Here is a 41,554-nt window from a genome sequence, read left to right on the forward strand (position 1 = left end):
CCCAGGTCACGCAAAAGTCGTTCGAAAACGCTGCTCGCGGAGGCGCTGCACGCGCACGAGGCCCGCCTCGACCTCACCCGCGAGGCGATCGCGACGGGCGCGCACGAGCGCGTAGATCGTCCAGTGCTCGACCATGTCGACGAGCGGCCCGGCCGCGTCGAGGCTCTTCCCGGCGGCGTGCGGGTCGCCGTCCTCGAGCGCGAGCACGGCCCCGCACAGGTTGAAGAAGTCGGCCGGGCTGGAGCCGCGCCAGCCCGGGGGCCACTCCGCCGCGTCGGCCTCGGCGAGCAGCCTGCGCGCGAGCGACAACTCGCCGCTCAGCGCCGCGAGTCCGGCGCGCATCGAGAGCGGATCGACCCGATCGGCACGACCCGCCTCCGCGTGCAGGGCGTCGGCGAGGTCGAAGCAGCGCCGCGCCAGCTCGAGGTCTCTCAGGTAGAAGGCGCCGATCCCGAGGTGCACCTGCAGCATCGGCCCCATGCGGCCCAGCGCGTCCATGTCCTCGTCGCTCAGCGTCGTGAAGTCGTCGACGGCCTGCCGGATGAGCGGCAGGGCCCGCCCCGAGAACGGCGTCAGTCGCAGGGCGGCCGCCTCGAACGCGCGGTAGACGACGCGCTCGCGATGCCGCCCGCGGCTCGGCTGCAGGCGCTGGAACAGCGACTCAGCCGCGAGCAGCTGCAGAGCCCGCGGCCGCGTGTCGGGGGCCATGTTCGAGAGCAGCACGAGCATCACGGTGAGTCCGGGGTAGCCGCGCAGCCGCGACGCCCGCACGCCTGTGAAGATCTCGTAGCATTCGTCGCGCGCCTCGAGCAGATCGACCATGTTGGCGAAGACGACCTCGGTGGCGAGCTCGAGGTCGTCGAGATCGAAGGCGGTGCGCAGGGCCTGCAGCGGATCCCGCCGGATCAGCGAGGATCGAGTCGCCGCTGCGAGCAGCGTGCGGCGCTCGGCGCCGGACAGCTGCTCCTCGGCGTCTTCCGCGAGCGCTCCGCGAATGAACGGGTGCATGCGCAGCCAGTCGCCGTCCCACTCGGCGAGCCCCGCCCCGTCCAGGTCGTCGATGATCCCTTCGTGGATCTCCCACGCGGCGAGGATCGAACGATCGACGCGGGGCAGGATCGCGAGGCGCACGGCGAGTTCGTACCGCCCGGGCTGCTCGTCGAGCTCGCCGCGCAGCGTGCGCCGAAGCCGGTCCCGAACGCCGGAGGCTCCGCGAACGGCGTCGTCGAGCCGCGCCCGCACCGCGATCATCAGCCCCTCGGTGTCGCGCAGCAGCTCGGCGCGCGCCTCGGCGGTGCCGAGCAGCCCGGCGTCGCGCAGCTCGTCCGCCGTGACGAGCAGGTCGGAGGGTGCGATCACGTCGACGGCGGCGTCCGAGACGGACGCGATCTCTCGGGCGGTGCGGGCGGCGCGCGTCGCCACCGCCAGGCGCAGCTGGGGCGCACGATCGATGAGCGATCCGAGTCGGATGAGCTCGTCGCCCTCGACCCGCTCGCCGCCGTCGATCACCAGCACCCCCGGCCGCTCCGCGGCGAACGTCTCGATCTCCGCGAAGGGCAGACGCCCGCCCTCGGGCTCGCACCAGAGCACCGGCGACTCGACGGCGGCGGCCCACGAGGCGAGCAGCGTCGTCTTCCCCGATCCCACCGGGCCGTGCACGACCGCGACGTCGACAGAGGCGTTCAGCCGCTCGAGCAGCCGCGCTCGGGGAAATGCGGTCGCCGGTACCCGCGGTGCTGCTCGCGACCCGCGTTCCCGACATGCTTCAGCGCCTGCCATCTGCTCCATACGGCCCTATCGACGGTGCCCCGCGCGTCCGCTCTCCCCCGTGCGCGGACGATCGCAGGGCGTTCCACTTCTCGATACACCATAGCGAGCCGGGGCGCCCGAGCCGATCCGAGCACCGCTCACCGCGGGCCAAGGTGATAAAACCCCGGGTCAGAGCGGATCGTGTGCGCGAACCACACGTGCAGCGGGAAGTAACAGGCCGAGCGCCTACCCGGTCGCGGAGCGATGGCCCCGCCCCCGGGTGCGCCGCGACCGCGCTGCGGCCACCAGCGCCGCAGCGCCGAGCGCCAGCAGCCCCGCCCCGAGCGCCCCGAAGGGCGTCTCGGTGCCGCCCGTGGCCGACAGGCGACCCGTCGGCGAGCCGCTCGCGTTCGTGAGATCGACCGGATCGCCCGAGCCTCGGCGGGCGTCGGAATCATCGGGATCGGGGACGGGAACCGGATCGGGGCCGGGCCCGGGCCCGGGTCCGGGCGGATTCGGGGCGGGCAGCGCCGCGAGCAGCGCGTTCGCGTCGACGAGGCCCGAGCCGAAGACGTGGGCGTCGGGGAACAGCGCGGGATCGTAGGGGTTCACCGGGCCCCCGATCGAGGCGCCTCGAGCGGTCTCGGCGAGCGCCGCGCGAAGCTCGTCCGCGGTCGCCCCCGGCGCGTACGAGAGGCCGAGCGCCGCGACGGCCGCGACGGTGGGAGCGGCGGCGGAGGTGCCCGTGAACCGGTACACGATGCCGTCCGGCGTGTTCTCGGGCACGTTGAAGAAGGTGGTGCGCGCGCCGTCGACGGAGGCGACGTTGGGCGCCGATACGGTCAGCGGGGCAGGCAGCGGGGCGGCGGGCGCGGGAGCGGGGTCGCCGACGGGCACGCGGTCGAAGAGCAGCGTGTTCGGGCCGAGCGAGCTGAACGGCCGCAACTGCGCCGGCGCATCCCACGGCACCGCGGCGACCGAGAGCGCGGATCCGTCCCCGTTGTGGCCGAGCGTAACCGCACCGACGCGGTCGCCGACGGGAGACGCGGGCGGCGCATCGCCCATGAACTGCCGCTCGGCGATCGCGGTTGCGCCGAGCGCGAACCCGATGAACACGGCCGGCGCGGCAGACGCCGAGGCGTCGAACGAGCGGCGAATGAACACCATGCGCACCTTCGTGCCCGGCTTCACCTCGAACCCGCCGACGGCGCCGGGATACGGCGCCCCGAACATGAGGATGCGGTCGAGCGGCTGCGGAGCGCCCGACGCGTCCTCCTCGTAGAAGCGCAGCTCGTAGTCGGTCGTGACGCCGAACATCGGCTCACCGATCGAGGCCGCCGTCGTGAGCACGCGCTCGGGGCCGCCGGGCGCTCCCGCCATCGTGAGCAGATCGTAGGGCTGCTCCCCCGGCCCGGGATCGAAGTCGAGGCAGTCGATGTCGGTGCGCCCGTACAGCGGATCGTGCGGCCCGATCGGCACCCACGCCGGGCACTCCATCGGTCGGTACGCGCTGGTCTGCCAGGAGGAGAGCGGGGTGCCCGCATGCGACCCCTGAGTGGCCGTCGCGTTCGAGTTGCCGGCGGCCGCGATCGTGAGCACTCCATGCTCGGCGCGCGCCCGCTCGTAAACGGCCGAGATGATCCCCTGCTGGAAATAGGGCTCCTGGAACCACGAGATGTCGTCGACGATGATGTCGGCACCGGCATCGACGAGCTTCATGATGTTCTCCGCCATGGCGAAGTCGCCGAACCCCTCGTCGGCGAAGAGGATCTTCGCGCCCGGCGCGATCCCGTGCACCAGCTGCGCCATCGCACGCCCCTCATCGGCGCCTCCCGCGGCGTCCGACACGAGGGTGACGGGCGCGGTTCTGCCGCACGGGTTGCCGGGGCCGGGCAGCGCACCGGCGGCGACGTCGTCGTCCCACGAGGTCGGTGCGGTGCGGTGGGCGAACGAGTCCGACACGATGCCGATGGTCGCACCCGTGCCGTCGACGCCGTACGCGGTACGCGCGAGGTCGGAGCGCAGGGGCACGTCGGTCTCGACGGGCAGCGCGCGGCAGGCCGAGGCCGTCGCCGCCGTGCTCGGCCGCAGCGCGGTCTCCGCGGTGCCGGAGCGCGACTCGAGCGCGGCCGGCAGGCTGCCGCGCACGGCCTCGAGCCGATCCGTGAGCGCGGCCCTGCTGCTCGCGGGCCGCAGGGCGGGTGTCACGCCGCTCACTCCGGGCAGCGCGCGAAGATCGTCGAGCAGTACGGGTTCCACCCACACCTCCGCGGCGGGTGCCACGGTCGACACCGATGCCACGCTCCCCCGGTCGCCGATCGTCTCGCGCACCCGGTCGAGCACCGCCTCGCCCGAACCGGCCCAGAACACCGTCGCCGAGATGCGCCCCTCCCCGTCGAGCACCACGCTCCCCGGACCCTCGGCCGGCACCGCTACCGCGTCGGCGAACTCCTCGGCCGTACCGGAGCCGGCCTCGGCCGCCGCCGCGAGGGCGTCGGCGAGCGTCTCGGGCTGCACCGGATCGGGTTGCGACGGATCGGGTTCGACGGCCGCGGGGCCTGGTTCGACGGCCGCGGGGCCTGGTTCGGCCACCGGGCCCGGGTCGGCGACCGCCGGCGCGGCGGTCATGAGCAGGCAGGCCGCGGCGAGCAGCCCGGCTGCCAGCCCTCGGAGGGCGCTCGACGGGACACGAGCCGAGGGACGAACGGGAGCGACCGAGCGTGCAGGGATTCCCGGGAGCGGCGGATCTGCGGCGTGGCACATGGGCATCACCATAACGGCAGATCAGACGCTATTCCAAGCGCGTTCTCTCACGCACGAACGACGCTGCATCCCGCGCAGAGACACTGCATCGAGCGTCGAGTTCACGGCTCCGCCACCATCCGTCGTGACGGCGCTCGTAGTCTCGGCAGCGATCTCGACAGTCGGGCTTCGGCTCGATCGACTCCCTGCGCCGGGCGTTGGAAGCCCGATACGGGGCCGGGCCGACCGACCTGAGAACCGGGCATTCCCGCTCGAGCGTCCCCTCGATCGGCGCTCCCGGCGCGGGCGGTTAGGCATGTCTTGCCTTGCTTGCGGTTCTGCGCGATCCGAGTCACAGTAGACATCATCAGGCCGAAACGAAATCCGATGAGCCGAAGGACGAGAATCATCATGGTCCAATCCAAGAACAAGTCAGTGGTCGTCTCGAAGGAAGACCTCGACCGCTCGGTGGGAGTCGAGCACTACCTGTCGCCCGTCGTGCGAGACCTCCTCGCGCTGGCGGTCAACGGCAAGCAGGCGCACTGGCACGTGCGCGGCGCGAACTTCATCGGTGTGCACGAGTTCCTCGACGAGGTCGTCGCGCACGCGCAGGACGGAGCCGACGAGGTGGCCGAGCGCATCGTCGCTCTGGGGCTGCCCGTCGACGCGCGCATCGGCACGGTCGCGAAGAAGACCAGCCTCCCCGAGACGGCCGAGGGCTTCCAGCAGTCGGACGCCACGATCCGCGAGGTCGTATCCGAGCTGGACGCCGCGCTCGTCACCGTCTACGCCGCTGTGGCGGGGCTCGACGAGATCGACCCCACGAGCCAGGACATCGTGATCGCTCTGGCCCAGCAGCTCGACAAGGATCGCTGGTTCCTCGCCTCGCACCTGACCGTCTGAGGCGTTCACAGCACAAGACGCGCCCGCGCCGGAGTCGATCCGTCGCGGGCGCGTCTGTCATGCGCGGCGTCTAGGCGCGCTGCTCCCGGTACTCGGCCGCCGCCGTCCAGATCTCGGCGAGCTCGGACCGTACGCGATCCCACTGCGCCGTGACATCGGCGCTGTCGCGCGCCCCGGTCCACAGGTGCACGTAACGGCCGCTCAGGGGGTCGCCCCGCATCCACTCGTCGAGCCATGCGTCGACCGCGTCCATCAGTCGCGCACCGGCAAGCGCTTCGCGCGACTCGCGTACGAGCCAGGTGATGCCCACACCGGGGGGCGCGTCGAGCGACTCGATCTGCTGCGGCGAATCGACCTCGATGAAAACGCGACCGTAGCTCTTCTTCGGCAGGGCCGCGCACCAGTCGCGCAGCGCGGCGACATCGCTCGAATCGCCCGCCGCGAGCACGCACTCGAGGTGGCTCGGGCAGATGAAGATGAAGTCCGACGATTCGACCTCGTCGGAATGGTCACTGGCGCTCACCCCCTCATTGTACGCAATTCTGCGCTTCGTCTGACGATTTCTGTGATTCTGTCAGGAAAGAAACCTCGGAGCTGAGGCCTCACCCTCGCCCAGCACCGAATTCGAGCGAGGCCTCGTCCGCGACAGACAACGAGAGCACGATCTTCTCGACGACGTCGTGCTGTTCGATGGTTCGTTCGACGTCGCGCAGACGTCGCGCCACGGCGTGCTCGGCCTCGTCCCCCGCGAGATCGACCTCAGCGACGATGAATAGGCGATGGGGGCCGACGTATTCGATGTGCAGATAGGTGATCCGTTCGATATCCGATATCCCGAGCAGGGCTGTCCCGACGCTCCGCCACTCCGCATTCGAGACGGTCGCACCGACAAGAAACGCCATGTTCCTTCCGATCAGGATCAGGGCGACCACCGCGAGAAGCATTCCGACGAGGATCGAACCCCACGCGTCCCACGCGGCGACTCCCGTCAGCTGATGCACGGCGATCGAGGCCCCCGCGATCGCGAGCCCGATGAGTGCCGCACCGTCCTCGAAGAACACGGCCCGCAGCGTCGTATCGCTCGTCTTGAGCACGAAGTCCCAGGTCGTAGATTCTCGTTCCCGCGCGAGCCGCTTCGATCGCCTGAAAGCCTGCACGAAAGAGGTCGCCTCCAGCAGGAACGCGATCCCGAGGACCGTGTACGCGATGCCGGGGTTCTCCACGGGCTCATCCGAGGCCAGCTGCTGGATACCGTGCATGATCGAGACGATGGCGCCCGCGGTGAAGATGCCGAAGGCGGCCACGAGGGACCATACGAATGCGCGGCGGCCGAATCCGAGCGGGTGGCGCTCGTCCTTCGGGCGCGCTCCGCGCCGGTCCGCGATGAGGAGGAAGATCTCGTTTCCCGCGTCGGCCCAGGAGTGCGCGGCCTCAGCCGTCATCGAAGCCGAGGACGTGATCATAGCCGCAACGGTCTTGGCGACCGCCACGAGGACGTTCGCGAGAAAGGCGATCAGCACCACCATGTTCTCGCCCTTTCAGATCCTGATCCGACCGCTGTCGATCACCTTCATGGAGAACCCGACGCGTCCATCGGCGAGTCCTTTCCGGGATAGCGCGTCAGCGCTCGATCCGCCTCATCGGGAAGCGTCTCGCCGACGACCACGACGACGTCCTGCACCTTCCAGTCGAGCCCCGCGATGCTCTCGGATATCTTGTCGATCCACTCGACCGGCACGCGCTTCCTTCTGGGAAGCACGAACGCTTCCACATGGAAGACCTGTCCCTGATCACGCATGCGCACCGCGGCATCCTTGATCCACTTCTGTTCGCGAAGGTGAGCGGTGATGTCGTGCGCGAGCGGATCGGGGTACTCATCGTCGCAGGTGCGCGCGCGCTGATCCATCAGGTCGATCACCGCGCTCTTGGTATTTCGGACGCCGTCCCAGATGATGCCGAGCGAGATGAACAGCGCGGCCGCGCCATCGAGCCACCACAGCCCCACGCCGACCCCGAGCACGCCGACGATCGAGGCCGCATTCGTGTGCCAGTCGGCTTTCGCCATATCGGCGTCCGCGTAGAGAAGCTTGTTGTGGAGCAAGGGCGCGAGCTTCGCCTTCGCGGGTCCGTAGAGGAACACCGGCCCGACGACGATCGGCACCATCACGGCGACCATCAGCCACCCCAGCCAGATGGTGTGGCCGAACAGATTCACGGTCCCGATCGTGGGGTGCTCGGTGTTGATCAGACCGCTGACGGCTTCGAACGCCAGGTTCAGCCCCACCGCGAGGAGGGCGACACCGGCGACGAGATGGCCCACTCCCATCGCGCGATGCATACCGTACGGGTAGTCCCGGGTGGGTTTGCGGCGCACGAATACCAGAGCGATGAGGAACGCGAGCTGCGGGATGAGGGACAGCATGTCCTCGATCCACGCGGTTCGCATCGCCTGCGAGTTCCCCACGACGAAAGCCACGAGGGCGATCGTGCAGCTGGTATACGCGATGGTGAACCACTCCCAGCGCACAGCCTTTTTCAACGCGTGATGCTGCTCGTGAGGCAGATCGGCCCGTCCGAACTGATGGTTTTCGCTCACGAGCCCACCTCCTCATCCAGAAAGGCCTCCAGCTCGCTGAGAAACGCGTTCTCCCCCAGAGGCACGAGGAAGACTATGCTGCGCCCGTCTGCGCCCTCGATCGCGCGGTATCCCCGGGTGATACCTGCACGGTCGAGCCAGGGCGTGTCCTCGGTGAAGCCTCCCACCACGAGATCGAGTTCACCGCTCTCCAGCATTCGGACGAGTGTCTCCTCGCTCCCCACGGTCCATTCCGGACGAGCATCGATGGACTCGGAGAAGTCGTCGACGAGGCGCGCGAGCGAGCCCGACGGCTCCGATCCGTGGTCATCGATCAGTCCAGGATCGGTCGAAGCCCCGACCCTCAGCTCTCCCCCGCTTGCGTTCGCGAGAGTGCCGTTCGGATCCGACGGCACTGACAGTCCGCATCCGGCCAGACTCGCCGCCAAGGCCACACCGGCAACGCCTTCGAGTACCCGCCTGGCGAGAGCCGCGCCTCTGCGAGGAGGGGTTCCCGTTGCACAAGCATCTGAACGCTTCATCACTCGAACCTACTGTCGAGATCTCGCGCTTCGCCAGGCATTGACGTTGCCCTCGAACTTCGGCTAGCTCTCCGACATGATCGAGCTGACGCAGTTGCAGCACGCCGCGGAACCGCGGGTCTGGTGCGCACCGCGCCAGAGCTCCGCACCACGCAGTTCGAGAGCCCGGTCAGCGGGTTCGACAGGAGATCTCGCGCAGCCCGAGTTTCTGCGCTCGTTTGCGCGAGTCGACGGCTCTCAGAGATCTTGAAGCGCGATGTCGTGCAACCAGTGGATGGCTGGGATACCAGGACTCGAACCTAGAATGACGGTACCAGAAACCGTAGTGTTGCCAATTACACCATATCCCAAGGCGGAAATCCGAACTCCGGGGAGCTCGGCACCGAGAGATAACTTTACCCGATCGGGCTGGGGAAGTCCAAATCAGACGGGCCGCGCTGCGCGGGCCGGGCGCGCTGCCCGCCGCACCGATGAACCGCTACGCGTAGTCGTCGGGAGTGAGCTGGCGCAGGCCCGTGTCGTGCAGCACGAACTGGGCTCGCAGCCGCGGGCCGTGCTCCGTCGCCTCGTGCGCCAGTGCCCGCGCCCACGCCCGGTCCTCGGCCGTGAATTTCTCGGACCCGCGGCGCTCCCAGACGAGCGCGATGGACGCGGCGCCGAGCACCTCGCACACCATGCCCGCCCGATCCACGAAGACATGGGGAACCGACACGAGCCCCAGGTCGTCGGTCTCGACCAGGCCGTCGGGGCTCTCGGGGAAATCGTCCATCGGCATCAGCGGGCCGACCACCCGCTGCGCGTCGTCGAAGACGAACAACCACACCTGGCGCTGGTTCGCGCGCTCCAGGAGCAGCTCGATGAGCTCGTGCATGTCGGCGTCGGTGGCGAGCACGCGGTCACGGCTGAGGCGGGGGTCTGAGGGGCGGATCGTGTGAGTCATGCCCATAAGCATGCGCGGTGCGGGAGGGCAGTGAGCGGGGATCCGCGGATCTGTGGAGAAGCCGCGCGCGGGAGGCGTCGGCAGCGGGTTGTGAGCGGAGTCTGAGATCGCAGCGACGGGCAGCATCGCGCCCCGCGGAGCAGCGCCCCGCTCACCTTCCGCGATCTCAAGAGGCAGAGGCGGCGTCTCCGGGCAGAACCCGCCTCGCCCCTTCGGCCCGCTCAGGGAGCGGGCCGGGACGGACCGGGCAGGCCGGGACATACCGGGGCCGGGCCCGCACTCGCGCGCGGCTCAGCCGGCGGAGGCCGGCCGCCCCTGTGCGATGTAGTCGTCGGTGGCGCGCCGCGGCACTACGACGACGGGCACCGGGGAGTGGCGCACGATCTTCACGGCGTGCGAGCCGAGCGATACGCGCGCGATCGGGCCGAGGCTGCTCGACCCGACGAGCAGCGCCTCGGCGCGCTTCCAATCCACGGCGCGCAGCGCCTCGCCCCAGTCGGCGCCGGCCCCGACGACCATCTCGATCGAGGCGGGCGCGGGATCGAGGCGCTCGATGTCGTCGAGGATCTCGTCGGCCTGCTCGCGGATGGTGGCCGACCACTCGGCGATGACGGCGTCCTCGGCGTCGAGTCCGATGGCGGCCGCGGCGAGCGCGCTGGGCCGGGCGAAGAACGCGGCGAGACGGATCCCGCATCCCGACTCGGCGGCTATCGCCGCCGAGGCGAGGGCCAGCTCGGCCGAGGTCTCCGATCCGCTGTAGGCGGCGGTGATGCGCTCGAGCCGGGCGCCCGGCCCTGCCTCGAAGCCGCGCGGGGCGATCGCGACGGGCACGTGCGCGCTCTGCAGCAGCCCGGTGACGACGGAGCCGAGCGCGATCTCACCGTGCGGCCCCTCGTCCTTGGCCCCGACGACGAGGCGGATCGCGCGGTGCTGCTCGCACACCTCGAGCAGGCCGCGGCGGGAGCTCGAGGCGTCGTGCACGAGGTACTGCGCCGCGATGTCGGCGGGTACGAGGGCGCGGGCCTCGTCGAGGGCGGCGCGGGCCTGGTCCACCACGAAGCGGCGGTACTCGCCGTCGACGCCGAGCGAGCGTCCCGCGCCCCACCCCGCCGCGTTGACCGCGGCGACGACGAGCGGCTGCCCGTACGAGCGGGCGAGCAGCACCGCGAGGTGCACCGCCGCGTGCGAGCAGTGCCCCGGGGCGACGCCGACGACGACGCTCATCGCGCGCCTCCCCCGGAATCCGCGGAACCTCCGGCGGGGCCGGAGCCCGCGGATCCGTCGCCCGGGCCGCCGCGGCCCACCGCGGCCGCGTCGGCGTCGTCGATCTCGACGCCGCCGGCGCCCGCCACCTCGCGGTAGCGGCCCGGGCCGACGAGCACGATGAGGCCCGTGTCGATGCGCTTGCCGAGCACCGAGTTCTTGCGGCCCGTGAAGGAGTACCAGACGAGCACGAGCGCGGTCCAGCCGGCGAACACGATGATGGTGATGGGGCGCAGATCCTTGATGATCCAGAGGCAGCCGATGATCGACAGGATCGGCACCACGGGGTAGAACGGCACCCGGAACTTGCGCTCGAGGTCGGGCTCGCGGCGGCGCAGCACGATCACGGCGATGGAGACGACGAGGAAGGCGGCGAGCGTGCCGATCGAGGTCATCTCGGCGAGGAAGTTGATGGGCAGCACGCCCGCGAGGATCGCCACGACGATCGACACGATGATGGTGTTCGCGACGGGGGTCATGGTGCGGGGGTTGACCTTCTGGAACACCTTGGGCGCCATGCCGTCGCGCGACATGGCGAACAGGATGCGGGTCTGCCCGTAGAGCACGACGAGGGTGACGCTGAAGATCGAGATCACGGCCCCGGCGGCGACGACGGTGCCGGGCCAGGAGGCGCCCACGATGTTCTCGAGGATCGCCGACAGGCCGGCGGCCTGCCCGTCGAACTCGCCGGTGGCCTGCGCGCCGAGCGCGGTGAGCGCCACGGCCACGTAGACGCCGGTCACCACGACGAGGGCGGCGATGAGGGCGATGGGCAGGTTGCGGCGGGGGTTCTTCGCCTCGTCGCCGGCGGTGGCGACGGCGTCGAGCCCCACGAACGAGAAGAAGATGATGCCGGCGCCGGTCATCACGCCTGCGAAGCCGAAGGGCGCGAAGTCCGCGAAGTGATCCGCGTTCCAGCCCGTGATGCCCACGGCCACGAAGAACAGCAGCACCGCGATCTTGATGAGCACCATGATGGTGTTCGCCACGACCGAGTGCGTGGTGCCGCGGATGAGCAGCAGCATGCAGAGCCCGATGAGGATGATGGCGGGCAGGTTGATGATGCCCCCCTCCTCGGGGGCGTAGAGCAGGGCGTGCGGCAGCTCCACGCCGAAGAGGTTGTTGATGAGCTGGTTCACGTACTGCGACCAGCCCACGGCGACCGCGGCGGTCGAGACGCCGTACTCGAGCAGCAGACAGGCGGCGACGCCCATGGCGGGCAGCTCGCCGAGGGTGCTGTAGGCGTAGGAGTACGACGATCCCGATACGGGCACGCTGCTCGCCAGCTCGGCGTAGCAGAGCACCGAGAGCCCGGCGACGAGACCCGCGATGATGAACGACCAGATCACGGCCGGGCCCGCGATCGGCACGGCCTCGGAGAGAATGAAGAAGATGCCGGTGCCGATGGTGCCGCCGACGCCGATGAGCGTCAGCTGGAACAGGCCGATGCTGCGCTTCAGCGTGCTGCCGGTCTCACCGCCGTCGCGGGGCACGGGCTTCACTCGGAAGAGCTGCTGTCGCAGCGTCTGTGTGGACATTGATTCTCCAGACGTCTTCGTCATCTCGTTGCGGATCGGGGCCGGACGGCCCGGTTATGGGGTCGAGTCTAGGCTGTGCGCGTCACGCGGAAACGGTGCACCGAAGCATCCACGGCGCCGCGCACGTAACCGGTGGGAGAGGCGGCGACGGCCTGCAGGAAGGCGACGGTCTCGGCCGTGATCTCCTCGCCGGGGATGAGGTTCGGGATGCCGGGCGGGTATGCGGCGAGGGTGTCGGCCGAGACGCGGCCGACCGCCTCGGCGGCGGGCACGACCTCGGTCTGCGCGAAGAAGCCGTCGCGGGGCGGCATGCGGAGGGCTCCGGGCGCGGGCAGGGCGGGGAAGGATCCCGCGGCGGCGTGCGCCTCCCGCTCGACGGCGGCTGCCTCGGAGTCGACGGCCCGGGTCATGGCGCGGTGCACGAGTTCGCAGTCGGGCGTCTTGCCTGCGCCGATGACGGCGACGAGCGAGGTGGCGGTCGACATCTCGAAGTGGATGCCATCGACGTCGATGAGCCGCTGCCGCAGCCAGTGGCCGCTCACGCCGTTCGCCGAGACGTCGATCGGCACGCGCAGCAGGTCGGTGTGCACGATGTCGTCGAAGCGGTCGAAGCGGTCGCTCACGATGGAGAACCGCGGATCGTCGCGCAGCATCTGCCGGAAGCGGCGGGCGCCGGCGAGCGAGCGCCCGATCTGCGCCTCGCCGGTCATAAGCGCGTGACGGGCGATGTCGAGCGAGGCCCGCAGGATCGCGCTCGTGGAGGTCGAAGCGGTCATGGTGAAGGCGCGCTCGATGAGCGGTTCGAGGCGGTCGGCGAAGGGGCCGTGGCCGAGGTGCAGCATCGCCGACTGCGTGAGCGAACCGGCGAGCTTGTGCGTGCTCGACACGACGAGGTCGGCGCCGAGGCGCGCGGGCGATTCGGGCAGCTCGGGATGGAAGCCGAAGTGCGGGCCCCAGGCCCCGTCGACGATGAGCGGCGCGCCGTGGGCGTGGGCGACCTCGCTGAGCCCGCGCACGTCGGAGACCGAGCCGAAGTAGCTGGGCGAGATGACGTAGACGGCCGAAGCGGGCCGCCCCTCGCGCTCGGCTCGGGCGAGCGCCGCGTCGAGGGCTGCGGGCGAGACGCCGTGGGCCATGCCGTGCGTCTCGTCGACCGAGGGGAACACGAAGCTCGGGATGAGCCCGGCTGCGAGCACGCCGTCGCTGAAGCTCGAGTGCGCGCTGCGCTGCGACACGATGTGCTCGCCGAGGCCTCGCGCCGCGAGTGCGGCGGTGCGGTTGGCCTGCGAGGCGCCGTTGGTGAGGAACCAGGTGCGGCGGGCGCCCCACGCCTCGGCGGCGAGTTCGAGGGCGCGGTCGAGGGGCGAGTGCTCGCCGAGGTCGACGTCGTCGATGAGCATGGGGACGTCGAGCTGCAGCGTGCGCTCCCCCAGGAAGTCTGCGAGGCGGGTGCTGAGGCCGCGGTCGGTGCCGCCGTGCCCGGGCACCATGAGCTGCACGGGATCGCGCGAGATGTAGCGGTCGAGCGCGTCGGCGTACGGGGTCTCGGCGTGGCGGCGCAGCAGGGCCTCGCGCTCGTCGTCGCGTGGTCGCGCGGGCGCGGCGTCGAGGCTCTCGAGCGCGACGGGGTCGGCCGGGTCGGTGGCGTGGAGCATCCCTCCATGGTGGGGGCGCGGATCGCGGCCGTGAATCCCCGATTCGTCTCGGAAGCCACATATCCCGTATGTGAGCGACCTGCATCAAACATCGCACTGTCAGATATGGGATAGTGTGACGCATGATCGATCTGCGTCAGCTCCAGGCTCTGCGGGCCGTGCACGCTGAGGGATCCGTCACCGGGGCTGCCCGCAGGCTCGGCTGGAGCCAGCCCACGGTCGACTACCACCTCAAGAACCTCGACCGCCTCGTCGGCGCCGCGGTGATCCAGCGCTCGGCGCGCGGCAGCTCGCTCACGCCCGTGGGCGTGCTGCTGCTCGACCGGGGCGAGGAGATCCTGACCCTCACCGATCGCGCGCTGCGCGACGCCCGCGATCTCACCCAGATGGGGCGCGTGCGGCTGCGCTTCGGCACCTTCCCCACGGCCGCCGCGAAGCTGCTGCCCTCGATCGTGGCGCAGGTGGGCGAGCTCGGGATCGAACTCGACGCCGTGCTGGCCGAGGTGCAGCCGCTCATCGCCGATCTCAATCTCGGCGAGCTCGACGCCACCCTCGTCTACTCGGTGCCCGGCTACGAGCTGCCGTTCCGCTCCCACGTGGTGACCACGGAGGTGCATCGCGATCCGCTCATGCTCGCCCTGCCCGAGGGCCACCCGCTCGCGGTCGCCGCCCCGATCGACGTGCCCTCGCTGCTGTCGCTGCACGGCGAGCGCTGGCTGTTCGGCGCGACGGGCCACGACCCGATGGACTCGGTGGTGATCGACGCGTTCGCCGCGGCCGGGCACACGCTCGAAGTGGCGATCCGGTCGGACGACTTCCAGGTGATGCTGGGCATGATCGCGGCCCGCATGGTCATCGGGCTCGTGCCGAAGCTCGCGAGCGGCCCCACGCACCCCGGCGTCGTGCTGCGGCCGATCGACGACCCCGCCTTCGCCCGCTCGCTGCTGCTCGCCGCCCCCGTGGACGGGCCCCGCCGGCAGCCCTCGACGGCCGTGCGTCAGCTCGCGGCGGCGATCCGCGACTCCCTCACCGCACTCGAGTAGCGACGCGTCGCTACGCCCTGATGTCGCCGGGGCCGAACGCGTGCGGCAGCACCGCGTCGATGGTGAGCGCCCCCGCCACCGTCTCGAGCAGCATGCCGGGCGCGGCGTGCTCGGCGAGCAGCTGGCGGCAGCGGCCGCAGGGCATGAGCGTCGCCCCGTCGCCGTCGACGCACACGAAGGCGACGAGCCGGCCGCCCCCGCTCATGTGCAGTGCCGACACGAGCGAGCACTCGGCGCACAGCGTCAAGCCGTACGAGGCGTTCTCGACGTTGCAGCCCGACACGATGCGGCCGTCTTCGACGAGCGCCGCGGCCCCGACCCGGAAGCGGGAGTAGGGCGCGTAGGCGCGATCCAGCGCGGCGACGGCGGCGGCGCGCAGGGCCTCCCAGTCGATCACGGCTTCGGCGCTCACGCGGTCTCCGGATGCTCCCGTACCGGCTCGGCGCCCCGACCGTCGAGCGCGTCGATGTAGCGCAGCACGATGCCCTCGCGCAGCGCCCAGGGCGAGATGGTGAGCGTGTCGACGCCGAACACCTTCATCGCGGTGCGCAGCACCACCGCGCCCGCCATGATCTGATAGCCGCGCTCGGGGGTGATGCCGGGCAGGTACTCCCGCACCGAGCCGGGCATGTCGCGCAGCGTGGGCTCCCACTCTCGCAGGCCCACGTAGTGCAGCTGCGCCAGGTCGCCGGTCACCGGGTCGGCGGGCCCGCCCACCAGCCGCGCGAGCGAACGGATCGTCTTCGAGGTGCCCACCACGCGCTTCGGCCGAGGGCGGTCGGCGAAGACCTCGTCGCGCACCCGCGTGAACTCGGCGCGCGCGTGCGCCCGCAGCAGCGAGACCGACTCGCGCGTCGGCGGGTCCTCGGGCAGGTAGTTGATGGTGGACCGGCCGGCCCCGAGCGGCAGCGACACCTGCACGTCGGGGTACTCGTCGGCGCCCTGCGCGATCTCGAACGAGCCGCCGCCGATGTCGAACAGCAGGATCTCGCCGGCCGACCACCCGAGCCAGCGGCGCACGGCGAGCATGGTGATGCGCGCCTCGTCCTCTCCCGAGAGCACCCGCAGGGCGACACCCGTCTCGCGGGCGATGCGCGCGAGCACCTGCTCGCCGTTGGCGGCCTCGCGGATCGCGCTCGTGGCGGTGGCGATCATGTCGTCGACGCCGATCTCCCGCACCGTGTCGGCGGCCTCGCGGATCGCGTCGATGATGCGGCGCACGCCCTCCTCGGAGATCGCGCCGTCGGCGTCGAGGTACCGCATCAGCCGCAGCACCGAGCGCTGCGAGTGGTACGGCGCGGGGCTCGCGCCAGGGTGGGCGTCGACCACCAGCAAGTGGACGGTGTTTGATCCGACGTCGATCACTCCGAGGCGCATGGGGAGATTCTAGTAGGCGGCGCCCCGCGGCGCGGCGGCGTCCGCGGCACCCGTCGCCGAGCCGGCCGAGGCGGAGGAGCCCGGCTCCCCGCTCCAGCCGTCGAGGATCGCGCCCGTGCCAGAGACCCCGAAGCGGGTGGCGCCGGCGGCCCACAGCTCGCGCACGGCCGAAGCGGTGCGGATGCCGCCCGAGGCCTTCACGCCCAGGCGCCCGCCGACGGTCTCGGCCATGAGCCGCACGGCGTGCAGGCTGGCCCCGCCCGCCGGGTCGAAGCCCGTCGAGGTCTTCACGAAATCGGCGCCGGCGGCCTCCGCCGCTCGGCAGGCGCCCGCGATCTCGTCGTCGGAGAGGGCGGCCGACTCGATGATCACCTTCAGCACGCGGCCCGGGCACGCCTCCCGCACCGCACGGATCTCCGCCGCCACAGCCGCCCAGTCGCCCGTTCCGGCCCCCGCGGCGCGCACCAGCGCGCGGTTCGCCACCATGTCGATCTCATCGGCGCCGTCGGCCACCGCCCGGGCCGTCTCGGCCGCCTTGACCTCGGCGCGGTGCGCTCCGGAGGGGAAGCCCACGACCGTCACCACCTCGAGTTCGCCGCGATCCTGCGGGTCGAGGGGAAGCAGCGAGGGGCTGATGCAGACCCGCTGCACGCCGAGATCGCGCGCCGCCGCGAGGAAGGCCGAGAGCTCGTCGCGAGTGGTGCCGGGAGCGAGCAGGGTGTGGTCTGCGACGGACAGGAACTGCGTCTTCGAGAGGCTCATGACTTCCAGGCTAGCCACTCGCAGGATTCACTGCTCGACGCACGTAGTATTACGGGTATCTGCATAACTTTCAGGGGAAAGGGCTGTTCCACGATGAGCACACCCGTGTCCGTTTCCGGATCCACCGCGCGAGCCAGGGATCGACGGCTTCTCGGCCGCACCCCCGCGGCTACGCTCTCGGGGCTTCTCGTTCTCGCGAGCCTCGGAGCTGGCGCGGCTCCGGCCCTCGCACAACCGGGAGCGGGTGCCGCGTCGGTCGTGCGGCCCCACGTCGCACCGGATCAGCCGGAGAACCCCGCCGACTCCACCACCCCGGCGGAGCCCTCGCTGCCCGAGCAGCTCGAAGAGGCGGTCGAGTCCGAGGCCGCGGCGACGGTCTCGGGCCACGCGGATCCGACGTCCCGCAGCGAGCGCGCCGAGCTCGCGAGCGGGGGCTCCCTCTGGATCCCATTCGCCGTGCCCACCGGCACGACCCCGCTGGAGTTCACCGCGCAGGTGTCGCTGCTCGCGGGCGACCCGGAGGCCCGGGTGCAGGTGAGCAGTGAGCGCCGCCACCTCGGCACGGTGTCACCCGCCGACGGCGAGATCCGTCTGGCCCTCAGCGGCGAGGACGTGTTCGACGGCACCGTCAACCTCGTGTTCTCCCTGCCCTGGGACACCGGCCGCGTCTGCTGGGTCGCGAGCGAGACCGCGCAGCGCGAGCAGGGCACCCGGATCGCCATCACGGACGCCTCACTCGACTACGCGGGCGAGGCGGCGCCCCCCGAGACCGTCGACACCTTCCTCTCGCCCTGGGTCGAGCGCGTCGACGTGGTCACGGGCGGCGATCCCGAACTGCTCGGGGCCGGCCTGAGCGCGGTCGCCGCAGCCGCCCACCGGCTCGGCAACGGCTCCTCGGTGTCGCTCGACGCCCCCGCGGCCGAAGAGGTCTCCCCCGTCGAGCAGCGCGTGATCGCGTTCGAGGCCGGCAACGGCCCGACGGCCACGCGCATCGACGCCGACGATCGAGGCGTGCCCCGTCTCATCGTCTCGGGCGCGCCCGAGGAGCTCGCCACCGCCGCCGCAGCGCTCGGCTCCGCCGGCCTGCCGCTCGCCTCCGCAGCGCAGACGGAGGGGCTCGCCTCCGCCGCCGCGACGCACCCCGACGACGCGCTCTCGCTCACCCTCGACGAGCTCGGCACGGCCTCCGTCTCGCTGCGCGGCTACGGCGTCACCGACAGCTTCATCAGCGTGCCGCAGGACGCCTTCGGCGGGCCCGTCGACGGCTACACCCTCCACCTCACCGGGGCGGTCAGCACGATCGAGTCCGTCACCATCGCGTCGGCCGAGGTGCTCTGGAACGACGTGCTCGTCGACACGCTGCCGGTCGACGCCGCCGAACCGCGCATCGACCGCGAGATCGAGATCCCCGCGTCGAGCGTGGAGGCTTCGAACGGCCTCGTCGTGCGGCTGACCGCCGTCGCCGCGGGCGGCGAGTGCATCGACGAGTCGCTGCTGCCGCAGGTGCGCCTCGATCTCGACACCCGCGCGAGCACCGTCACGGCCCATCGCGGCCAAGCGGCGCGTCCGGGCTTCGACCGGTTCCCCCAGACCCTCGGCGGCGCGCTCACGGTCGCCACGGGCTCGGACTCGCCGAGCACGGCCGAGGTGCAGGCGGCGGGATCGGTCGTCGCGGCGCTGCAGCGCGTCTCGAGCCGGCAACTCGCGATCACGGTCGACTCTGCGCAGCAGCTCATCGACTCCTCGCGGCCCGGCCTGCTCGTCGGCGCCACGGCCGAGCAGGCGAACGCGCTGCGCACTCCGCTGCGCCTCGACCATTTCCGCACCTTCGCCCCGTCTGGCAGCACCGAGCTGACCGTCGCCGTGGATCAGCCCTACGCGGCCCTCATGGCGCTCGAGTCGGGCGACCGCGATCTGCTGGTCGTCGGCGGCTGGGCGCCCGAGGGGTCCGCCCCCGACGACCTGATCGCGAGCGTCACCGGCGACCTCGACGGCACCGACTGGTACTCGCTCTCGGGTGTGCTGCGCTTCCAGGCCGAGGGAGACGACGAGCCCGAACTGCTCGACATCAACGCCGTCGTGCCCCAGCAGGAGTACCGCGACGACTACACGTGGCTCGCCTGGGCCGCAGCCGGTGCGCTCGTACTGCTGCTCGTGATCGTCGCGATCGCGGCCGCGTCTCGCCGTCGCCGTCTGGTCGCCACCCGCCAGGTCGAGGCCGAGGCGGCCTCGGCGGCGAGCACGACGCAGGTCGGTGCCGCCGAGGAGGGCTCCGCCGGAACCCGCTCCGCCGCAGCCGTCGATCCCGACGCCGTGGCAGCCGCGCCGACCGGCGATTCCGCCGTCGGCGCCGATGCGGCAGTCGACCCCGGCGCCGACGAGGCCGAGCGCCGCACCGACGGGTCGTGAGCACCGCCGAGCTCGCACCGGGCCGCCTCCGGGCGGCCTGGGCGGCGCTCGGTGCGCCCGCAACCGGACGCCGCGTGCCGGGCACTCTCGTCGTCGCTCTGATCGCTCTGATCGCCGGCACGGCGGCGGCGTTCTGGAGCATCGGCACCGACCTGCACTTCGCCTACGCAGACGCGCAGAGCCACCTCACGATCGCCCGCCGCATCTTCGACAGCAAGGCGCCCGGCTTCACGCAGCTCGGCACCGTGTGGCTGCCGCTGCCGAACCTGCTGCTGATGCCGTTCGTGGCGGTCGACTGGCTCTGGGCGACGGGCTGGGCGGCCGCGCTGCTCGGCATCGTCTGCCTCGTCGCGATCACCTCGGCGAGCTACCGGATCGCGGCTCGCATCGGCCTCGGGCGCCCCGCGCGCCTCGTGCTCGTCGCGCTCATCGTCACGAACCCGAGCCTGCTCTACGTGCACACGACCGCCCTCACCGAGCCGGTGCTCATCGCCTTCCTCACCGCGGCGGTCGCGGGTCTCGCCTCGTGGGCCCTGTCCTCCCGCGAACTCAGCGCGGGAGAGATGATGGTGTTCAGCGGAGCGCCGGCCGCGGGCGCCGTGCTCTCCCGGTACGAGGGGTGGGCGCTCGTCGCGAGCGGCACCCTCTTCGTGATGATCGTCGCCTGGCGACGCAGGCGGTCGATCAAGCACGTCGTGAAGATGGCCGGAGCCTTCGTGCTGTGGCCCGCGCTCGGGGTGACCTGGTGGGTCGCCTACAACTTCGCCGTCTACGAGAACCCGCTCGAGTTCATGAACGGGCCCTACTCGGCCGCGTCGCTGCAGGCGCCCGTCTCGGAGTCCGGGTTCCTCGCGTACCAGGGCTCCGTGGGGCTGACGCTCTGGGCGTACCACTGGGCGATCATCGGCACCGTCGGGGCGGTCACGCTCGTGGTGGCCGGCCTCGGCCTCATCGCCCTGTGCGCCCGCTTCAGGCTCGAGACCCGCGCGCTCATCGTGTGGCTCATGGCGACCGGATGGGCCTTCTCGCTGCTCAGCCTCTACCTCGGCCAGACCCACATGAACAACATGCACACGATGCCCACCAACTGGTGGAACAATCGCTACGCCCTCGTGTCGCTCACGTGGTTGGCGATGCTCTGCGCCGTGTGGGTCGACACCTGCCTGCGCGCGCGTCGGGCGCGAGTGCTCGGGATCGCGGCCGTCGTCGCCACGGTCGTCGCCCTCGCGGGCCAGCTCACCTGGTCGCTCGCCGACCTGCCCGGTCGCAGCGCCGTGCTCGCCGAGGCCGAGAGCTACATGCAGATCAAGCGGGCGAACGGCACCGATGCCGGGGCCCGGTACCTGCGCGACCACTACGACGGCGGCGGCATCCTCATGGACGAGTCGGCCGCCGGCAACGCCGTGCTGCCGCAGATCGGCATCCCGCTGCGCGAGTACTTCAACCGCTCCACCGGCGAATTCTTCGACGAGGCGCTGCGCGACCCCGCCGGCCACGCACGCTGGATCTTCTACACCGTCGCCGCGGCGCCCTCGCTGTCGAGCGCCGCCGTCGCCGACCAGGTGTACGCGACCCTGCTCGAGGATCCGTCGGTGCTCGCCCAGTACGAGACCGTGTTCTCCGAGGGCGACATCCGCATCCTCCGACGATTGGACGGCTCATGACCCGGGTGCCCGGCCGCGATCCGCGCCGCATCGGCGAGATCCTGCTCGACCGCGGGCTCATCACCGAGCAGCAGCTCGGCCAGGCCCTCGCCGACCAGCGCGCCGGCGGCGGGCCGTTGGGCCGCCACCTCATCCTGAACGGCGCTGTGCAGCGCATGGAGATGTACGGCGCCCTCGCCGAGCAGTGGCGGGCGCCGTTCGTCGACCTCGTGCAGATCGACGAGCAGGGCGAGATCGACGCCGTGGCCATCCTCGCCGAACCCGCCGAGACCTGGGTGGAGCGCGGCTGGTTGCCGATCCGCATCGAGCGCCCCGCCCACGCCCCGTCGTCGATCACCGTCGCCACCACGGTTCCGCTCGCCGAGTCTGCCCGCGCCGAGATCATCGCGCGCTACGGGGTCGACCAGCTGCAGCTCGTCACCACCACCGACTGGGATCTGGTGCGGGTCGTGCAGTCGATCTGCCGCGCGGCGCTCGTCTTCGGCGCCGCCGAGTCGCTCGCGAGCACCGACAACTCCGCCTCGGCGAAGGACGGCCTCAACGCCTGGCAGCGCGCGCTGCCCGTCATCGCGGTCGCGATCATCGTCGTCGGAGCCGTGCTAGACCCCCTGCTCACCGCGGTCGCCGTGCTCGCGATCGCCAACGCGATGTTCCTCGTCAACGTCGGCTTCAAAGTGCTCGCCGGCGTGCGCGGCAGCGCCCGGCGCGTGTGGCGGCAGCGGCTCGGCGACGAGATCCACCACCAGCGGCAGCAGCGCGGCCTGCCCGATCCCGAGTTCTCCATCCCCGACGACGACCTGCCGGTCTACACGATTCTCGTGCCCGCCTACCGCGAGGCCAACATCATCACCAAGCTCGTCGCCAACCTCGGCGCGCTCGACTACCCGAAGTCGAAGCTCGACGTGCTGCTGCTGCTCGAAGAGGACGACGACGAGACGATCGCCGCGGTCAAGGCGATGCGCCCGCCCGAGTACGTGCGCATGCTCATCGTGCCGCCCGGCGGCCCTCAGACGAAGCCGCGCGCCTGCAACTACGGGCTCGCGTTCGCGCGCGGCGAGTTCGTGGTCATCTACGACGCCGAGGACCGCCCGCAGCCGCGCCAGCTCAGGCAGGTCGTCGAACGCTTCCGCACCGCCCAGCAGGTCGACCGCACCGACGAGCGCCCCCTCGTCTGCGTGCAGGCGGCCCTCAACTACTTCAACGCCGACTACAACGTGCTCACCCGACTCTTCGCGGTCGAGTACGCGCACTGGTTCGACTCGATGCTGCCCGGCATGGACGAGTGGCACGTGCCGATCCCCCTCGGCGGCACCTCCAACCACTTCGTCACCGAGCAGCTGCGCAACCTCGGCGCCTGGGATCCCTACAACGTCACCGAGGACGCCGACCTCGGCATGCGCATCGCCGTGCACGGCGGCCGGGTGGGCGTCGTCGACTCCGTCACCTGGGAGGAGGCCTGCGCCGAGGTGCCCGCCTGGGTGAAGCAGCGCACGCGCTGGATCAAGGGCTACATGATGACCGGAGCCGTCAACGCCAGGCATCCCGTCGCGTGGCTGAAGCAGAACGGCCTGCCCGGATTCATCACCCTCACGACGCTCATCATCGGCACCCCCCTCGCCTTCCTCGCCTACCCGCTCGTGCTCGGCTTCACGGTGATCACCTACGTGGGCGTGAAGTTCATCGGCCTCGACCTGCCCGAATGGCTGGTGATCGGCGGCACCATCAACATGCTCGCCTCGAACGCGCTCATGATCGCGTTCGCCGGCGCGGCCGCCTGGCGCAGGTACAACTGGCGTATCGCGGCGTTCGCGCTGCTCAACCCGCTCTATTGGATCCTGCACTCCGTCGCGGCGTGGCGGGCCGCCTGGCAGATGTACTTCAGCCCGCACCGCTGGGAGAAGACGCCGCACGGGCTCACCGAGGAATACGAGGACTCCTCGGTGGTCGCCGAGTGACGGCTCGCTCCTAGAGCGAGGTGCGCTCGAACAGCCACCGCGGCGCCAGGCGCACCGCGAGCATGATCCACCGCCACAGGCCCGGCGCATAGACGACCGGCCTGCCCGCCGCGATGCCGCGCGCCACGATGCCGGCGACCGCGGCGGCGCTCGCGAGCCGCGCGCCCGACTCCTGCAGCGGCGCCGTCATCGGCGTGGCCGTCGGCCCCGGCTTCACGAGCGTCACCCGGCGGCCCGATCCGTGCAGGCGGTGCTGCTCGCCCTCGGCGACCCGCTCCACCATGCCCTTCGCCGACCCGTAGAGGAAGTTGCTCGCGCGGCCGCGATCCCCCGCCACCGATCCGATCACCGCGATCCGCGTCGCCCTCGTGAGGCCGACCGCCGCGTCGAGCCAGAGCGAGGGTGAGACCCCCGTCGCCTCGAGCTGATCCTTCGCGAGCGCGAGATCCCGCTGCATGCGCTGCTGCTCGTGCATGGCCCCGTGCGCGATGAGCACCGTGTCGGGATCGGTGTGGTCGGCCGCATCGGCGACCGCGCGCTCGATCGCGGCCGGATCGAGCAGATCGAGGGCCACGACGGCCACCTCGGGCGATCCGCCTCGCACGCGCAGGTCGGCGGCGACGCGTTCCAGCCGCTCCTCGCTGCGCCCCACGAGCACGAAGCGCGTCGCGCCCCCATCGGCCCAGCGGCGCGCGATGTGCTGCGCGATCACCGAGGTCGCGCCCACGATGAGCGCCGAGCGGGTGGTGTGCCTGGTCATGAGATCAGCCTCCTGGCGAGATCGGATTCGATGCCCGGATCCCGGAACGGCAGGAACTCGGGCAGTCTCGGGTAGCCCGCCTCGAAGAGCTCGCGCGGCATGCGGGCGTCCTTCGCGGGATACAGACGGCCACCGACCTGCGACACGATGCGGTCGAGCTCCGCGAAGAGCCGAAGGGTGCGATCGCCCAGGTCGGGGAAGTCGAGGGCGAAGCAGACGCCCGGCGCCGGGAAGCTCAGCATGCCCGGGGAGGGCGTGTCGCCGAAGGTCTTGAGCACCCCCAGGAAGGATCCCTGTCCCGAGCGCGCGATGCGGTGCAGCATCTCGGCCGTCGCCTCCTCGGCGCCCTCCCACGGGATCGTGCTCTGGTACTGGTAGAAGCCGCGCGGGCCGTACATGCGGTTCCAACCGCGGATCGCGTCGAGCTGGTAGTCGTAGCTGCGGTAGTGCTCGATGCGCGTGCCGACGCCCGCGCGCTGCCACCAGTAGTAGGCCTTGTTGAGAGCGGGCAGCGTCGCCCGCCCGACGAGCGAGAACGGCGGCGTGAACGGCACCGTCAGGGCGCGCTCGTCGGCGGGCGGCGCCTGAGCGGCCGTCTGCGCGGCCGAGCACGGGTGAGCCGTCGTGAAGATGCCGCGGCGGCCGCCGCCCGTGACCACGTCGATCCAGCCGACCGACAGCGGCTCGGTGGTCTCGCGCACGAACGAGAAGTACTCGGACAGCGAGCCGAACGCGACCCGGCGCGTCTCGAGCCACGGCCCCGCCACCCGCTCCAGGCGGATCGTCGCTTCGACGATCACACCCGTGAGGCCGAGCCCGCCCACCGTCGCGGCGAACCAGTCGCTGCGCTCGTGAGGCCCGCAGACGATGCGCTCCCCGTCAGTGCGCAGCAGCACGAGCCGCTCGACGTGGCACCCGAACGTGCCCGCCGCCGCGTGGTTCTTGCCGTGCACGTCGTTGGCGATCGCGCCGCCGACCGTCACATCCTGCGTGCCCGGTGTCACCGCGAGCATCCAGCCCCGGCGCGAGAACACCCGCTGGATCTCCCGCAGCGTCACCCCCGCCTCGCAGCGCAGCAGACCCGTCTCGTCGTCGAACTCGATGAACGCGTCGAGCGCGGTCAGGTCCCACGCCGTCCCGCCCGCGTTGAGGGCCGAATCGCCGTAGCTGCGCTCGAGCCCGACCGCGAGGCCCGGGTGACCGGTCGCGATCGCATCGGCGACGCGACTCGGGTCGGCCGGCCTCACCACACGGTGCGGATGACGGCCGCGACGACCCCAGGAGACCAGATCCATCTGCCTACCCCTCCCTCTCGACGAAAGTGTAACGGCGGTCCAGCTGATACTTCGCCGCGTAGCCGATCGCCAAGCCGATCACCGCTCCCGCGTAGCGAGCCGCCTCCGTGCCGAAGAACCAGTGGAAGCCGAACTCGAAGCCCCAGAACACCAGCGTCGTCGCCACGCTGAACAGCGTGTACATCACCAGCGTGCGCACGGTGCCCGAGAAGCTCTTCGCCCGATAGCGGAAGATGTACCGGCGATCCAGCACGTACTTCACCGCGAGCCCGACCACCGTGCCCACGAGCACCCCGGCCGCGACCCCCCACTCCCCCGACAGCAGGCGCACCACCGCCGCCTGAGCCAGCAGATTGGCGACCGTCGCGATGCCCGCGAAGATCAGGTACAGCAGCGCGATGCGCACATCGACTCCGTTCTCGGAAACGGGGCCAGCCTGGTCTCAGTGCGGCCTCACGATCCCCGAGAATAGAGTGTATGCGCTCTCTCATCCAGGCACTGCGTCCGCGGCAGTGGGTCAAGAACCTGCTCGTGTTCGCGGTGCCCCTCGCGGCAGCCCGAATCTTCGAACCGCAGGTGCTGCTCGACACGCTCATCGCCTTCGCCGTGTTCTGCGCCGCCTCGTCGTCGGTGTACCTCGTCAACGACCTGCTCGACCGCGAATCGGATCGGCTGCACCCCACGAAGCGCTTCCGCGCGATCGCGAGCGGCCGACTCTCGCCCGGCGCGGCGTGGACGACCGCCGCGCTGCTCGCGTGCGCCTCGATCGCCGTGCCGTTCGCGATCCACCGCCCCGGCTTCGCGTCGATCATCATCGCCTACCTGGCGCTGCAGCTGCTCTACGTGTTCTGGGCCAAGCACCACGAGATCGTCGACGTGCTCTCGATCGCGGCCGGCTTCTGCCTGCGGGGCGTGGCGGGCGCCGCCGCGACGGGCATCGCCGTCACCGAGTGGTTCATGCTCGTCATCGCGGCGGGATCGCTGTTCGTCGTCGCCGGCAAGCGGTTCTCGGAGCTGCTCTCGGCGAAGCGCAACCCCGACGCGCACACCCGCTCCACGCTGCTGCTCTACTCGGAGTCGTTCCTGCGCTTCGTATGGACCCTCGCAGGCAGCGCGCTCGTGCTCGGCTATGCGCTGTGGGCGTTCCAGATCAAGTCGATGAACCCCACGTTCACCGTGCTCTCCGCGGTGCCGTTCCTCGCGATCGTGCTCTACTACGCCGCCGACATCGACGCGGGCCGCGCCGAGGGGCCCGAGGAGGTGGTGTTCCGCGACCGGCGCGTGCAGGTGGCGGGGCTGCTGTGGCTCGTGCTGTTCGTGCTCGCCACCGCCGTGCCGGCCGACCCAGCGGGCGTCTTCTCGCTCCAGTGAGCGGTCCGCGCGGCTCGCGCGGCTCGCGTGTTCGCGCCACCGGGAGCGGCGTCGCGCACGGCTCGCAAGCTCACCCGACCGTGACCGGTGTCATGCCGCGATGAGCGGGCCGACGCGGTGCACACGAATCGCCGGTTCGCCATCGGCTTCGGATCCGGCGAGATCGACGACCCCCTCGATGGCCCAGTCGAGATCGCCGGCGGGGTCGAGCAGCACCTGGCGGAAGCGCCACACGCCCTCGGAGACCGCTTCGGCGCCTCGGTCGATCTCGAGCAGACGGGCCGCGCGGGCGTCGGCGTCGACGCGGATCTCGTCGTACTCGGTGTAGTAGCCGTCGAGCGCGGCGCGCCAGGCCTGCTCGCCGAAGCCGTGAGGGCCGTCGAGCGCGGCGAGCTCGTCGTAGCGCTCGAACGCGGCGGCCTGCACGCGGAGGAAGAGGGCGTTGCGCACCATCACGGTGAAGGCCCGCTCGTTGCGCAGCACGGAGCGCGTCGCGCCGAAGGCGCCGATGGCGGCCTCGGCCGCAGGGCTCGACGACGCGCCGCTCGTTCCAGGGCCGCCGCCGTGCGCGGCACCGGCCGCTCGGCCGAAAGCTTCGCTTCCGGCTTCGAGCGCCCCACCCCGCGCTGCGCTCCGTGGGCTGCCGCCGTGCGCGGCACCGGCCGCTCGGCCGAAAGCTTCGCTTCCGGCTTCGAGCGCCCGCCACTCGTCGACGAGGCTCGAATCGACCTGGCGCACGAGCTCGCCCAGCCAGTCGATGAGCTCGTCGAGCTCGGGCGTCTTCGCCTGCTCGGGAATGGTGCGCTCGAGCGCGCGATAGGCGTCGCTGAGGTAGCGCAGCACTCCGCCCTCGGCGCGCCCCAGCTGGTAGAAGGAGACGAGGTCGCGGAAGCCGAACGCACGCTCGACCATGTCGCGCACCACCGACTTGGGTCGCAGTTCGTAGTCGCGCGCCCACGGCACCGCTTTCGCGTACTCGTGGAAGGCCTCGTCGAGCAGTTCCTTGAGGGGCTGCGGATGCGTCACCGCTTCGAGCAGTTCCATGCGCTCGTCGTACTCGATGCCCTCGGACTTCATGGCCGCGACCGCCTCGCCACGGGCCTTGTGCTCCTGCGCGCGCAGGATCGCGCGCGGTTCCTCGAGCGTGGCCTCGATGATCGAGATCACGTCGAGGGCGTAGCCGTCGGATTCGGGATCGAGCAGTTCGATCGCCGCGAGCGCGAACGGCGACAGCGGCTGGTTGAGTGCGAAGTTCGCCTGCAGATCGACGGTGAGGCGCAGCAGCTTCTGCCTTCGACCGCTGCGCTCGTCGAAGTGCTCGTGCACCTCGACGATGCCGCCGCTCCGCAGCGTGCGGAAGATCTCGATCGCGGTGCGGGCGTGCTCGAACTGGCGCGCCTTGGGCTCATGACTGTCGAAGATGAGCATCTGCATGGTGTTGAGGGCCTCGCCCTCCCACTCCTCGCCGCGGCCGATCACACCCAGCACCATCGAGTGGGTGACGCGCATGCGGCTCACGAGGGGTTCGGGCGGCGACCCGACGAGCTTCTCGAGGGTCTGCTCGCTCCACCCCACGAAGCCCTGGGGCGGCGCTTTCTTCTTCGGCCCCTTGCCCACCTTTTTGCCGGCCGCGGCCTTCGCCTGGGCCTTCGCGCTCTGCTTGGCGTTCTCGACCTCGTGCTCGGGCGCCAGCGCGATCACGTCGCCCTCGGTGTCGAAGCCGGCTCGGCCCGCGCGCCCGGCGATCTGGTGGAACTCGCGGGCGCTCAGACGGCGCATCTTCTCACCGTCGAACTTGGTAAGCGCGGTGATGACCACGGTGCGGATCGGGACGTTGATGCCCACGCCGAGCGTGTCGGTGCCGCAGATGACGCGCAGCAGGCCCCGCTGGGCGAGCTGTTCGACGAGGCGCCGGTAGCGGGGCAGCATGCCGGCGTGGTGCACGCCGATGCCCGCGCGCACGAGGCGCGAGAGCGTCGTGCCGAAGCCGGTCGTGAAGCGGAAGTCTCCGAGGGCTTCGGCGATCTCGTCTCGGCCCGCGCGGTCGACGATGCGGATGCTCGCGAGGGCCTGCGCCTGCTCGACCGCGTGCGACTGGTTGAAGTGCACCAGATAGGCGGGGGTCTGGCGGTGCTCGATGAGCTGCTCGACCACCTCGTGGGCGGGGGCGACCTCGTAGCTGAAGCTCAGCGGCACCGGGCGCTCGACCCCGGTGACGAGAGCGGTGTCGCGTCCGGTCGCGTCGCTGAGGTCGGCGGCGAGCTCGGTGACGTCTCCGAGAGTGGCCGACATCAGCAGGAACTGCGCGTCGTTCATGAGCAGCAGCGGCACCTGCCACGCCCAGCCGCGCTCGGGGTCGGCGTAGTAGTGGAACTCGTCCATGATCACCTGCGTGATGCCGCCGACCTCGGGGTTGTCGACGTCTTTGTCGCGGATGGCGAGGTTGGCGAGGATCTCGGCGGTGCAGCAGAGGATCGGGGCGTCGGGGTTGATCGACGTGTCGCCCGTCACCATGCCCACGTTCGCGGCGCCGAAGACATCGACGAGGTCGAAGAACTTCTCGCTCACGAGCGCCTTGATGGGCGCCGTGTAGACCGTGCGGCGATCCTCGGCGAGGGCGATGAAGTGCGCGCCGAGCGCCACGAGCGATTTACCGGTGCCGGTGGGGGTCGCGAGGATCACGTTGCTGCCGAGCGCGATGCCGAGCACCGCCTCCTCCTGCGCGGGATAGAGGCGCAGCCCGCGCGCCTCCCAGGCCCACTCCTCGAAGGCGGCGAAAGCCTCGTCCGCCTCCGCGAAGACGGAGGTCTCGAGGATCGTTCCCAGATTCATGCGCGCGCGTTCCGTCCCGCTCACTCGCCGGCGGGAGTGCCGGCGCCACCCTCGAGCTCGGCGAACTTGGCCGCCATCGTCGGGTTCTTGCGGGTGAGCTTCTTGATCGTAACGCCCTGAGCCTTGTCGTTCGCCAGACGCAGGTTGCGCTCGGAGCCCAGCAGTTCGTCTTTCACCTTCTGCAGCCTCGCGATCGCCTTGTCGATCTCTTCGATCGCAGTGTGGAACTTTCTCGTGGCGAGTTCGTAGTTGCGCCCGAACGCCCCCTTGAAGGCGTCGAGCTCGTCTTCGAAGTTGGTGATGTCGATGTTCTGCGCCTTCACGTGCTCGAGCTCGGCCTTGTACTTCAGCGCGTTCAACGCCCCGTTGCGCAGCAGCGTGATGAGCGGCAGGAAGAACTGCGGCCGCACCACGTACATCTTCGGATACCGGTGCGAGACGTCGACGATGCCGTCGTTGTAGTACTCGTTCTCGGGTTCGAGCAGCGAGACGAGCACGGCGTACTCGCAGCCCTTCTCGGTGCGGTCCCTGTCGAGCTCTTTGAAGAAGTCTTCGTTCTTCTTCTTCGTCGCGGTGGTGTCGGCCTCGTTCTTCATCTCGAACATGATCGAGACGACCTCGACGCCGTTCGGGTCGAGATCCCGGAAGATGTAGTCGCCCTTGCTGCCGGAACTCGCGTCGTTGTCCTTCTCGAAGTAGGCGCTCGGGAAGGCCATGGCGCGGTACCGGTTGAACGTGTTCTCGCAGTGCAGCTCGAGCGTCTCGCCGATCATCTTCGTCGACAGCCGCGCCTTCATGTCGCGCAGACGCTCGATCTCGAGCTCGCGGTCTCTCAGCTGCGTCTCGTACCGATCCTTCAGCGACTGCTGCGCGAGCTGCTTCTCGAGTTCTACCCGTTCCAGCCCGCTCTGCAGCTCGTCGCGCTCCCGCTCCACGGCGCCGACCGCCTCGGCGAGGGCGAGCCTCTGCGAGAGCTCGACCGCCTCGAGCTTCGATCGCAGCTGCTGGATCTGCGAATCCTTCGTCGCGGCCGCCCGCTGCAGCTCGGCCACGAGCTTCGCCTCGGCCAGCTCCACCGCCGCCTGCGTCTCCTGCCGGGCCTGCTCGAGTTCGTTCGCGAGCGCGTCGCGCTCTTTCTCGACCGCGCCGAGCGCCTCGGCGACGGCGAGGCGCCTCGCGGTCTCGCCGGCCTCGATCTTCGCCTGCAGCTCGTGGATCTCGGCGTCTTTCGCGGCGGCTGCGCGCTGCATCTCGCCCGCCGACCGCGCGGCCGCGAGTTCGAGCGCCTTCGCCTTGTCCTGCTCGGCCAGCTCGAGCCGCTCATGCAGCTGCTGTTCGAACTCGTGGTCGCGCACCTGCTTCAGGATGTCGGCGTACCCGGCCTCGTCGACGGTGAACGCCTTGGCGCAGTGCGGGCACTTGATCTCATGCATCCGGAGCCTCCCTCGACCTGTCTCGGAACGCTTCCAACCTTCCCACAGACCACCGACATTCCCGCTCCGAGCGCTCCGGCACGGGGCGCACCGGGCTCCTCGAGGATGTCAGACGTGCTCGATACACTGCGATGCATGGCAGACCCGATCCTCTTCCGCCCGTTCCGGCTCCGCGACCTCGAGGTGCGCAACCGATTGTGGGTCTCCCCGATGTGCCAGTACTCGATCGAGCAGCAGCACGGGGTGCCGGGTGACTGGCATCTGCAGCACATCGGCGCGCTCGCTCGCGGCGGCGCCGGCCTCGTCACCGTCGAGGCGACGGCGGTTGCGCCCGAGGGCCGCATCTCGCCTCGCGATGTGGGGCTCTGGAACGACGAGCAGACGGCGGCGTTCGCGCGCCTGGCGAGCATCGCGCATGCGCACGGCGCGCGCATCGCGGTGCAGCTCGCGCACGCCGGCCGCAAGGCTTCCACTTACCCGTGGCTGCCCGGCCAGCCCGACGGCACCGTGCCGATCATCGAGGGAGGCTGGCAGACCGTGGCCCCTTCCGAGGCCGCGTTCGGTGAGCTCGCCGCGCCCCGCGCGCTCGGCGCCGACGAGATCGCGGGCATCGTGGAGGCATTCGCGACCGCCGCCGATCGCGCCGTCGCCGCCGGCCTCGACGCCGTCGAGGTGCACGCCGCCCACGGCTACCTGCTGCACGAGTTCCTGTCGCCGCTCTCGAACCTGCGCGGTGACGGCTACGGGGGCGATCTCGAGCGCCGCGCACGGCTGCTGCGCGAGATCGTGCGCACGATCCGCGGCCGCCACGCCCGCCTGCCGATCCTCGTGCGCATCTCGGCGACCGAGTGGGTCGAGGGCGGCTTCGACCTCGACGAGGCCGAGCGGGTCGTGTCCTGGCTCGCCGAAGACGGGGCCGACCTCGTCGACGTTTCGTCCGGCGGCAACGTACCCGTCGCCCCGATCCCCGTCGGCCCCGCCTACCAGACGCCCCTCGCGGCTCGGCTGCGCGGCAGTCTGCCCGCCGAGGCGATCGCCGTCGGCACGGTCGGCCTCATCACCGAGGCCGCGCAAGCCGAGTCGATCCTCGTCACCGGGCAGGCCGACGTGGTCTTCCTGGGCCGGGCGCTCCTCGCCGATCCGCACCTGCCGCTGCGGTGGGCGCACGAGCTGCGAGCTCCCTCGGCCGAGGCGCTCGTTCCGCCGCAGTACCACCGCGCGCGCTTCTGATCCGCGCCCCGCGCCGCGTCTGCTCGGCGCCGCGTCTGCTCGGCGCCGCGTCTGCTCGGCGCCGCGTCTGCTCGGCGGCCGCCGCAAGGCGGCACCGCATCCGTCGCACCTCGGCATCGGTGTCGGTGTCGGTGTCGGTGTCGGTGTCGGTGTCGGTGGCCCGGTTTACACTGACCGCATGACCGAAACGATCAGCACCGGGCAGCTGCTCGGCCTGCGCATGCGCGCGCTGCGGCTCGCCGGCGAGGCGCTCTCGCCGCCGGGCCGGGCGGCGGGAGCGCAGCGCATTGCGGCGGTCGCACGGCGCATGCTCGCCGTGCAGGGGCAGGACTGGCGCTCCTCGCGCTGGGCGCTCGGGCTCCGCGCGCCGGGCACGGGGCTCGCCGACGTGCACGCGGCGTTCGACGAGGGCCTCATCGTGCGCTCGTGGCCGATGCGCGGCACCATCCACGTCGTCGCGGCCCAAGACATCGGCTGGATGCAGCGGGCGACGAACCACCGCGTGCTCTCCGGCGCGCCCAAACGGCGCGAGTATCTGGGCATGAGCGACGCGATGCTCGACCGGCTCGTCGAGGTGTCGATGGAGGCGCTCACCGGGCTCGCGGCGGAAGGAAGCGGGCTCGACCGCGACTCCCTCGCTGCGACCTGGACCGAGGCGGGCATCGAGTGGCAGGGCAACTGGCGGTACCACCTGATCTGGTGGCTGTGCCAGAACAGCCTCGCCGTGTTCGGGCCCGCGCGCGGCGGCGAGCCGCTGCTCGTGCGCGCCGACGAGTGGATCCGCGATCCCCGCTCCCTCGAGGGCGACGAGGCGCTCGCCGAACTCGCGGCTCGGTACGCCGAGGCGCGCGGGCCGATCCGAGAACGCGATCTGGCCTGGTGGACGGGACTGACGGTGCGCGAGGCCCGGCAGGCGATCGCGCTCGCCTCCGAGAGCGGTCGCCTCGCGCCGCTGCGCCTCGACGGGGCTGCAGGTGCCGCGGGCGCGCTCTGGGCGCACCCGCGGCTGCTCACCACGTCGTCGGTCGACTCGGCGAGCGATCCGTGGCTGATGCTGCCCGCGTTCGACGAGCACCTGCTCGGCTACACCGATCGTGAGGCGCAGCTCGACCCCGCCCACTTCGAACGCATCGTGCCGGGCCGCAACGGCATGTTCCTCGCGACGGTGGTCGCCGACGGCAGGGTCGTTGGCACCTGGAGGCGCGGCACGCGCAAGCCCGAGGGCCTGGAACTGTCGGCGCTTCCCGGCGAGCGCATCGACGTCGACGCGCTCGCCCCTGCCGCCACGCGCTGGAGCGCCTTCCACGGGCAGCAGGCGCCCGCCCTCATCCTCACCGATCCCGCGGTCAGTCGACGGTGATCCGGCCTCCCACGGCGCCGGGCCCCGCACGTCGATCCGAAGCCGCGCCCCGGCCGTGAGAACCTAGAACCATGGAATTCGGCCTCCTCTCCGTGATCGCGGTGATCCTGCTCGTCGGGGCGTCGATCGTCGGCAGCAAGATCCGCGTGGCGGCTCCCCTGCTGCTCGTCGTGGTCGGCATCGGCATCGGCTATCTGCCGTTCGTGCCGCTCATCGACATCGACCCCGAGATCATCCTGGTGGTCGTGCTGCCGCCACTGCTCTACTCGGCCGCGGTCAACGTGCCGATCGTCGATTTCCGACGCAACTTCCGGCCCGTCATCGGCCTGTCGGTGCTGCTCGTCATCATCTCGGCGGTGGCCGTCGGCTTCCTCGTGCACTGGATCGTGCCCGACATCCCGCTCGCCGCTGCCATCGCGCTCGGCGCGGTCATCAGCCCCACCGACGCGGTCGCGGCGACCTCCATCGGCAAACGGCTCGGCATGCCCGAGCGCGTCGTCTCCATCCTCGAGGGCGAGAGCCTCGTCAACGACGCCACCTCGCTCGTGCTCTTGAAGACCGCCACCGCGGCCGTGGCGGGCAGCTTCGCGCTCTCCTCGGCCACGGGATCGTTCTTCCTCTCCGTCTCGGTCGCGATCGCCGTCGGCCTGCTCTTCGGCGTGATCACGGTATGGATCCGGTCGAAGCTCACCAGCCCCGTGCACGACACGATCATCTCGTTCATCGTGCCCTTCGTCGCCTTCATCCCCGCCGAAGAGCTGCACGCCTCCGGCGTGCTGGCCGTCGTGGTGACGGGGCTCTACACCGGCCACCACGCCTCGCAGCGCTTCAGCGCCTCCGCGCGCACCAACGAGCGACTCAACTGGCGCACCGTGCAGTTCCTGCTCGAGAACGGCGTGTTCCTCATCATGGGGCTGCAGCTGCACTCGCTGGTGGCGCAGGTCGGCGAGAGCGAGTTGCGACTGCAGCACATCGGCCTGCTCTCGCTCGGGCTCGTCGCACTGCTCATCCTCTGCCGCTCGGCCTTCATGGTGCCGCTCATCGCCGGCATGCAGCGCGTGACGCGGCGCTACGAGCGCCGCAACGCGGGGTACGCGCACCTCAACGAGCGGGTGCAGAGCTCGGGCATCGCCGACAGGGACGACGGCCGCTTCAGAGACCGGCTGCGCAAGCTCGACATCCGAACCCGGCGTTCGGCGGCCGACCTCGAGCACGAGCGCGAGCAGCAGCTCGGCTGGCGCGACGGCGTCGTGCTGTCGTGGAGCGGCATGCGCGGCGTGGTCACCCTCGCTGCGGCCCAGTCGATCCCCACCACCGTTCCCTACCGCCCGCAGCTCGTGCTCGCCGCCTTCGCGGTCGCCGTGGTCACCCTGCTGCTGCACGGCCTCACGCTGCCCGTCTTCATCCGCAAGCTCTGGCCCGACGGCGCCGGTACCGGGCAGGAGAAGGCCGAGCTCGTCTCGCTCTCCAGAGACCTCTACGAGGCCGCCGACGAGGCCATCGACGAGGCCGTCGAGGAGCGCGAGAGGGAGCTCGAGAAGGAGGCACCGCAGCCGCCGAAGGATGCGCGGCAGCAGGAGCAGACCGACATCGCGGTGCAGCGCGCCCGCGCGAGCGCTCGCAGCGCCCTGCTCCCCCTGGCAGCCGCGGCCGCGCCCACCCTCCCCATCGAGGTGCAGGGCGCCGAGCATCCGGCGCAGACGTATCAGAGGCTCGCCCGAGTCGCCCTCGAGGCCCAGCGGGAGGCGCTGCTCGAGGAGCGGGCGATCGGGCGCTACAGCTCCCAGGCCATCCACGCGGCCGAGCTCGCGCTCGACGCCTACGAGACCCGGCTGCTGCCTCCGACCGCGCACTGACGCGCAGACCGGTCAGGGCAGCGGTTCGGCCGGTCCGGCCGATCAGCGGGCTCGGCCCGCGGACTCAGGCCTGCACGGGGTTCTGGTGATGGCTGAAGACGATGCTCGTGCGGGTGGACGACACCGCGGGGTGCGCCGAGAGGTGCTCCATGACGAAGTCGCGCACGTGATCCGAATCGCGCGCGGCGAGATGGATGATGAAGTCTTCGACGCCGCCCAGGAAGAAGAGCTGCATCACCTCGGGCAGCGAGCGCAGCTCATCGCTCAGCTCGGCGATCCGCTGCCGCGCGCCCGATCGCACGGTGACGCTCACGAGCACCTGCAGCCCGAGCCCCATGGCGCGCGGGTCGACCGAGGCCGTGAAACCCGTGATGATGCCGCGCGAGACCAGGCTGCGCACGCGGGCGATGCACGTCGACGCGGCGACGCCCACCCGTTCCGCCAGTTCGGCGTTCGTGATGCGGCCGTTCGTCTGCAGTTCCTCCACGATCTTGCGGTCGACCTGATCCAGGCTCGCCTCGGGGCGCAGATTCTTCGAATCCTCAGTCATCACAGCTCCGTTTTCGCTCTATTACTCTCCACTTTAGCGACTATTTCCGAAGAGAATTCATGTTTCTTTTACGGAAAGCGAATATACTGCACAATCGGAGACATCCCATGCCGTGATCACGCACGCGAACGATCAACAGGCATACGGACCTACATCGCATTCCGAACACTCTGGAGCAGATCATGCGCGTCGGTATCCCCACCGAAATCAAGAACAACGAGAACCGCGTCGCCATCACGCAGGCCGGCGTCTACGAGCTGGCCCGCCGCGGCCACGAGGTGCTGGTGCAGGCCGGCGCCGGCCTCGGTTCGGCGATCACCGACGAAGAGTACGCCGCCGCCGGCGCCAAGATCGTCGAGAGCGCGGATCAGGTCTGGGCCGACTCCGACATGATCCTCAAGGTCAAGGAGCCCATCGCCTCCGAGTACGACAAGCTGCGCAAGGGTCAGGTGCTCTTCACCTACCTGCACCTCGCCGCCGAGAAGGCTCTCACCGAGGCCGTGCTCGCATCGGGCACCACCGCGATCGCCTACGAGACCGTGCAGCTGCCGAACCGCGGCCTGCCGCTCCTCGCGCCCATGTCCGAGGTCGCCGGGCGCCTCTCGGTGCAGGTCGGCGCCTACTCGCTCATGAAGGCCAACGGCGGCCGCGGCATCCTCCTCGGCGGCGTGACCGCGACCCGTCGCGGCAAGGTCGTCGTGATCGGCGGCGGCGCGGCCGGCGAGCAGGCGGCCCGCATCGCCTACGGCATGGGCGCCGAGGTCACCGTGATCGACATCGCGATCCCCCGCCTGAAGCAGCTCGAGGACGAGTTCAACGGTCGCATCCAGACCCGCACCTCGAACGCGCACAACATCACCGAGGCGCTCAAGGACGCCGACCTCGTCATCGGCTCCGTGCTGATCCCGGGCGAGAAGGCTCCGAAGCTCGTCACCGACGAGATGGTCGCGCAGATGAAGCAGGGCTCGGTGCTCGTCGACATCGCCATCGATCAGGGCGGCTGCTTCGAGAACTCGAAGCCCACCACCCACGACAACCCCACGTTCGAGGTGCACAACTCGATCTACTACTGCGTCGCGAACATGCCCGGCGCGGTGCCCGAGACCTCGACCGCGGCGCTCACCAACGCGACGCTCCCCTACGTGGTCGCGATCGCCGACAAGGGCTGGGTCAAGGCGCTGAACGACGACGCGTCGCTCGCGAAGGGTCTCAACGCGCACGAGGGCGTCCTCACCAACCACGGCGTCTCGCTGGCGTTCCCCGAGCTCGCCTCGGCGTCGCTCGAGGAGACCCTCGCCGCCCAGGCGTAAGCCCGGTCGACGCTCCTGCGCAGTGGGCCCCGCTTCTTCGGAAGCGGGGCCCGCTGGCGTCTGCGGGGAGGATGCGCCCCGTCGGGGCTCAGAGCGTGGGCTCTCCGATCGAGAGCATCAGACGGTTGGCCCAGTTGAAGAACGCGCCCGCCTGGATGACGTCGAGCAGCGAGAGCTCGTCGAGGCCGGCCTCCCGCAGCGCGGCGATCTCGGCGGCGCCGAAGCGCGACGGCGTCGCGGTCAGCGCCACGGTGGCGTCGATGATCGCGTCGAGCCGGGGCGACAGGCGGGCCGAGACCCCCTCGTCGAGCAGGCGCTGCACGTCGTCGCGGTCGGCTCCGTTCTCGCTCGCGAAGCGCGCGTGCACGGAGGCGCAGAAGACGCAGCCGTTGTAGCGCGACGCGGCGGCCGCGGCGACCTCGCGCTCTGCACGGGGCAGCCCGGCATCGGTGTTCGTGAAGATGTCGAGGTCGGTGAGCGTGCGCTCGCGCAGGGCCTCGGGATCGCGCGCGAGCAGCCTGAAGTAGGGCATGTGCACACGGTCGCGCTGCACGAGCGCCTCGTAGTGGCGCTCGGTGAACTCAGCGACGGGCAGCTGTTGCAGCCACGGCTTCCAGCCGAGCACCTGCTGCGTGAACCGCGGCGGTTCCTCGACGCTGGGGGCCTGCGGCAGTCGTCCGGAGGCGCCGGGGGCCGCGGGGGTGGAAGCTCCGTCGGCGCGCTCGCCGGCAGCGCGGGCCACGTCGGCGGCGAGCTCAGGCAGGGACGCCGCCCCCTCACCCGTGCTCAGTTCGCCGAGTCCCTGCACGACCCGCAGCTGGAATGTGAGGAACGAGATCAGTTGCGAGAGCGTGACGACGCCGGTGGTGCTCCAGCCCGCGTCGAGCAGGTGCTGCAGGGGCTCGCGAGCGGCGTCGCGGGGATGCAGCACGAGCAGATGGGCGTGCTCGAGCGCGGCCGAGAGCCGATCGCCGAGGGCGTAGGCGGCCTCGACCGACGACACGCTGTAGACGGGGCCGACGGTGCTCTCGGGTGCGTTCTCGGCTCGGAACGCGCCGTAGGGTCCCGATCCCGCGGCGCGCTCCGCCTCGGCCACGATCAACGGTTCGAGGGCTTCTCCGGCGCCGGCGCCGAGGCCCTTGCCGGTCTCGCGCAGCAGCGCCCCGTAGAACTCGACCGCGGCGGCCTGTCGGTGCAGGCGCGCGACGAACAGGGCGACCGCGGCGCGTTCGGCCAGCGCGACGTGCGAGGTGTCGTCGGGCAGGAACAGCGCTTCGAAGCTGCCCTGGGCGTGCGTGCGTGCCTCCGGTCGCCGCGCGCGGGCCGCGTCGAGGGCGTCGCCCGGGGCGATGCCCGCCAGCGCGTCGATGATGTCGGTGGTCGCGGGTACGGTCGAGGTATTCGATGGCATGAGGGTTCCGTTCGAGAGGAGATGGGATGGACGATCGAACTCGCGCAGCGCCGGTGCGGGATCCCCCGGCGGGTCGCAGCGGCGAGCCGAGTGGCGAAGCGGTGCGCCGACCGGGGATCGTCGGCGCGGGCGTTCTCGAGGGCCGCGTCAGCGGGAGCCTCCGCTGACGCCCTCCCTCAGATCACCCAGTGGCCCGAGGCGAGCGAGGCGCCCGGGATCGCATCGATGAGCCGCTGCGTGTACGGGTGCTGGGCGTTGCTGAAGACCTCCTCGGTGTCGCCGTGCTCGACTTGACGGCCGCGCTGCAGCACCGAGACGGTGTCGCAGATCTGCCGCACCACCGCGAGGTCGTGCGAGATGAACACGTAGGTGAGACCGAGCTCGGTCTGCAACCGCGCGAGCAGCCGCAGGATCTGCGCCTGCACGGTCACGTCGAGCGCAGACACCGCTTCGTCGAGCACGACGAGCTCGGGCTCCACGATGAGCGCTCGCGCGATCGCGACGCGCTGCCGCTGTCCGCCCGAGAGCTCGCGCGGCTGCCGATGAGCGAAGTCGGCGGGCAGCGCGACGAGTTCGAGCGCGTGAGCGACCCGGTCGGCCTGTTCGCCTCGGGATCCGATGTGGAAGTTGCGCAGGGGCTCGGCGAGGGTCTGCCCGATCGAGAGTCGCGGGTCGAGGGAGCCGTAGGGATTCTGGTAGACGAGTTGGGTGGTGCGGCGGAACTCGCGCAGGGCGCGACCGCGCAGCGCGGTGACCTCGAGCGGGTCGCCCGCTGCTGAGGCGATGGTGCCGACGGCAGCGGCGTCCGGTGCGGCGTCCGTGCCGTCGGCGCCATCGGCGCCGTGCACGGCGGCAGCGCCACCCCCGACGGAGTCCCGCGCGGAAGCAGCGCCACCGGCGCTCCGCACGACAGTAGCGCCACCGGCTCCGGCGTCGATGCGGATGCTGCCCGCCGTCGGCTTGGCGAAGCCCGCGATCGCGCGGCCGGTGGTGGTCTTGCCCGACCCCGACTCCCCCACGAGCGCGTGCGTGGTGCCGCGCGCGACGGAGAACGAGACGTCGTCGACGGCCACGAAGGCGTTGGCGCCGTGCCCGAACTCCTGCCGCAGCCCGCGCACCTCGAGCAGCGGACCGGGGGCGGCGGACGAGGGCTCGGCGGTCGAACCAACCTGCGCCCCGCCTGAAGCCTGGGCTCCGAGCGGAGCCTGCGCACCGAGCGGGCGCTCCGAGACCGCGATGCTCTCGCGTTCGACGACGCGTCCGAACGAGGGTGCGTCGTGCATGAGCCGCTTCGTGTACTCCGACTCGGGCTGCGCGAGCACGCGGTCGCTGGGCCCCGACTCCTGCACCTCGCCCCCGCGCATCACGACGACGCTGTCGGCGCGATCCGCGGCCACCGCCAGGTCGTGCGTGATGAACAGCACACCCGTGCCGGTGTCGCGCCGCAGCGTGTCGAGCAGGTCGAGCACGGTTCGCTGCACGGTGACGTCGAGCGCCGAGGTGGGCTCGTCGGCGATGATCAGCTCGGGGTTGTTCGCGATGGCGGCAGCGATCAGCACGCGCTGCCGCATGCCGCCCGAGAACTCGTGCGGGTACTGCCCGGCGCGGCGCACCGGGTCGTCGATGCCGACCTGGTCGAGCAGCGCGAGCACGCGGTCGCGCGCCTCCTCGCGGCTCGGCCTGCCGTGGATGCGCAGCGACTCGCTGATCGAGCGCCCCACGGTCTTCACCGGGTTGAGCGAGTTGCCGGGATCCTGCGGGATCAGCCCGACGCAGCGGCCGCGCAGGTCCTGCCACCGCCGTTCGGAGAGGCCGACGAGCTCGGTCGTTCCGAGGCGGCGCTCGTTGAGCTGGATCGAGCCGCGCGAAATGCTGCCGTTCGAGGCGAGCAGGCCGATCACCGACTGGGCGACGGTGGTCTTGCCCGACCCCGACTCGCCGACCACCGCCGTGACCTTGCCGGCCTCGACGTCGAAGCTCACGCCGCGCACCGCGTCGACGTGGCCGCGGCGGGTGCGGTACTGCACCGCGAGATCGCGGATGCTGAGCAGCGGCTGCTCGCTCATACTCGTCCTCCTGAGCTGATGGCCTGGCTGAGACGGTTGGTGGCGACCACGATGAGCACCACGACGAGGCCGGGCAGCGTCGTCAGCCACCAGGCGGTGGCGACGTAGTTGCGCCCCTCGGCGATGAGCAGCCCCCACTCGGGGGTGGGGGGCGGCGCGCCGTAGCCGAGGAAGCCGAGGGTGGAGATCTGCAGGATCGCGGATCCCAGCTGCAGAGCGGCGAGGGCGATCACGGGCGTGAGCGAGTTCGGCAGCACGTGCCGGCGCAGCACGCCGAGGAAGGTGCCGCCGGATCCGTATGCGGCCTCGACGAACTCGCTCGCCCGCACGCTCATCACCTGCGAGCGCGACAGTCTCGCGAATACCGCGACCGATGTCACGCCGACCGCGATCGCCGCGTTCGCGGTGCCGAAGCCGAGCAGGATCACGATGCTGAGCGAGAGCAGCAGGGTGGGGATGGCGAGCAGCACCTCGACGAGACGCATGAGCACGTCGTCGATCCAGCCGCCGACCGCGCCCGCGGACACTCCGATGAGGGAGCCGAACACGAGCCCGACGAGCACGGCCAGCAGCGCGGCCGAGATCGACTCGGAGGCGCCGTACACGACGCGCGAGAACAGGTCGCGCCCGGTGGCGTCGGTGCCGAACCAGTGCTGCGCGCTCGGCGCCTGCAGCGCGGGCGCCACGGTCTCGGTGGGGCTCTGCGAGGTGAAGATGCCGGGGGCGACCGCCCACGCGAGGGCGACGAGCAGCACGAGGAGCGGCAGGATCAGGCCGGGCCGCAGCAGGGACCTCCAGGATCCGGCGGCGCGCGCGGCGCGGGGGGATCCGCCTGCGGGGCCGAGCCCGGTGGCGGTTTCGACGGCGGTCATCGCTGGGCTCCGGAGGGTCGGTGGCGGTCGGGGGTCGACCGGGCAGGGGGCACGGCGCCCGGATCGGTTTTCGAAGCGCTTTTCGGGCTCG

The 41,554-nt window shown here is 71.0% G+C and carries 31 protein-coding genes, 1 tRNA gene and 1 pseudogene; 10 read left to right on the forward strand and 23 right to left on the reverse strand.

Annotation, left to right across the window (positions count from 1 at the left end):
- Positions 1-6 precede the first annotated feature (6 nt).
- Together H490_RS20010 and H490_RS20015 are read right to left on the reverse strand one after the other, a co-directional pair.
- Positions 7-1,659 (reverse strand): hypothetical protein, encoded by a 1,653-nt coding sequence (locus H490_RS20010; protein WP_017883200.1) that lies wholly within the window; start codon positions 1,657-1,659, stop codon positions 7-9.
- A 336-nt stretch (positions 1,660-1,995) separates the two neighbouring features.
- Entirely contained in the window at positions 1,996-4,377 is a 2,382-nt protein-coding gene (locus H490_RS20015) for a S8 family serine peptidase (protein WP_017883201.1), read from the reverse strand.
- A 525-nt stretch (positions 4,378-4,902) separates the two neighbouring features.
- Between H490_RS20015 and H490_RS20020 the strand changes: the two genes are divergently transcribed.
- Positions 4,903-5,394: a Dps family protein gene (locus H490_RS20020; protein ID WP_031289736.1), complete on the forward strand. Its 492-nt coding sequence runs from the start codon at positions 4,903-4,905 to the stop codon at positions 5,392-5,394.
- A gap of 70 nt (positions 5,395-5,464) precedes the next feature.
- On the opposite strand, the gene H490_RS31030 is transcribed toward H490_RS20020, so the two are convergent.
- From H490_RS31030 to H490_RS20060, 9 genes are all read right to left on the reverse strand, one after another.
- A complete protein-coding gene (locus H490_RS31030; RefSeq protein WP_017883203.1) occupies positions 5,465-5,917 on the reverse strand; it encodes an SIP domain-containing protein in 453 nt (150 codons plus the stop codon).
- A gap of 79 nt (positions 5,918-5,996) precedes the next feature.
- Positions 5,997-6,920 carry a cation diffusion facilitator family transporter gene (locus tag H490_RS20025; RefSeq protein WP_017883204.1) on the reverse strand — a complete coding sequence of 308 codons (924 nt, stop codon included), beginning with the start codon at positions 6,918-6,920 and terminating at the stop codon, positions 5,997-5,999.
- 44 nt (positions 6,921-6,964) lie between these two features.
- Positions 6,965-7,990: a cation transporter gene (locus H490_RS20030; RefSeq protein WP_051066142.1), complete on the reverse strand. Its 1,026-nt coding sequence runs from the start codon at positions 7,988-7,990 to the stop codon at positions 6,965-6,967.
- Positions 7,987-8,424, reverse strand: coding sequence for a hypothetical protein (locus H490_RS20035; protein WP_128387083.1), 438 nt, complete (start codon positions 8,422-8,424; stop codon positions 7,987-7,989). The genes H490_RS20030 and H490_RS20035 overlap by 4 nt, the downstream gene beginning before the upstream one ends.
- A 362-nt stretch (positions 8,425-8,786) precedes the next feature.
- A tRNA-Gln gene (locus tag H490_RS20040) sits at positions 8,787-8,861 on the reverse strand.
- Positions 8,862-8,989: 128 nt separating this feature from the next.
- A complete protein-coding gene (locus H490_RS20045) occupies positions 8,990-9,451 on the reverse strand; it encodes a hypothetical protein (RefSeq protein ID WP_128387084.1) in 462 nt (153 codons plus the stop codon).
- Positions 9,452-9,742: 291 nt separating this feature from the next.
- The gene (locus H490_RS20050; protein ID WP_017883208.1) at positions 9,743-10,675 is read right to left on the reverse strand and encodes a universal stress protein; all 933 of its coding nucleotides are present in this window, start codon (positions 10,673-10,675) and stop codon (positions 9,743-9,745) included.
- On the reverse strand, positions 10,672-12,252 hold the full coding sequence (locus H490_RS20055; RefSeq protein WP_017883209.1) for an amino acid permease: 1,581 nt from the start codon (positions 12,250-12,252) through the stop codon (positions 10,672-10,674). Before H490_RS20055 ends, H490_RS20050 begins: the two co-directional genes overlap by 4 nt.
- Before the next feature lie 68 nt (positions 12,253-12,320).
- Complete coding sequence (locus H490_RS20060; RefSeq protein ID WP_017883210.1) at positions 12,321-13,907, reverse strand: aminotransferase class I/II-fold pyridoxal phosphate-dependent enzyme; 1,587 nt, start codon at positions 13,905-13,907, stop codon at positions 12,321-12,323.
- A gap of 122 nt (positions 13,908-14,029) precedes the next feature.
- On the opposite strand from H490_RS20060, the gene H490_RS20065 reads away from it, so the two are divergent.
- Positions 14,030-14,950 carry a LysR family transcriptional regulator gene (locus tag H490_RS20065; RefSeq protein WP_017883211.1) on the forward strand — a complete coding sequence of 307 codons (921 nt, stop codon included), beginning with the start codon at positions 14,030-14,032 and terminating at the stop codon, positions 14,948-14,950.
- Positions 14,951-14,960: 10 nt separating this feature from the next.
- Here the strand turns inward: H490_RS20065 and H490_RS20070 are convergent, their stop codons facing one another.
- From H490_RS20070 to deoC, 3 genes are read right to left on the reverse strand one after another with little or no spacing between them, the layout of a single operon-like run.
- Positions 14,961-15,362 carry a cytidine deaminase gene (locus H490_RS20070; RefSeq protein WP_017883212.1) on the reverse strand — a complete coding sequence of 134 codons (402 nt, stop codon included), beginning with the start codon at positions 15,360-15,362 and terminating at the stop codon, positions 14,961-14,963.
- Entirely contained in the window at positions 15,359-16,327 is a 969-nt protein-coding gene (locus H490_RS20075; protein WP_017883213.1) for a Ppx/GppA phosphatase family protein, read from the reverse strand. Before H490_RS20075 ends, H490_RS20070 begins: the two co-directional genes overlap by 4 nt.
- 9 nt (positions 16,328-16,336) lie before the next feature.
- Positions 16,337-17,089 carry a deoxyribose-phosphate aldolase gene (gene deoC, locus H490_RS20080; RefSeq protein WP_017883214.1) on the reverse strand — a complete coding sequence of 251 codons (753 nt, stop codon included), beginning with the start codon at positions 17,087-17,089 and terminating at the stop codon, positions 16,337-16,339.
- 93 nt (positions 17,090-17,182) lie between these two features.
- Between deoC and H490_RS20085 the strand changes: the two genes are divergently transcribed.
- Genes H490_RS20085 through H490_RS20095 form a run of 3 tightly spaced genes read left to right on the forward strand, consistent with a single transcriptional unit; the run spans position 17,183 to position 23,117 of the window.
- Positions 17,183-19,498, forward strand: coding sequence for a cellulose biosynthesis cyclic di-GMP-binding regulatory protein BcsB (locus H490_RS20085; protein ID WP_152424191.1), 2,316 nt, complete (start codon positions 17,183-17,185; stop codon positions 19,496-19,498).
- Positions 19,495-21,162 (forward strand): hypothetical protein, encoded by a 1,668-nt coding sequence (locus H490_RS20090; protein ID WP_017883216.1) that lies wholly within the window; start codon positions 19,495-19,497, stop codon positions 21,160-21,162. The genes H490_RS20085 and H490_RS20090 overlap by 4 nt, the downstream gene beginning before the upstream one ends.
- On the forward strand, positions 21,159-23,117 hold the full coding sequence (locus tag H490_RS20095; RefSeq protein ID WP_017883217.1) for a glycosyltransferase: 1,959 nt from the start codon (positions 21,159-21,161) through the stop codon (positions 23,115-23,117). The genes H490_RS20090 and H490_RS20095 overlap by 4 nt, the downstream gene beginning before the upstream one ends.
- A gap of 10 nt (positions 23,118-23,127) precedes the next feature.
- Here the strand turns inward: H490_RS20095 and H490_RS20100 are convergent, their stop codons facing one another.
- From H490_RS20100 to H490_RS20110, 3 genes are read right to left on the reverse strand one after another with little or no spacing between them, the layout of a single operon-like run.
- A complete protein-coding gene (locus H490_RS20100; RefSeq protein ID WP_017883218.1) occupies positions 23,128-23,877 on the reverse strand; it encodes an SDR family NAD(P)-dependent oxidoreductase in 750 nt (249 codons plus the stop codon).
- Positions 23,874-25,172: an FAD-binding oxidoreductase gene (locus H490_RS20105; RefSeq protein ID WP_017883219.1), complete on the reverse strand. Its 1,299-nt coding sequence runs from the start codon at positions 25,170-25,172 to the stop codon at positions 23,874-23,876. The genes H490_RS20100 and H490_RS20105 overlap by 4 nt, the downstream gene beginning before the upstream one ends.
- 4 nt (positions 25,173-25,176) lie before the next feature.
- A complete protein-coding gene (locus H490_RS20110) occupies positions 25,177-25,578 on the reverse strand; it encodes a GtrA family protein (RefSeq protein WP_017883220.1) in 402 nt (133 codons plus the stop codon).
- Positions 25,579-25,628: 50 nt separating this feature from the next.
- Here H490_RS20110 and H490_RS20115 point away from each other — a divergent pair.
- Positions 25,629-26,543: pseudogene (locus H490_RS20115) on the forward strand (decaprenyl-phosphate phosphoribosyltransferase); the annotation flags it as partial.
- 90 nt (positions 26,544-26,633) lie between these two features.
- On the opposite strand, the gene H490_RS20120 reads toward H490_RS20115, so the two are convergent.
- Positions 26,634-29,375 carry a DEAD/DEAH box helicase gene (locus H490_RS20120; protein ID WP_017883222.1) on the reverse strand — a complete coding sequence of 914 codons (2,742 nt, stop codon included), beginning with the start codon at positions 29,373-29,375 and terminating at the stop codon, positions 26,634-26,636.
- A 20-nt stretch (positions 29,376-29,395) separates the two neighbouring features.
- Positions 29,396-30,808 (reverse strand): DUF2130 domain-containing protein, encoded by a 1,413-nt coding sequence (locus tag H490_RS20125; protein ID WP_017883223.1) that lies wholly within the window; start codon positions 30,806-30,808, stop codon positions 29,396-29,398.
- A 135-nt stretch (positions 30,809-30,943) separates the two neighbouring features.
- On the opposite strand from H490_RS20125, the gene H490_RS20130 reads away from it, so the two are divergent.
- The 3 genes from H490_RS20130 (at position 30,944) to H490_RS20140 (ending at position 35,254) form a co-directional block, all read left to right on the forward strand.
- A complete protein-coding gene (locus tag H490_RS20130; protein WP_017883224.1) occupies positions 30,944-32,038 on the forward strand; it encodes an NADH:flavin oxidoreductase/NADH oxidase in 1,095 nt (364 codons plus the stop codon).
- Between the two features lie 178 nt (positions 32,039-32,216).
- Positions 32,217-33,398 carry a winged helix DNA-binding domain-containing protein gene (locus tag H490_RS20135; protein WP_017883225.1) on the forward strand — a complete coding sequence of 394 codons (1,182 nt, stop codon included), beginning with the start codon at positions 32,217-32,219 and terminating at the stop codon, positions 33,396-33,398.
- A gap of 71 nt (positions 33,399-33,469) precedes the next feature.
- Positions 33,470-35,254, forward strand: a complete 1,785-nt coding sequence (locus tag H490_RS20140; RefSeq protein ID WP_017883226.1) for a cation:proton antiporter — start codon at positions 33,470-33,472, stop codon at positions 35,252-35,254.
- 64 nt (positions 35,255-35,318) lie between these two features.
- Here the strand turns inward: H490_RS20140 and H490_RS20145 are convergent, their stop codons facing one another.
- Positions 35,319-35,804 (reverse strand): Lrp/AsnC family transcriptional regulator, encoded by a 486-nt coding sequence (locus H490_RS20145; protein WP_017883227.1) that lies wholly within the window; start codon positions 35,802-35,804, stop codon positions 35,319-35,321.
- A 182-nt stretch (positions 35,805-35,986) separates the two neighbouring features.
- Between H490_RS20145 and ald the strand changes: the two genes are divergently transcribed.
- The gene (gene ald / locus H490_RS20150; RefSeq protein WP_017883228.1) at positions 35,987-37,114 is read left to right on the forward strand and encodes an alanine dehydrogenase; all 1,128 of its coding nucleotides are present in this window, start codon (positions 35,987-35,989) and stop codon (positions 37,112-37,114) included.
- 88 nt (positions 37,115-37,202) lie between these two features.
- On the opposite strand, the gene H490_RS20155 is transcribed toward ald, so the two are convergent.
- The 3 genes from H490_RS20155 to H490_RS20165 all read right to left on the reverse strand — a co-directional run bounded on the left by H490_RS20155 (position 37,203) and on the right by H490_RS20165 (position 41,463).
- Positions 37,203-38,525 carry an alkylhydroperoxidase domain protein gene (locus H490_RS20155; RefSeq protein ID WP_017883229.1) on the reverse strand — a complete coding sequence of 441 codons (1,323 nt, stop codon included), beginning with the start codon at positions 38,523-38,525 and terminating at the stop codon, positions 37,203-37,205.
- A gap of 176 nt (positions 38,526-38,701) precedes the next feature.
- Positions 38,702-40,591: a dipeptide ABC transporter ATP-binding protein gene (locus H490_RS20160; RefSeq protein WP_017883231.1), complete on the reverse strand. Its 1,890-nt coding sequence runs from the start codon at positions 40,589-40,591 to the stop codon at positions 38,702-38,704.
- Entirely contained in the window at positions 40,588-41,463 is an 876-nt protein-coding gene (locus tag H490_RS20165) for an ABC transporter permease (protein WP_017883232.1), read from the reverse strand. Before H490_RS20165 ends, H490_RS20160 begins: the two co-directional genes overlap by 4 nt.
- Positions 41,464-41,554 lie beyond the last annotated feature (91 nt).

The organism is Leucobacter sp. UCD-THU, assembly GCF_000349545.1.
GTDB lineage: Bacteria > Actinomycetota > Actinomycetes > Actinomycetales > Microbacteriaceae > Leucobacter > Leucobacter muris.

What these genes read in the sequence shown, in the direction of transcription:
- ald (WP_017883228.1), top strand. Translation starts at nt 35,987, where the DNA reads ATGCGCGTCGGTATCCCCACCGAAATCAAGAACAACGAGAACCGCGTC.
- H490_RS20135 (WP_017883225.1), top strand. Translation starts at nt 32,217, where the DNA reads ATGACCGAAACGATCAGCACCGGGCAGCTGCTCGGCCTGCGCATGCGC.
- H490_RS20125 (WP_017883223.1), bottom strand. Translation starts at nt 30,808, where the DNA reads ATGCATGAGATCAAGTGCCCGCACTGCGCCAAGGCGTTCACCGTCGAC.
- H490_RS20085 (WP_152424191.1), top strand. Translation starts at nt 17,183, where the DNA reads ATGAGCACACCCGTGTCCGTTTCCGGATCCACCGCGCGAGCCAGGGAT.
- H490_RS20155 (WP_017883229.1), bottom strand. Translation starts at nt 38,525, where the DNA reads ATGCCATCGAATACCTCGACCGTACCCGCGACCACCGACATCATCGAC.
- H490_RS20020 (WP_031289736.1), top strand. Translation starts at nt 4,903, where the DNA reads ATGGTCCAATCCAAGAACAAGTCAGTGGTCGTCTCGAAGGAAGACCTC.
- H490_RS20025 (WP_017883204.1), bottom strand. Translation starts at nt 6,920, where the DNA reads ATGGTGGTGCTGATCGCCTTTCTCGCGAACGTCCTCGTGGCGGTCGCC.
- H490_RS20100 (WP_017883218.1), bottom strand. Translation starts at nt 23,877, where the DNA reads ATGACCAGGCACACCACCCGCTCGGCGCTCATCGTGGGCGCGACCTCG.
- H490_RS20050 (WP_017883208.1), bottom strand. Translation starts at nt 10,675, where the DNA reads ATGAGCGTCGTCGTCGGCGTCGCCCCGGGGCACTGCTCGCACGCGGCG.
- H490_RS20065 (WP_017883211.1), top strand. Translation starts at nt 14,030, where the DNA reads ATGATCGATCTGCGTCAGCTCCAGGCTCTGCGGGCCGTGCACGCTGAG.
- H490_RS20060 (WP_017883210.1), bottom strand. Translation starts at nt 13,907, where the DNA reads ATGCTCCACGCCACCGACCCGGCCGACCCCGTCGCGCTCGAGAGCCTC.
- H490_RS20075 (WP_017883213.1), bottom strand. Translation starts at nt 16,327, where the DNA reads ATGCGCCTCGGAGTGATCGACGTCGGATCAAACACCGTCCACTTGCTG.
- H490_RS20015 (WP_017883201.1), bottom strand. Translation starts at nt 4,377, where the DNA reads ATGACCGCCGCGCCGGCGGTCGCCGACCCGGGCCCGGTGGCCGAACCA.
- H490_RS20045 (WP_128387084.1), bottom strand. Translation starts at nt 9,451, where the DNA reads ATGACTCACACGATCCGCCCCTCAGACCCCCGCCTCAGCCGTGACCGC.
- H490_RS20055 (WP_017883209.1), bottom strand. Translation starts at nt 12,252, where the DNA reads ATGTCCACACAGACGCTGCGACAGCAGCTCTTCCGAGTGAAGCCCGTG.
- H490_RS20120 (WP_017883222.1), bottom strand. Translation starts at nt 29,375, where the DNA reads ATGAATCTGGGAACGATCCTCGAGACCTCCGTCTTCGCGGAGGCGGAC.
- H490_RS20095 (WP_017883217.1), top strand. Translation starts at nt 21,159, where the DNA reads ATGACCCGGGTGCCCGGCCGCGATCCGCGCCGCATCGGCGAGATCCTG.
- H490_RS20165 (WP_017883232.1), bottom strand. Translation starts at nt 41,463, where the DNA reads ATGACCGCCGTCGAAACCGCCACCGGGCTCGGCCCCGCAGGCGGATCC.
- H490_RS20145 (WP_017883227.1), bottom strand. Translation starts at nt 35,804, where the DNA reads ATGACTGAGGATTCGAAGAATCTGCGCCCCGAGGCGAGCCTGGATCAG.
- H490_RS20105 (WP_017883219.1), bottom strand. Translation starts at nt 25,172, where the DNA reads ATGGATCTGGTCTCCTGGGGTCGTCGCGGCCGTCATCCGCACCGTGTG.
- H490_RS20160 (WP_017883231.1), bottom strand. Translation starts at nt 40,591, where the DNA reads ATGAGCGAGCAGCCGCTGCTCAGCATCCGCGATCTCGCGGTGCAGTAC.
- H490_RS20140 (WP_017883226.1), top strand. Translation starts at nt 33,470, where the DNA reads ATGGAATTCGGCCTCCTCTCCGTGATCGCGGTGATCCTGCTCGTCGGG.
- deoC (WP_017883214.1), bottom strand. Translation starts at nt 17,089, where the DNA reads ATGAGCCTCTCGAAGACGCAGTTCCTGTCCGTCGCAGACCACACCCTG.
- H490_RS20130 (WP_017883224.1), top strand. Translation starts at nt 30,944, where the DNA reads ATGGCAGACCCGATCCTCTTCCGCCCGTTCCGGCTCCGCGACCTCGAG.